General features: G+C 41.3%; 56 protein-coding genes. 28 read left to right on the forward strand and 28 right to left on the reverse strand.

The window, feature by feature from the left end; all coding sequences use genetic code 11:
- Window positions 1-384: 384 nt before the first annotated feature.
- The 3 genes from V7K27_RS05715 to V7K27_RS05725 form a co-directional block, all read right to left on the reverse strand.
- Complete coding sequence (locus V7K27_RS05715; protein ID WP_334945369.1) at window positions 385-1,056, reverse strand: rhomboid family intramembrane serine protease; 672 nt, start codon at window positions 1,054-1,056, stop codon at window positions 385-387.
- A 126-nt stretch (window positions 1,057-1,182) separates the two neighbouring features.
- Window positions 1,183-1,902 (reverse strand): rhomboid family intramembrane serine protease, encoded by a 720-nt coding sequence (locus V7K27_RS05720; RefSeq protein ID WP_334945160.1) that lies wholly within the window; start codon window positions 1,900-1,902, stop codon window positions 1,183-1,185.
- A gap of 315 nt (window positions 1,903-2,217) precedes the next feature.
- Window positions 2,218-3,537, reverse strand: a complete 1,320-nt coding sequence (locus V7K27_RS05725) for a WD40 repeat domain-containing protein (protein WP_334945162.1) — start codon at window positions 3,535-3,537, stop codon at window positions 2,218-2,220.
- Between the two features lie 206 nt (window positions 3,538-3,743).
- Here V7K27_RS05725 and V7K27_RS05730 point away from each other — a divergent pair, with 206 nt between their 5' ends.
- Window positions 3,744-4,361 carry a tetratricopeptide repeat protein gene (locus V7K27_RS05730; protein ID WP_334945164.1) on the forward strand — a complete coding sequence of 206 codons (618 nt, stop codon included), beginning with the start codon at window positions 3,744-3,746 and terminating at the stop codon, window positions 4,359-4,361.
- A gap of 418 nt (window positions 4,362-4,779) precedes the next feature.
- On the opposite strand, the gene V7K27_RS36410 is transcribed toward V7K27_RS05730, so the two are convergent.
- The gene (locus tag V7K27_RS36410) at window positions 4,780-4,932 is read right to left on the reverse strand and encodes a DUF6972 family protein (protein ID WP_442947593.1); all 153 of its coding nucleotides are present in this window, start codon (window positions 4,930-4,932) and stop codon (window positions 4,780-4,782) included.
- A 27-nt stretch (window positions 4,933-4,959) separates the two neighbouring features.
- Here V7K27_RS36410 and V7K27_RS05735 point away from each other — a divergent pair, with 27 nt between their 5' ends.
- The 5 genes from V7K27_RS05735 (at window position 4,960) to V7K27_RS05755 (ending at window position 7,814) form a co-directional block, all read left to right on the forward strand.
- Complete coding sequence (locus V7K27_RS05735; protein ID WP_334945166.1) at window positions 4,960-5,124, forward strand: hypothetical protein; 165 nt, start codon at window positions 4,960-4,962, stop codon at window positions 5,122-5,124.
- 617 nt (window positions 5,125-5,741) lie between these two features.
- Window positions 5,742-6,266, forward strand: coding sequence for a hypothetical protein (locus V7K27_RS05740; RefSeq protein ID WP_334945169.1), 525 nt, complete (start codon window positions 5,742-5,744; stop codon window positions 6,264-6,266).
- Between the two features lie 63 nt (window positions 6,267-6,329).
- Complete coding sequence (locus tag V7K27_RS05745; RefSeq protein WP_334945171.1) at window positions 6,330-6,761, forward strand: hypothetical protein; 432 nt, start codon at window positions 6,330-6,332, stop codon at window positions 6,759-6,761.
- Window positions 6,762-6,801: 40 nt separating this feature from the next.
- On the forward strand, window positions 6,802-7,419 hold the full coding sequence (locus tag V7K27_RS05750; protein WP_334945173.1) for an ABC transporter ATP-binding protein: 618 nt from the start codon (window positions 6,802-6,804) through the stop codon (window positions 7,417-7,419).
- A 35-nt stretch (window positions 7,420-7,454) separates the two neighbouring features.
- A complete protein-coding gene (locus V7K27_RS05755) occupies window positions 7,455-7,814 on the forward strand; it encodes a hypothetical protein (protein ID WP_334945175.1) in 360 nt (119 codons plus the stop codon).
- 81 nt (window positions 7,815-7,895) lie between these two features.
- Here V7K27_RS05755 and V7K27_RS05760 read toward each other — a convergent pair whose 3' ends face one another.
- From V7K27_RS05760 to V7K27_RS05780, 5 genes are all read right to left on the reverse strand, one after another.
- Window positions 7,896-8,492, reverse strand: a complete 597-nt coding sequence (locus V7K27_RS05760) for a hypothetical protein (RefSeq protein WP_334945177.1) — start codon at window positions 8,490-8,492, stop codon at window positions 7,896-7,898.
- A 131-nt stretch (window positions 8,493-8,623) separates the two neighbouring features.
- Window positions 8,624-9,205, reverse strand: a complete 582-nt coding sequence (locus V7K27_RS05765; RefSeq protein ID WP_334945179.1) for a retropepsin-like aspartic protease family protein — start codon at window positions 9,203-9,205, stop codon at window positions 8,624-8,626.
- A gap of 263 nt (window positions 9,206-9,468) precedes the next feature.
- A complete protein-coding gene (locus tag V7K27_RS05770) occupies window positions 9,469-9,648 on the reverse strand; it encodes a hypothetical protein (protein ID WP_334945181.1) in 180 nt (59 codons plus the stop codon).
- A gap of 370 nt (window positions 9,649-10,018) precedes the next feature.
- A complete protein-coding gene (locus tag V7K27_RS05775; protein ID WP_334945183.1) occupies window positions 10,019-10,243 on the reverse strand; it encodes a hypothetical protein in 225 nt (74 codons plus the stop codon).
- A gap of 85 nt (window positions 10,244-10,328) precedes the next feature.
- Window positions 10,329-11,549 (reverse strand): hypothetical protein, encoded by a 1,221-nt coding sequence (locus V7K27_RS05780; RefSeq protein ID WP_334945185.1) that lies wholly within the window; start codon window positions 11,547-11,549, stop codon window positions 10,329-10,331.
- A 684-nt stretch (window positions 11,550-12,233) separates the two neighbouring features.
- Between V7K27_RS05780 and V7K27_RS05785 the strand changes: the two genes are divergently transcribed.
- The 5 genes from V7K27_RS05785 to V7K27_RS05805 all read left to right on the forward strand — a co-directional run bounded on the left by V7K27_RS05785 (window position 12,234) and on the right by V7K27_RS05805 (window position 19,400).
- Complete coding sequence (locus V7K27_RS05785; protein ID WP_334945187.1) at window positions 12,234-12,956, forward strand: carbonic anhydrase; 723 nt, start codon at window positions 12,234-12,236, stop codon at window positions 12,954-12,956.
- Between the two features lie 1,201 nt (window positions 12,957-14,157).
- Window positions 14,158-15,666, forward strand: a complete 1,509-nt coding sequence (locus V7K27_RS05790; RefSeq protein WP_334945189.1) for a UbiD family decarboxylase — start codon at window positions 14,158-14,160, stop codon at window positions 15,664-15,666.
- 90 nt (window positions 15,667-15,756) lie between these two features.
- Window positions 15,757-16,296 carry an SH3 domain-containing protein gene (locus V7K27_RS05795; RefSeq protein ID WP_334945190.1) on the forward strand — a complete coding sequence of 180 codons (540 nt, stop codon included), beginning with the start codon at window positions 15,757-15,759 and terminating at the stop codon, window positions 16,294-16,296.
- A 106-nt stretch (window positions 16,297-16,402) separates the two neighbouring features.
- Complete coding sequence (locus V7K27_RS05800; protein ID WP_334945192.1) at window positions 16,403-17,188, forward strand: DUF4058 family protein; 786 nt, start codon at window positions 16,403-16,405, stop codon at window positions 17,186-17,188.
- Between the two features lie 91 nt (window positions 17,189-17,279).
- A complete protein-coding gene (locus V7K27_RS05805; protein ID WP_334945194.1) occupies window positions 17,280-19,400 on the forward strand; it encodes a tetratricopeptide repeat protein in 2,121 nt (706 codons plus the stop codon).
- A 133-nt stretch (window positions 19,401-19,533) separates the two neighbouring features.
- On the opposite strand, the gene V7K27_RS05810 is transcribed toward V7K27_RS05805, so the two are convergent.
- Window positions 19,534-19,992 (reverse strand): endonuclease domain-containing protein, encoded by a 459-nt coding sequence (locus V7K27_RS05810; protein ID WP_334945196.1) that lies wholly within the window; start codon window positions 19,990-19,992, stop codon window positions 19,534-19,536.
- 248 nt (window positions 19,993-20,240) lie between these two features.
- Here V7K27_RS05810 and V7K27_RS05815 point away from each other — a divergent pair, with 248 nt between their 5' ends.
- On the forward strand, window positions 20,241-21,860 hold the full coding sequence (locus V7K27_RS05815; RefSeq protein WP_334945198.1) for a tetratricopeptide repeat protein: 1,620 nt from the start codon (window positions 20,241-20,243) through the stop codon (window positions 21,858-21,860).
- A gap of 80 nt (window positions 21,861-21,940) precedes the next feature.
- Here the strand turns inward: V7K27_RS05815 and V7K27_RS05820 are convergent, their stop codons facing one another.
- Window positions 21,941-22,624 carry a CAP domain-containing protein gene (locus tag V7K27_RS05820; RefSeq protein ID WP_334945200.1) on the reverse strand — a complete coding sequence of 228 codons (684 nt, stop codon included), beginning with the start codon at window positions 22,622-22,624 and terminating at the stop codon, window positions 21,941-21,943.
- Window positions 22,625-23,201: 577 nt separating this feature from the next.
- The gene (locus V7K27_RS05825) at window positions 23,202-24,329 is read right to left on the reverse strand and encodes an acyltransferase family protein (protein ID WP_334945201.1); all 1,128 of its coding nucleotides are present in this window, start codon (window positions 24,327-24,329) and stop codon (window positions 23,202-23,204) included.
- 224 nt (window positions 24,330-24,553) lie between these two features.
- Between V7K27_RS05825 and V7K27_RS05830 the strand changes: the two genes are divergently transcribed.
- The 3 genes from V7K27_RS05830 to V7K27_RS05840 all read left to right on the forward strand — a co-directional run bounded on the left by V7K27_RS05830 (window position 24,554) and on the right by V7K27_RS05840 (window position 25,962).
- Window positions 24,554-24,886 (forward strand): hypothetical protein, encoded by a 333-nt coding sequence (locus V7K27_RS05830; RefSeq protein ID WP_334945203.1) that lies wholly within the window; start codon window positions 24,554-24,556, stop codon window positions 24,884-24,886.
- A gap of 49 nt (window positions 24,887-24,935) precedes the next feature.
- A complete protein-coding gene (locus V7K27_RS05835) occupies window positions 24,936-25,226 on the forward strand; it encodes a hypothetical protein (RefSeq protein ID WP_334945205.1) in 291 nt (96 codons plus the stop codon).
- Between the two features lie 277 nt (window positions 25,227-25,503).
- Window positions 25,504-25,962, forward strand: coding sequence for a peroxiredoxin (locus V7K27_RS05840; RefSeq protein WP_334945207.1), 459 nt, complete (start codon window positions 25,504-25,506; stop codon window positions 25,960-25,962).
- 160 nt (window positions 25,963-26,122) lie between these two features.
- Here the strand turns inward: V7K27_RS05840 and hpf are convergent, their stop codons facing one another.
- Complete coding sequence (gene hpf, locus V7K27_RS05845) at window positions 26,123-26,758, reverse strand: ribosome hibernation-promoting factor, HPF/YfiA family (protein ID WP_334945208.1); 636 nt, start codon at window positions 26,756-26,758, stop codon at window positions 26,123-26,125.
- A 618-nt stretch (window positions 26,759-27,376) separates the two neighbouring features.
- Here hpf and lipB point away from each other — a divergent pair.
- Both lipB and V7K27_RS05855 read left to right on the forward strand, forming a co-directional pair.
- Entirely contained in the window at window positions 27,377-28,069 is a 693-nt protein-coding gene (gene lipB / locus V7K27_RS05850) for a lipoyl(octanoyl) transferase LipB (protein WP_334945210.1), read from the forward strand.
- Between the two features lie 183 nt (window positions 28,070-28,252).
- Window positions 28,253-28,453 (forward strand): hypothetical protein, encoded by a 201-nt coding sequence (locus tag V7K27_RS05855; protein ID WP_334945212.1) that lies wholly within the window; start codon window positions 28,253-28,255, stop codon window positions 28,451-28,453.
- Window positions 28,454-28,805: 352 nt separating this feature from the next.
- Here the strand turns inward: V7K27_RS05855 and V7K27_RS05860 are convergent, their stop codons facing one another.
- A complete protein-coding gene (locus V7K27_RS05860; protein WP_334945214.1) occupies window positions 28,806-29,570 on the reverse strand; it encodes an amino acid ABC transporter ATP-binding protein in 765 nt (254 codons plus the stop codon).
- A gap of 88 nt (window positions 29,571-29,658) precedes the next feature.
- On the opposite strand from V7K27_RS05860, the gene V7K27_RS05865 reads away from it, so the two are divergent.
- The 5 genes from V7K27_RS05865 (at window position 29,659) to V7K27_RS05885 (ending at window position 35,693) form a co-directional block, all read left to right on the forward strand.
- The gene (locus tag V7K27_RS05865; protein ID WP_334945216.1) at window positions 29,659-31,176 is read left to right on the forward strand and encodes an ABC transporter permease subunit; all 1,518 of its coding nucleotides are present in this window, start codon (window positions 29,659-29,661) and stop codon (window positions 31,174-31,176) included.
- Window positions 31,177-31,861: 685 nt separating this feature from the next.
- Window positions 31,862-32,746, forward strand: a complete 885-nt coding sequence (locus tag V7K27_RS05870) for a lipid kinase (RefSeq protein ID WP_334945371.1) — start codon at window positions 31,862-31,864, stop codon at window positions 32,744-32,746.
- Window positions 32,747-32,865: 119 nt separating this feature from the next.
- Entirely contained in the window at window positions 32,866-33,471 is a 606-nt protein-coding gene (locus V7K27_RS05875) for an exopolysaccharide biosynthesis protein (RefSeq protein ID WP_334945373.1), read from the forward strand.
- A gap of 781 nt (window positions 33,472-34,252) precedes the next feature.
- Window positions 34,253-34,810, forward strand: a complete 558-nt coding sequence (locus V7K27_RS05880) for a hypothetical protein (RefSeq protein ID WP_334945218.1) — start codon at window positions 34,253-34,255, stop codon at window positions 34,808-34,810.
- Window positions 34,811-34,916: 106 nt separating this feature from the next.
- A complete protein-coding gene (locus V7K27_RS05885; RefSeq protein WP_334945220.1) occupies window positions 34,917-35,693 on the forward strand; it encodes an SDR family NAD(P)-dependent oxidoreductase in 777 nt (258 codons plus the stop codon).
- A 478-nt stretch (window positions 35,694-36,171) separates the two neighbouring features.
- On the opposite strand, the gene V7K27_RS05890 is transcribed toward V7K27_RS05885, so the two are convergent.
- The gene (locus V7K27_RS05890) at window positions 36,172-36,951 is read right to left on the reverse strand and encodes a photosystem II S4 domain protein (RefSeq protein WP_334945222.1); all 780 of its coding nucleotides are present in this window, start codon (window positions 36,949-36,951) and stop codon (window positions 36,172-36,174) included.
- A 144-nt stretch (window positions 36,952-37,095) separates the two neighbouring features.
- Here V7K27_RS05890 and V7K27_RS05895 point away from each other — a divergent pair, with 144 nt between their 5' ends.
- Window positions 37,096-37,353 (forward strand): hypothetical protein, encoded by a 258-nt coding sequence (locus V7K27_RS05895; RefSeq protein ID WP_334945224.1) that lies wholly within the window; start codon window positions 37,096-37,098, stop codon window positions 37,351-37,353.
- A 166-nt stretch (window positions 37,354-37,519) separates the two neighbouring features.
- Here the strand turns inward: V7K27_RS05895 and V7K27_RS05900 are convergent, their stop codons facing one another.
- The 5 genes from V7K27_RS05900 to V7K27_RS05920 all read right to left on the reverse strand — a co-directional run bounded on the left by V7K27_RS05900 (window position 37,520) and on the right by V7K27_RS05920 (window position 41,430).
- On the reverse strand, window positions 37,520-38,029 hold the full coding sequence (locus tag V7K27_RS05900; RefSeq protein WP_334945225.1) for a hypothetical protein: 510 nt from the start codon (window positions 38,027-38,029) through the stop codon (window positions 37,520-37,522).
- A 162-nt stretch (window positions 38,030-38,191) separates the two neighbouring features.
- Window positions 38,192-38,569 (reverse strand): hypothetical protein, encoded by a 378-nt coding sequence (locus V7K27_RS05905; RefSeq protein WP_334945227.1) that lies wholly within the window; start codon window positions 38,567-38,569, stop codon window positions 38,192-38,194.
- A 172-nt stretch (window positions 38,570-38,741) separates the two neighbouring features.
- Window positions 38,742-39,722 (reverse strand): C1 family peptidase, encoded by a 981-nt coding sequence (locus V7K27_RS05910; RefSeq protein ID WP_334945229.1) that lies wholly within the window; start codon window positions 39,720-39,722, stop codon window positions 38,742-38,744.
- 32 nt (window positions 39,723-39,754) lie between these two features.
- The gene (locus tag V7K27_RS05915; RefSeq protein ID WP_334945231.1) at window positions 39,755-40,945 is read right to left on the reverse strand and encodes an RNA-guided endonuclease InsQ/TnpB family protein; all 1,191 of its coding nucleotides are present in this window, start codon (window positions 40,943-40,945) and stop codon (window positions 39,755-39,757) included.
- Between the two features lie 164 nt (window positions 40,946-41,109).
- Window positions 41,110-41,430 (reverse strand): hypothetical protein, encoded by a 321-nt coding sequence (locus tag V7K27_RS05920; RefSeq protein ID WP_334945233.1) that lies wholly within the window; start codon window positions 41,428-41,430, stop codon window positions 41,110-41,112.
- A gap of 34 nt (window positions 41,431-41,464) precedes the next feature.
- On the opposite strand from V7K27_RS05920, the gene V7K27_RS05925 reads away from it, so the two are divergent.
- Window positions 41,465-41,656 carry a hypothetical protein gene (locus V7K27_RS05925; RefSeq protein ID WP_334945235.1) on the forward strand — a complete coding sequence of 64 codons (192 nt, stop codon included), beginning with the start codon at window positions 41,465-41,467 and terminating at the stop codon, window positions 41,654-41,656.
- 468 nt (window positions 41,657-42,124) lie between these two features.
- Here V7K27_RS05925 and V7K27_RS05930 read toward each other — a convergent pair whose 3' ends face one another.
- The 4 genes from V7K27_RS05930 to V7K27_RS05945 all read right to left on the reverse strand — a co-directional run bounded on the left by V7K27_RS05930 (window position 42,125) and on the right by V7K27_RS05945 (window position 47,170).
- The gene (locus V7K27_RS05930; RefSeq protein ID WP_334945236.1) at window positions 42,125-44,374 is read right to left on the reverse strand and encodes a TolC family protein; all 2,250 of its coding nucleotides are present in this window, start codon (window positions 44,372-44,374) and stop codon (window positions 42,125-42,127) included.
- Window positions 44,375-44,478: 104 nt separating this feature from the next.
- The gene (gene kaiC, locus V7K27_RS05935; protein ID WP_334945238.1) at window positions 44,479-46,041 is read right to left on the reverse strand and encodes a circadian clock protein KaiC; all 1,563 of its coding nucleotides are present in this window, start codon (window positions 46,039-46,041) and stop codon (window positions 44,479-44,481) included.
- 215 nt (window positions 46,042-46,256) lie between these two features.
- Window positions 46,257-46,571 (reverse strand): circadian clock protein KaiB, encoded by a 315-nt coding sequence (gene kaiB, locus V7K27_RS05940; RefSeq protein ID WP_334945240.1) that lies wholly within the window; start codon window positions 46,569-46,571, stop codon window positions 46,257-46,259.
- A 17-nt stretch (window positions 46,572-46,588) separates the two neighbouring features.
- Complete coding sequence (locus V7K27_RS05945) at window positions 46,589-47,170, reverse strand: KaiA family protein (protein ID WP_334945242.1); 582 nt, start codon at window positions 47,168-47,170, stop codon at window positions 46,589-46,591.
- Between the two features lie 792 nt (window positions 47,171-47,962).
- Between V7K27_RS05945 and V7K27_RS05950 the strand changes: the two genes are divergently transcribed.
- Entirely contained in the window at window positions 47,963-51,292 is a 3,330-nt protein-coding gene (locus V7K27_RS05950; protein WP_442947594.1) for an ATP-binding response regulator, read from the forward strand.
- On the opposite strand, the gene V7K27_RS05955 is transcribed toward V7K27_RS05950, so the two are convergent.
- The 3 genes from V7K27_RS05955 to V7K27_RS05965 form a co-directional block, all read right to left on the reverse strand.
- Complete coding sequence (locus V7K27_RS05955; RefSeq protein WP_334945243.1) at window positions 51,271-51,516, reverse strand: hypothetical protein; 246 nt, start codon at window positions 51,514-51,516, stop codon at window positions 51,271-51,273. The genes V7K27_RS05950 and V7K27_RS05955 overlap by 22 nt on opposite strands.
- Before the next feature lie 15 nt (window positions 51,517-51,531).
- On the reverse strand, window positions 51,532-53,460 hold the full coding sequence (locus V7K27_RS05960; RefSeq protein ID WP_334945245.1) for an ArnT family glycosyltransferase: 1,929 nt from the start codon (window positions 53,458-53,460) through the stop codon (window positions 51,532-51,534).
- Between the two features lie 219 nt (window positions 53,461-53,679).
- On the reverse strand, window positions 53,680-54,312 hold the full coding sequence (locus tag V7K27_RS05965) for a hypothetical protein (protein ID WP_334945247.1): 633 nt from the start codon (window positions 54,310-54,312) through the stop codon (window positions 53,680-53,682).
- 632 nt (window positions 54,313-54,944) lie between these two features.
- On the opposite strand from V7K27_RS05965, the gene V7K27_RS05970 reads away from it, so the two are divergent.
- A complete protein-coding gene (locus V7K27_RS05970) occupies window positions 54,945-55,277 on the forward strand; it encodes a DUF565 domain-containing protein (RefSeq protein WP_334945249.1) in 333 nt (110 codons plus the stop codon).
- Here V7K27_RS05970 and V7K27_RS05975 read toward each other — a convergent pair.
- Window positions 55,238-55,537, reverse strand: coding sequence for a hypothetical protein (locus V7K27_RS05975; RefSeq protein WP_334945385.1), 300 nt, complete (start codon window positions 55,535-55,537; stop codon window positions 55,238-55,240). The two genes, V7K27_RS05970 and V7K27_RS05975, sit on opposite strands and share 40 nt — an antisense overlap.
- Between V7K27_RS05975 and V7K27_RS05980 the strand changes: the two genes are divergently transcribed.
- Entirely contained in the window at window positions 55,452-56,426 is a 975-nt protein-coding gene (locus V7K27_RS05980) for a glycerate kinase (RefSeq protein WP_334945377.1), read from the forward strand. The two genes, V7K27_RS05975 and V7K27_RS05980, sit on opposite strands and share 86 nt — an antisense overlap.
- A 60-nt stretch (window positions 56,427-56,486) precedes the next feature.
- Window positions 56,487-57,479, forward strand: a complete 993-nt coding sequence (gene pheS, locus V7K27_RS05985) for a phenylalanine--tRNA ligase subunit alpha (RefSeq protein ID WP_334945251.1) — start codon at window positions 56,487-56,489, stop codon at window positions 57,477-57,479.
- Window positions 57,480-57,671 lie beyond the last annotated feature (192 nt).

The following is a 57,671-nucleotide window of genomic DNA, read 5'->3' on the forward strand; positions in this document are numbered from 1 at the left end:
TGGGGAGTGGGGAGTGGGGAGTGGGGAGTGGGGAGTGGGGAGTGGGGAGTGGGGAGTGGGGAGTGGGGAGTGGGGAGTGGGGAGTGGGGAGTAGGGAATAAGCCTTTTCGATTAGTACTTAATTTGTTCAAAAATCAAATAGGAGTCCTATAGTTTTAGTTTCCAAATATAAAAATTTTAACGCAGAGGAACGCAAAGGTTAGTGCAGAGGATACGCAGAGGTTTGATAGGCATTACGAGTTCTAGTAGTCCACCAAAGCAACTTTGCTAGGTATCCAAAAATTTCACAAAACGAAAAAACTTTCCCACTCCCTACTCCCCACTCCCTACTCCCCACTCTCACCCAGCAATTTTGGGTTGGTCGAGTTCTAGGAAATGCTGTATTTAGTCGCGCCTAAACAACCCAAATAGAGGAGCGAGAATCACCCCAAAAACAAAACCACCGATGTGTGCCCAATACGCAACTCCACCAGTTTCCACGCTCATCTTAGCGGCTGTTTGCAAGCTAGCAAGACCGGATATCACATTTTGCACAAAGAAAAGTCCAATTATCACTAGTGCTGGAATTCGGATTGTGGTGATGAAAATCCCCAAAAAAACTAAGGTCTTCACTCTAGCTTGCGGAAAGCGGATAATGTACGCACCTAAAACCCCAGAAATTGCACCACTGGCCCCCAAGGAAGGAATCTCAGAATTCATCCCAATAAACCATTGGCACAAGGCAGCTAAAGCACCACACGCCAAATAAAAAATCAGATATTTGAAATGACCCAATCGATCTTCAATATTGTTGCCAAAAACCCAGAGAAACAACATATTCGAGATTAAGTGCCACCAACCGCCGTGTAAGAATTGCGACGTAAATAACGTTATCCACTCTCCACGCCAATTGGTGGTTAACTCTTGAGGTATTACTGCATACTGACTTAAAAACTGATTCAATTGTGCATGTGACAGACTCACCTCGTGAAGAAAAACTAAAATATTCATGCCAATTAACCCGTAGGTGAAATACGGGGTGATTCGCGTTCGATTTTCGTCGTAGAGGGGAAACACAGGTGTTTTTCCTAAATTATTGACTAACTGCAATATACCCTGTGCGGCTGGCAGTTGCGAAGTGTAGGCTATTTTACCTATTAAATCAAGCAGTATAATTGCGCGAGACTATGATATGACGAAGAGTTATTTATACCAAGATTCTTCCTCTGATTTATCGCTAAATAAACCTAACAGTGGGCCGAGAATTGCCCCAAATATAAACCCGCCTGCATGGGCCCAGTAGGCAATACCGCCGCTTTCCATACCGATGTTAGTAGGTGTTTCGAGGCTGGCAAGTCCGTAGAAAGCTTGTTCGAGAAACCAGAATCCCAAAAAGAAATATGCGGGGACGCGAAAAGTTGGGAAGAAAAACCCTAAAGGTACAACGCCAAGAACTTCAGCGTTAGGAAAGCGGAGAATGTATGCACCCAGAATGCCTGCGATCGCACCACTCGCACCTAAAGAAGGAATGCTAGAATCTTGAGCGAAGAACCACTGGGTTAAAGATGCCAAAACACCGCAAGATAAATAAAACAGCAAATATTTGGCATGACCTAATTTATCTTCAACGTTGTTACCAAAAATCCAGAGAAATAACATATTACCGGCTAAATGCAAAAACCCCCCATGCAAAAATTGTGAAGTAATCAAAGTTGCCCACTCTGGCACTGGTTGATGTAGAGAGGTACCAGCAAAGCTTAAGGTGAGTTCTCGTGGAACTACAGCCGCAAGGTGTAAAAACCCATTTAATGATTGTGGGGGAAGACTTGCTTCATAAAGAAAAGCGAGGACGTTGACAGCAATCAGTCCATAAGTTACATAAGGCGTGATTTTTGTCGGATTATTATCTCTAATGGGAACCACGAGCGTTTTTTCCTGATTTTAAGACACAAATTTTACAATACTAAATTTTGCAAGTAGTTTCTTCTACCTCGTGGATGGATCTCGCTTGAACTAAGTAAATATATAGTAATTATGTAGCAATTTTTCTAAGATGATTTTTATACAGCGTCATCACACCTGATGCTTATTTAAAATAGATGTCTTTATGAATTTTGCTATCTTCAATCATCTGATAAATTTCCAGTTAGAGAAGAAAACAGCTTGACCACAGTGCTGATTTTGTTCTCGATAATGCTGGTCATAGGAAAGCGAATACATAGCATTATTTACAGATCGCTACAGGTATTTAAGGGATTCTGGCACTCCCCAAATTTTAATTGTTCTATCAATGCTATAACTAGCAATGAAGTTGCGATCGCTACTCATGGCAACATAAGCAATTGGCGCTGTATGCCCCTGCAATATGCATAATTGTCTGTTCATTGCTAAATCCCAAACAACTATTTCGTAGTTGTCTGTACAGTAGATTAAAACTCTACCATCTGAACTCATAAGGCAAGGAGCAACACCCGCAGATGTATAGAGAATGCGATCGCTGATCAATTCCCATACACACACTTTGTTTTCCCGGATTCCGCAAGCCAAAATTTGCCCATCAAAGCGGTTTGCAAGTCCATTCACTGTCATGGCAGGTAGATTATCCAATGTTTGAATAAGTTCTCCTGTTTCGGTATTCCAGAGTTGTAGCCTATTCTGCAATCTCTGCTTGAAACGTGCAACCAAGAACTTTCCATCAGGGGTGAAGAGAAGGGGTGTAGTCAACCAAAGGTTTAGCTTTGATTGATTCCATGAATTATCATAAGGAATTAAAGCCACATCTTGAAATTGATGATGGAGGCGACGAGTATATGTTTCATAATCCCAGATATCTAACTTTGCTGTACTGCCTTGAGTACTGCCTTGAGTATAGCCAGTAGCAACTAATGGCTGTTTAGTTGGGCAGACAGTTAAGCAATGGGGATGGGTTTGAACAGGACGCATAAGGTAATCGGGATAAGTGCCAATCGGCTCTTGTGTTTCTGTATCTAATGGCCAGAGAAAGTCCTGAAAGCTAATGATACACACCTTGCCGCTTTTGCCTAAACCAAATTCGTGAGCCATAGCCAGATCAAAATTTTTCTTGCTTTGACCTGTTTCCAAATGCCAAATGTTAACGAAAGATTGCTTATAATACAGATCCCAATAGCAAATAAGGGTGTTATTGTAGTCTGCGATCGCAAAATAATATGGATGATGTTGTTCAGGTTTGTAGCAATCGAGATTAAATTCCGTCAAAGTATGTAGGCATTGCATTTTTGCAAAGGGCAGATAATTCAATATGGCTTGTTCAGCAGTAGCTTCGCTGCTGTAGGACAATAACAGCAAAGCTGATTCCCGCACTTCTCTGACATCATCGCCCAATGCCTGGATTACTAGATCAATTCCTTTGTGCCCATATTGAAATGCTTCTAAAAGAGCATCCACTTTTTGTTTTGTAGAACCACCGCGCAAACGATATCTAATGCCCTCTAATCCCTCTAGTGCTGGACTAGAAGAAGAAACTAGGTCGTGTTCTCTGATAACGTCACTGTTATCTGTGGGCTTTTCAGAATTCATTTCCTTTTAGGCTGGGGCACTCTACAATCCAGTAGCCATCTTCATCTCGATACACGATTACCTGTCTCATATTCCACTTGATAACAAAAAATGTGTATAACTGCATTTTATCTTGTAGATGGTTTCTGGCGATCGCCTTTTATCGTAATGTAGATGATCGCAACCCCTAAACCATTCACCACATCTTATTCCAATTCAATAAACTCATGTTTTTTTCAAATTCCCTGGAAAATCAACTCCAGCGCTGGAACGAAACCATTCGCAATCAGCCGAAAAATCCTAATGCTTACATTCGCCGAGGCATGATTAACTTTCAACTGGCTAAGATTGATGCATCTATTCAAGATTTTGACATAGCAGAGCAATTGGATGTCCGTATTAAACCCTACCTTTGGCAACGTGGATTATCGTACTATTATGCAGAAAGATTTGCTGAGGGCGCTGAACAATTTGAAATAGATTTGACTGTGAATGCTCAAGATGTCGAAGAAACAGTATGGCGATATCTCTGCATAGCTCGTTCGTTAGGTGTTGAAGAGGCACAAAAATCTTTACTAACTGTGAGAAATGACCCTCGACGCATTATGCAGCGCGTATATGATTTGTATGCAGGAAATTGTACACCAGATGATGTTTTAACTGTTGGTCAATCAGAAGGGATAAAGGGAAATTTTTACAGTCATCTTTACTTGGGATTATATTATGAAGCCCAGAATAATCTTGATTTAGCTCAGGATTATATAGTTAAAGCTGCTGATAATTACAAAATTGATGATTATATGTGGTATTTGGCGCAGGTACATAAAACGCTGCGAGGATGGTGATGATTTGCTGAATATTAAGGTGAGCAAGTGTTTGGAATCAAAATGACGCAGCTTCTCAAGAAAATTACCCACTTATTGAAGTTATACAACAGGAAATCACAAGTTCTAATATAAAAGTAGGAAGCGGATGTAAGTGGACAGGGAAAGGAACAGAACCGCAATGGGATAATCCTAAATCAACCAAAGCCTATGATCATATTGAGCGCCATCATGGCCCAAGACTGATAGCAGAACAGTTAAGGGTAAGAATAGCCAGTACTAAAAATTATCAAGGACAGTGGCTAAATTCTGACGATTGGGTAAAAGCGGAAAAGGTAACACCTAAACATTCAGGTAAGTATGTCATGGGAGCATCCCAATTTTGCCAAAATAAAATTTGTAGTGGGAGCATCTTGCTCCCTAATGTCCAGGAAGCGGGCTAGAAGCCCGCACTACAAAAAAATAAATTTACACATTTGGGATGCTCCCCATCTATCCCGGTTCGTTCTCCACTTTTGATGATCGCCTGCGTAACTCGTTCTAGGGTTTCGCGATCGCTGAACACATGCGCTCTACCTTCTCTTTGCAGCAACCGTTCAACTTAAGGGGTGTTGGGCAAATGGCGATCAACAAGGCTTGGTCGGCGATCTGGAGTGATGTTTCGGTCAATTCCGCTCATGGATTCGGCGATGTCTACGATGGGCGTAACTGCGGCACACTGTATCAGAATCGCTATTTTAGGCGATTATGCTGGTTAGAAGTGGTATGTGCAATCAGATGTTAGCAAATTAGGCGATCGCCTCGAAAAGAAAACTTTGCGATCGCACCTCAACAGATAACCTCAGCCAGCTAACAGTTGCGTTCAGAGGCTGCCAGCATCTTTCATATCATGTCCGGCTGATGAGTTGTCATTGCGAACTTTGAAGTACCCAAATATCGTATTCAAGTACCCAAATATCGTATTCAAGTACCCAAATATCGTTTTGAAGTACTTAAACATCGTTTTGAAGTACTTAAACATCGTTTTGAAGTACTTAAACATCGTTTTGAAGTACTTAAACATCGTTTTGAAGTACTCAAACATCGTTTTGAAGTACTTAAACATCGTTTTGAAGTACTTAAACATCGTTTTGAAGTACCCAAATATCGTATTTAAGTACCCAAATATCGTTATTGATCCCCCCAACCCCCCTTTTTTAAGGGGGCTTTAATTCCGGTTCCCCCCTTTTTTAAGGGGGGCTAGGGGGGATCGATAAGTGCCTAAAATCACAGCCAACTACTTTTCAAACAAACTCTGAGATTTCTCAATCAAATGAGATAAAGGAGGTGAGAGAGATATGCGATCGCATATAGTAGAGCATGTCGATAACGCATTTTAACCAAAAGACTCTTAATTATATCATGCAAATTATCACAAACTTTCCCAGTTTAATCGAGCGATCGCTTCGCTATCGATTCCAAACAATCGTAGTTGTATGTTTTTTACTTTGGACACTGCTTCTAGTCATAGAAACTTTGCAGGTTCAACACTCTTGTCATCCCATGATTCACTGGTCTGGGACACTAAGGGCCGAGTGCCAACCTAAACTGCTGCAACCTAATTCTAGTTCATCTAAAAAACCTGGAACTGTAAGCGATCGCTCTCAAGCAAAAATAGCACAAAGGTACAACATTCCATCACCTAAACCCTCATCCATTCCTCAACGTCAAACACCTGGCATATCTCGACCACCTCAACAGCCAGAGAAACCCTATATAATAGAAGATTTTATCAAGACAGCAAAAGAGCATCGAGACATCGCAGGAGGGGTTATTGGAATTGGAGTTGGAATTACAGTTGGCTTAACTGCTCTTGCAAGTGCTCCTCTTGCTATCGCTGTAGTAGTTGGTGCAGCAGTCTGGTTTGCAATTAGGACAGCGCTTTAGCAACACTATCTTAATTTCTAACTTTGTCCAATATTTCACGAAATCAAGGAGTAATCAACCAAAATGCAACCTTCTTCTAACAACCCTCAACAATCTTCCAACGTTGTGCAATCATCCTCCAACAACCCGCAAGTCGTTCCCAGTTCAGATGGGCAAATACAATCTCATCCCAATCCTATAGAAACTCCAGCCGTTTCCTTAAAAATTCTCGGTTCAGGATTTTCATTACACCTGAATAAATGGGTTGTTTTAGGAGTTTTAGGAGTTGCAATGCTTGCCACATTCTTTCTGATAACGAAAGGAAGTGAATTTTGCTTATTCAGCACTTGTATACCACCAATTGATTCCACCAACTCACTTGCTATGAACTTTTGGGGATTTGCAGGAGGAACAGCAGCATTTATAATTTTAACCACTTTTTTCGGTGTCGCGTTAATGCCTGCTGTTGCCGCTTCCTTTGCGGTTTGGTTTCTCATGCAAATGACACTCCATTAGCTCTAAATCTTATCTATATTTTTTCTCACACAAGCAAGCCATGAACATTATCGAACTCAAGCAAGTTTCCAAGGTAGTTCCCAAAGGATTCCAGCAAAAACCTATCTTACAGGATATCAATCTGATTGTGCAGCGAGGCGAATTCATCTGGTTGCGCGGGGAAAATGGGGCTGGCAAGACTACTATACTGAATCTGATTTTAGGGTTCCTCAAACCCAGTAGTGGAGAAGTTGAGCTAATGGGGCTTTCACCACAGAATGCTAACTCAAAAATCCATGTTGGAGTAGCTTTCCAAGATGTACAGTTTCCAACAAATGTTAAGGTAAAGGAACTTATTGAATTGTTTAGAAGCTACTACCCTAATCCACTTTCAACTGAAGAAATATTGAACAAAGTTAATCTTAAAGATAAAGAAAACGATTGGGCAATTAAATTAAATGGTGGGCATCAACAGAGGCTTAATTTTGCCCTTGCTCTAGCAGGTAATCCCGAACTGCTCGTCCTTGATGAACCAACTATGGGTCTAGATGAACCGGGACGTGAAAAATTTTGGCAGGAAATCAAACTCTGCCGTCAACGAGGAGTCACTATTATAATGGTGACAAATGAGCAATCCGACTGGGACAAATTAAATACTTTAGCAACAGCCTTTTATTAATCTTCGGATTAGCAAGTTGGCAACTTGAGATGAGAATGGATTTGACTCAAGGGTTAGCTCTGATATCGAGCCTAATCTTAGGAATTATACCTTTTGCGATTCTCGGTCTTGCATTGGGGTACTTGCTAGACCCCAAAAGTGCTGATCCCATTCTTAGCTTATCGCTAATTCTTGTTCCCGTTGCTTGCGGTTCAATTCCACTTCCGAAACCGCAAATCGTACAAGATTTAATTGCATTCTCGCCGTTCTATCACTATCGGCAATTAGTTCTATCGGCGGCTAACTTGAATTACGATAACCAGCTATTTCTACATTTACTTTGGCTACTTTGGGCTTGTGCTGCTTTTGGTTTATTGGCGGCTTGGTCTTATCAGCGCGATCGCACCGTTCAGTAGATTCAACACGATTGACAGAAGAGATAGAATACTGTTGATTTACCTGAGTCCACCGATTCTAGTTGCAGATTGCTAAGATTTTTATAGTGACAGATATAGCACTCTTCGACGAATGTTTGCTATACCATGCACAATTCCTAACACTGCACCGATGTAAAGTCCAATATGGATTCCCCAAACTAACATAAATCTGGAAACTTCTGCTGGCTGAACGACTGGCGTAATCTGATCGGCAAAGAAGGGAAACTGAAAATAATAAAATATGAATCCTGTGATCTGAGCAAGCACAATTGCCCAAGTAATCGGATACCGTGCCATTTGAAGTAATTGACGATAAGACAAAGGTAACTTTCGTCTCTGATTAACCAATAAAAATATGCCGTAGCTTAAAAAACCAGCAAAAAAGCCTGCCTCAAATCCAACCTCACTAACTTGCCAGCGAAAACTAGAACCATAGGGAACATTTTTGAAGTAATAAAAGTAAGCAGGTGAGAGAGTACAGGTAATCTGATCGTTAACGATACCAAACCCAGCACCGATTAAACCGGACACCATCAAAAACGAGTATTCCTGAAGTTTTGTAGGTTTTGTTGGATTACGCCAGTAGTCTACCGCTACAACCAAACCCATCAGCAAAAATAAAATCAGCAATCGGTATCGATATGGAATACTTTGCATAAGACAACTGGTTTAATTCAAAATTAGCCTTTGAACAAGTGTAACTATTTACAACTTCTTCAGAATTTTAACCATTGTATGCGAATCATCTGGGGAGATAGTCTAAATTAATCTGTTTTTACCTGCGAGCATTAGCGGTGATGAAATTCGACCTCTTTCTCCAGAATCTTAATATCATAGCTGCCAAAGAAATCGTGGCCTAGTAAGCCGATGCTTGCTTTTGGTGCGATCGCTACCTGAAGATTATTGGCTGTAACTCCACCTACTGCAATAGATTTTACCTTACTAGTTGGGAATTCTACTTCGCTACCATCGGCAATTTGGGCTTGCATTTTACCTGTAGCCTCGAGTTCAAGTGTACTCGCCATATTTAGAGTAATAATGGTTTCACTAGCACCTGTATCTACAATCATTTCAAAGGTTTTTTTGTCGTTGAAAGTGACATCAATCACAGGAGTTCCTCCAAAGCGGCGTTTAATTGGGACTCGAAAAACTCTGTTGTCTGAAGGTGCGGCTATATTGCCACAAAGCCTTCCCAATCCAACGGTTTTACCAGAGGAGGTGATCATGTAACATGCTCCTGGATCGTCAGCTGTTGCCTGATGAGAGAATGCTAAAAATACTAGTGTCGGCATTAGTGCCGCAGTTACGCCCGTTGTAAACATCGCAACTAGATTAACGGTCGTAATCCAATGCTTCCAAGCATTCTTCATGTTATATTGCTCTCTAATTTTTCTGATATTTTTTAATAACTAAATTATTCAGAATAGCTGCAATAATTGGTGCGGAACGCTTACGGTTATTAAAATAAAAACGCAATATTTATCAACCTCAACTACAATAAAGTTTCAAACACCTTGCCTTCTTAGGGTTATAATTTTTGTCTATAGTCTATAGCAATCCGAATTGAAAGGTGAGAAAATACGTAGATATAAGCATTTCAGCGATTTTCTTTCTCACGAATGATTTAGGATTGCTATAGCAAAAAAATTGCTTTGTTGGGGAGCCACTGCGTTGCGCGGGTTTCCCGCGTTGTAGCAAGTGGCGTTGGAGGCTTTGCCAAAGCCAACATCCTGATAATCAGTTGGGTTGCGCTCCGCTCCACCCAACCTACGTCTAATCCACTATTAAAGCCATGAGGGTCAACTACGTGCATTTCAAAAATCAAATACTAGTCCTATATAAGCATTTCAGCGATTTTCTTTCTCACGAATGATTTAGGATTGCTATAGTACAGCGCGGCCTAAATAAGCATACCATTAAATAGCCAAAACGTTGCCCTTATATATCCACTTAAAACGTTTAGCTATTATTTGATTACAGTAGTCTATAAAATTGAGAGTTCGATTTTTGAAATCATCCTGACTGATAAAACTTGCTCTTCTTAGTAACTTGCGAACCAAAATACTGAACCAAATCTCAACTTGATTGAGCCAGCAAGAATGTTTAAGTGTGTATGCTAATAGTTCGATTACTTGCTCCATACTAAATCAGGACTTATGCAAAAAGCCAGTGAAAGCCTTGATTTACCGTAGGGGCAATTCAGGAATTGCCCCTACATTTCGTACTTGATGCGTAAGTCCTATAAATTTTACTGTTACGCCAATACGCTCAGAGTCTTGTAATCTTTGAAAAATAGACAACTCTTGATTATTAGTTTGCAACCATCGATTTCGTCCCTTCAAAGCTATCTGCCAATTGATCTTTAAATTTCGGGCAATTTGACGATGGTTTTGATCATCAGATACCATGAGAATTATTTTTGCTCATAGCGCTATCTGTTGCGGCGTATTGTGTCGGTTTATCAACTCTTGAAGTTGATGATGCCCTGCTGTACTAGACCTCGAATTTACTGGCGTTACCCCTATCTATGAAAGCTTGAGCCAGTTGATTCTGGCTATTTATTATAGCTTGATTCTCTAGATTCAGTAGATATGGATTCTGTAGAGATGTTATAGATGAATTTACTACCACGGGCGGGACGTAAGATTGTGCAGTAATGAAGAATTCGTAATCAGTATTCCCTGCTTGAGGTTGAATGTGTATATAGTAAGTTCCTGGATTTAATGAAATGCTTTGAGTTGCTTGATATGTACTACTATTTTGATCATAAGTAGTATTACTAGAAGCTAAAATTTGACCCCTCGTATTAAGCAGTTGTTCATTTATGCCCCTAGAAAAGCCAAAGTTATTTATCGTAACAGGACTAGCTTGATTTAAACTAAACTGATAGTAGTCATTAGGATCGGATGAGCCGACATGTTCCAACACCAAAGTAGAATTTGAACCTATCGTAAGTTGGCGAGCAGTGTTGAATGTGTTTCCAGCGTAATCACTCGCAGCCTGACGTCCTTCATCCAGACCATAGGAATTAAAGTGTTCAACTAAATTGATACCTTTCAAAGAAGCCAAGTCGGGATTATTTGCTTTATAGAAACCAGCATCAAATGAGGGTGAAGATTTACGCCCTTCATTTATCCCATAGATTTCAAAATGCTGCAACAACTGGCTGTTGTTAAAATTAACTAAGTCTTGGTAGTTAGTGCGATAGTAGTTGAAGTCAAAATAGGGTGAAAATTTACGGCCTTCGTTCATACCATAAATTTCAAGGTGGTTCAAAAGTTGAGAATTATTTAGGTTTGCCAGATCAGAGTTAAGCGACTTATATTGCCCTAAACCGAAAAGTGGATCAAAGCCACGTCCTTCGGTAATACCGTAGTTTTCCAGATGATTAAATAATTGCTCGTTGTTAAAGCTTGCAAGGTCACTGTTATTAGCACGATAGTAGTTAAGGTCAACCAATGGAGAGAAACTGCGTCCTTCAGCTACACCATAATTCTCCAGATGATTTAACAGTTGGCTGTTGTTAAAGTTTGCCAAGTCAGAACTGCTAGCCCGATAAAAATTTAAATTAATAAGTGGTGAGAAAGAACGGCCTTCGTTTAAACCATAAGCCTGGAAGTGTGATAGAGCTTGAGCATCATTTAAACCAGCTAAGTCGGAATTGGCAGCACGATAGAAATTGGCATCAAATACGCTTGAGATACCTAGGGACATATCACCAAATCTCCTAATATAAAGTATTTATACTCTGAATTTTATGTCAGCTTCTCGTCTATTTTTAAGTGTCTTCATAAGATGAAATTGCATCTTATGAAGATATCTTACAGAGAATTACTGATTTATAAATTAAAGATTAGGTAAAGACATGATAAAATTACTTAGAGCAGATTAAATCTGGCATACTAAGAAGTGAGATCAGAGAAATTTGTGAGGTTATTCAAGGGTTACATCTGCATGTACAGCAGTTGCGATCGCATTTTTAACAGCAATATTTATTTATTCAAATATGGCATTTTAACTAACAGTACGCAAAGCAAATACACCGCAAATAGCTGCTGCAAAATTATAGACTTCTGCCATTTTAAATATTGTGCCGCATTGAATCTCAGCGTTTACTTGTCATAAAGTTAAGATTAGCGATAGACCTAGCAGTATAATCTACATTGGGTAAGTAGTTAAAATGCTGTTGAAAGGCTACACACAACAAAGAGTCGGGAGCTACCAATATCAATTTCAAGCTTTTATTTCCTCCGCTTGAATACCTATTTTTATATAAGTTCTAAATTCCGATACAATGTGAAGATTAAATGACTCTTAAACCGTGTCAGAAGGTACTCTTGCATCTTCCTTAAGTCTGATATCTTCTTGGGAACAGCTTTGTTGTTATCAGGTAGATTGATGAGTCGAATTAATGGATTTATAGGGCGACGTGATTTCTTAAAATTCGCCAGTGTGGTAGGTATTGCGGCTACTGGTTTTGGCAATCGCTTTTGGAATCCAGAGCAAACTGCTCTTGCTGATATTCACACAGTTAACCCTAATCCAATCAGTCCGAATGAAGCCGTCAGACGCTTGCTGGATGGTAATCAAAGATTTATCCATCAAAAACGCAAATATCCCGATCAATCACTAGAACGTCTGCGATTAGTTGCTAAAGCTCAGTATCCCTTTGCCGCCATATTGGGCTGTGCAGATTCCAGAGTACCTGCGGAAATTGTGTTCGATCAAGGACTTGGGGATTTATTTGTCGTGCGAGTTGCTGGTAATGTCGTCAGTGACACGGTTATAGGTAGTTTGGAATATTCTACAACAGTATTAGGTTCGCAGTTGATTGTGGTTTTGGGTCATAGAAGATGCGGTGCAGTAGCAGAAGCAATCAAAAACGAACCACTTCCTGGCAGAATTGGTTTGATTATTGAGGGCATCAAACCATCTGTAGAAAGGGTAAAGTTAAGAACGGGTGATAATATGCAAGATGCGGTTATAGCCAATATTCAATATCAGACTGAAAAATTGCAGGAAAGCTCAACGATTTTAGCCAAATTGCTCGGTGAAGGTAAACTAAAAATTGTTGGCGCTTGTTACGATATTGACACTGGTAAAGTCAACATTATTACTTAAACATCTCACCCCTTTTAGACGTAGAATTATTTGTTTAATGATGTTGCAAAAATTTATTATTTATAAAATATTTTTTATTGATAATCTTCAAGATTAATCAAATTCATTGCTCAATTTAGAAAAATATTCCTGATAGCGGTTCTCGACCCTTGTGAGGTACAAGAACCCCACCCCCCCAACCCCCTCCCCGCTCTTCGAGAGGGGGCTATGATAGTAAACGCTATATACTAATTCTGTATGAAGATGCGCTAAACCATATTTAAGTACAAGAAAGAAAAATGAACCGCAAAGGAGAGGCAGCGCGTTGCGGGGGTTCCCCCCGTTGTAGCGACTGCCGTCGCAAAGGACACAAAGAAAGAAAGAAAGAAAGAAGTTAAAAGGGTTTGGCGCAGCCTCACAAATAAATGGTATTATACGATTTCACAAAATACCCGTTACATATACATTAGGCATCTTCAGAAATTAAATATGCGTTATGCAGAACCTTTGTAAAGACGTAGCAGTGCTACGTCTGTATATTCTTTTTCACTTCTATGTCTATACATTGGTAAGGGCGTACAACTGTACGCCCCTACAGCCGATGCATTTGTTACAAAAATTTTTTAAAATGGTATTGGCGATCGCCTGGGTTGGTCTACGCTAACGTCAACTCAGATAATTTTAGAAAAACTTGAAAGCAAGGCACACCCAAAGCTTGTAATAAATAAACCCAGCAGGGGCTATATAACAACGCCGCCTGCCAGGAAGGTATAGTATATTCTGGCCATGTTTGATTAGGTTAGCGCTTATTTGTAAAAAATAATTGCATATCCCTAGATACAATAACTAAATAGTTTGGAAAACACAATTAAGAAAAGTCACTAAATAGGTTAATTTACAATTAAAACTAACAATTTCCTGACCCGGATTTCTCACAAGCTTTGCGATCGCTATTACCAAACCTTTATCAGGCTTAGATTTTGAGCGTTTTAGACACTGCACGAATCACAGCAGTATGTGAACGGGGTATTTTATCTCAAGTCTAAGTGGCATAAGCGTTTTAGGCTAATCGTTTAAACCTTTGTGAGAAATCCGGGCTGAATGGGGAGACGAGAACACGGAAAAATATTTCCCAATGCCCAGTGCCCAATGCCCAATGCCCAATGCCCCATAATATAAGAAAGCGCTTCACACTTCTTAAATAATCAGCTTTATTAGAACAATGGCGAGAGACTTGCGGGGATTCATTAAAATTTTGGAAGAGAAGGGACAATTACGGCGAATTTCAGCTTTAGTTGACCCTGATTTAGAAATTGCTGAGATTTCCAACCGGATGCTGCAAAAAGGTGGGCCAGGGTTGTTGTTTGAAAACGTCAAAGGCGCTTCCTTCCCGGTGGCGGTGAATTTGATGGGAACTGTGGAAAGGATTTGCTGGGCGATGAATATGCAGCATCCAGAGGAGTTGGAAACTCTGGGGAAAAAATTGAGTATGCTGCAACAGCCAAAACCACCGAAGAAGATTTCCCAGGCGATAGATTTTGCAAAAGTACTGTTTGATGTGGTGAAGGCGAAACCAGGACGGGACTTTTTCCCTGCTTGTCAGCAAGTTGTGCTTCAAGGTAATGATTTAGATTTACATAAGTTGCCTTTGATACGTCCTTATATTGGTGACGCTGGCAAGATAATCACGTTGGGACTAGTAATTACCAAAGATTGTGAGACGGGCACTCCAAATGTAGGTGTGTATCGTTTACAACTACAATCTCAGAAGACGATGACGGTTCACTGGTTATCGGTGCGGGGTGGGGCGAGGCATTTGCGAAAAGCGGCGGAACGTGGGAAGAAATTAGAAGTTGCGATCGCACTTGGTGTAGATCCTCTAATTATCATGGCAGCAGCTACGCCCATCCCTGTAGATTTATCAGAATGGCTATTTGCTGGACTTTACGGCGGTTCTGGTGTGCAGTTGGCAAAATGTAAAACTGTAGATTTGGAAGTTCCCGCAGATTCAGAATTTGTTTTGGAAGGGACGATTACACCAGGAGAAGTTTTGCCAGATGGACCTTTTGGCGACCACATGGGTTATTACGGTGGCGTGGAAGATTCGCCATTGATCCGCTTTGAGTGTATGACGCACCGGAAAAATCCGATTTATTTAACAACATTTAGCGGTCGTCCACCTAAAGAAGAGGCGATGATGGCGATCGCGCTAAATCGCATTTATACGCCTATTCTGCGGCAACAAGTATCAGAAATTGTCGATTTCTTCCTGCCAATGGAAGCTTTGAGTTACAAAGCGGCGATTATTTCCATTGATAAAGCATATCCAGGACAAGCGCGACGGGCAGCTTTAGCGTTTTGGAGTGCTTTACCACAATTTACATACACAAAATTTGTCATTGTTGTGGATAAAGACATAAATATTCGCGATCCGCGTCAAGTTGTGTGGGCGATTAGTTCCAAAGTTGACCCAGTGCGGGATGTCTTTATTTTGCCAAATACACCTTTTGATACGTTGGATTTTGCCAGCGAGAAGATTGGCTTAGGTGGACGGATGGGAATTGATGCGACTACTAAAATTCCGCCGGAAACAGATCATGAATGGGGCGCACCTTTGGAATCTGACCCAGATGTGGCGGCGATGGTAGAGAGACGATGGGCGGAGTATGGTTTGGCAGAGTTGCAGTTAGGAGAAGTTGACCCGAATTTGTTTGGCTATGATATGAGGTAATACCATTTCACGAAATACCTGATAAAGATATATAGGTAGGGGTGTACAGATGTACCCCCCTATAGCTGATGCCATAAAATTAAAGAAATTATGGCAAAAAAAGTGAAGAATCCAGCATCAAAGTTAATGATAGGATTGGCATTCAGTTGTATTAGTGTGATACTCAATAGTGGTATAGCTAATCAAATAAGTTTAGCGAAATCAACTAATTCTCAAAAGTGTAATATTTTTGCCTACGTCACCGATATAGATTCGCAAGGTTTAAATGTGCGGAGTGGTGCAAGTACAAATAACACAATTCTAGGGCAAATACCAATCAACGAGACAGTTCAGGTTATTGGTGCTGTTGGAAATTGGGTGCAGATTACTAATGCTAGTGATGGTTTTCAAGGAACTGGATGGGTATTTGTGCCAAAGTTAGGCTTAACAACGCGGGGCTACGGTACTAATGGCGTGAATTTCTATGTTACTACCAGTCAACAAAGCCAAAAAGTGAGAAGGATTCCTGCTAATACGGCTGTCAAATTGTTAGGCTGTCAGGGAGATTGGGCGCAGGTGGAATATCAAGGTATTAAGGGTTGGTTGACAAAGGAAGATCAATGTGGTGCAGCCCTTACTAGTTGTTCTTAGAACCCCACCCCCAACCCCCTCCCCGCTCTTCGAGAGGGGGCTATGAGAATTGCGAGGAGGGGGCTATGAGAATTAGGTTTAAAATTTTGGTTTTGAGATATTTGTTATGGCTTATCCTTTTCCAGGAATGAACCCGTATTTAGAAGATCCTGAATTATGGCCAGGAGTACATCACTTGCTAATTAGTGAAATTGCCAGATTTTTATCTCCCCAACTGCGTCCTAAATATCGAGTTGCTGTAGAAGTGCGGATGTATGAAACGACTGATGAGAATTCACTACTTGTTGGCATTCCTGATGTGATTGTGAAAAATCGGCAGACTGTAACTGATTCTACAAATACAAATGTGGCAGTAGCCGCACCAACGCCTGAACCTATAAAAGTAAAGATTCCTATGCCTGTTTCCATCAGGGAAGGATATCTAGAAGTACGAGAAGTTGGTACAGAGGCATTAGTTACTACTATTGAAATTCTATCACCTACCAATAAACGTCCGGGTAAAGGACGGCAGACATATCAAGAGAAACGCGAACAAGTATTAGCCAGTCGCAGCAATTTAGTTGAGATTGATTTACTGCGTAAAGGTGAACCCATGCCGATGATGGGCAATGATATTCAGAGTCACTATCGAATTTTAGTTTGTCGTGGCGATCGCCGTCCTTATGCTGACTTATATGCTTTTAATTTACTAGATATAATTCCAAGATTTCCACTGCCTTTGCGTTCTGGAGATACGGAACCAGTTATAGATTTGCAGACATTGTTAAATGAGGTATATGATATCTACGGCTATGATTTGGTAGTAGATTACAGTCAACAACCAGTATCAGCGTTATTAGAAGCAGATACAGCTTGGGTGGATGCGCTGCTGCGGGAGAAGGGTTTACGGTAGAGCAACTTCATAGGGATTTGAGATTTCTGCCACTCAACTGGGAATACTAAACTGAGATTCCCTTGTAAGGTAAGACTGGATTCCTAAAAATATGAACTCGATTACACTACAAAAAGCAAAACAGGCTGTATTTATAAAATTTTCTCATGTATTGCAGTACCTATCTAAACTTGTACTTTGTATTTTACTCGCATCGATTCTGAGTATGACAGAGATTATTTTACCTAGTATACTTATAACAAGGTACGGAGTGGCTGAGGCAGTTACCATAAATAAATATCTATCGTCCTTGCAGGTAGAAAAGACATTCGCAGTTTTGAAAAAAGCTAGTAACTTTATTACCACAGAGAGTTCTTTTATTCCAGATATTTCTATTTTAAGGGCAACATTGGCACCGACTTTCGTGCCGACTATTGCTCCAACTTTCGCGCCAACTCTTGCCCCAACTTTTGCCCCAACTTTTGCTCCCTTCTCTTTAATTGGCAGAGTAGATTTCTTTTTTGAAGTTCAAGAGCTTAACTTAATTAAGATTAATATAAATGATAAAAAAGATTCCTTTGTGTCTGCTGCTCTAGAATCTTATAAATTAGGAGTCGAAAAGGCTCAACAAAAAGCAGATTATAAGGGTGCTGTTAAGTATTATAGCGATGCTTTAAGTAAAGATGGCAAATTTGCAGAAGCTCATGTAAGCCGAGGTCGTGCGTATTCAGAGTTAGGAGAGCAGGAAAGAGCTATTGCAGATTATACTATGGCAATGAATGTTAGTCCCAAATTTGCTGAAGACAAAGATAGATATGTTGAACCATTACTAGGACGAGGTACTGTTTACATCAAACTTGGTAATTATCAGGCAGCACTTGATGATTTTAATCTAGCAGTTAAACTAAATCCTGACTTTTATGATGCTTATTTAGGCAGAGCTATTATTTATATTGAACAAAAAGATTATCAACAAGCAATTAAGGATTTAACAGAAGCCTTAAAGTTAACTGCTGACGATTATCCTGCTGCTTTTCTGAAACGTGGTTCTGTTTTCGCTGAATTGGGCGAATATGACAAAGCCATTGAAGACTTTACTCAGGCTATTGATAATCAGGCAGACGATGCTAGAACATATTATCCAGATGCCTACTATAAACGCGGACTTGTTAATTTAAATTTAGGGGAACCAGAAAAAGCAATCAAGGATTTCAATAATGCTATTAATCTGGATTCTAAGTATTATGAAGCATATTATGAACGTGCGATCGCTCACGAAAAAATTGGAGAATATGAAGCAGCAAATCAAGATTACATCAATGCCAATTACAGTAAAGGATTATTAACATATAACCTCACAGGACATTCAGGAATGTTTGGTGCGGTTCGCTCAGTAGCTATCAGTCCTGATGGAATAACTTTAGCGAGTGGAAGTGAAGACTCAACTATTAAACTGTGGAACTTAAAGACAGGACAAGAAATTAATACACTTTTTGTAAATTCCGGCTCAGTTCTTGCTGTGAGTTTTAGCCCTGATGGTCAAACTATTGCTTGTTCCACTACTCAAAAAATTATTAAACTTTGGAGTGTTAGTACAGGAGAAGAAATTCTTACTATATTAGGGCATTCTGATTGGATTCATTCCCTTGCTTTTAGTCCAGACGGACAGACCATAGCTAGTGGAAGTGATGACAAAACCATTAAATTTTGGAATATAGAAACTGGAGAACAAATTCGTAGCTTCTCTGGTCACTCAGACTATATTAAGTCTTTGAGTTTTAGTCCAAATAATAACATTATCGCTAGTGGAAGCTGCGACACAACTATCAAACTATGGGATGTGCAAACTGGCAAAGAAATTAATACCCTAGAAGGACATAAACAGTGTGTTCGTGCTATTGCTTTTAGCCCAAATGGTCAGAGTTTGGCTAGTGGTAGTGAAGACAATAACATCATACTTTGGGATTGGCAAAATAATAGGCAGATACGAACTTTTGAAGGTCACTCTAATGCAGTAACATCCCTGGCTTTTAGCCCTGATGGTCTAACCCTTGTGAGTGGCAGTGATGACAAAACCATTAAACTATGGGATGTCCAAACTGGACTAACAATTATCACTCTTTTTGGGCATGAATCTTATGTAGAGTCAGTAGCTTTTAGTCCCGATGGTAAAAATGTTGTTAGTGGTGGTTATGACAAAACAGTTAAAGTGTGGCAGATGCCTTGGCAGTAAACTGAAGATACTATCAAAATCACTATGCTGTGAAATAATCGTCAAATTATGACGCAAAGCGATCGCACACACCACCAAAAACCCTATAATTAGCCCCCTCTCGAAGAGCGGGGAGGGGGTTGGGGGTGGGGTTCTATCTCTGCAACCAAGCAGCAATATCCTGCAACACCCCCTCTATCCTCTCCTGAACATCCTCATTTCTAAATCGCCCAACCTGCAACCCCAAACTCTCCAAAAATTCTTGACGTATCGCATCTTCCTGTTGGGTGTAGTCGTGAATTTCGCCATCCACTTCCACCACTAACCGCGCTTCATTACAGTAAAAATCGACGATAAAACGGTCAATTGTTTGCTGACGCCGGAACTTGAAACCCAAAATTTGCTTGTGTCTCAACTTCTCCCAAAGCAACTTTTCTGCTGGAGTTGGTTCACACCGCATTTGTCGCGCTAATGGTTTAAGTTTTTTCCAAAGTTCGTGTGGGGTTTGCCAAGGGTATCCCGGAACCCCACCCCCTAACCCCCTCCCCGCAAGCGAGGAGGGGGGACTGGAGTTGGTGAGAGGCTTTGGTTTGGGGTTGTGATTTTGGGTCATTTGCACTCTTGATGGTTAGTTAATTAATATTTCATAGACCTCTTGCAAAAGTCCCTAATACCCCACCCCCAACCCCTCCTCGCTTGCGGGGAGGGGAGACAAAGCGTAGCTTTGGCGGGGTGGGGTTCTTATTTTTGATTTATGCAAGAGGTCTTACGTATTATTCCCAGCGATCGCACTCTTCGCCCAACTCCTCAAAACTCTGGCATAATCAGACTAATCTCATCAAAAGATTCGCAGAAACATAAATGGACTGGATTACACTACTGCGATCGCTACAGTCTGATTTTATAAAAAGGTTAACATCTGGTTGTCTGCTTCATTGTGAAACAGAAGGTCAATATAGTGAATTAACTATAATTTCTGGAGAAAGGTTAAAGGCACTACGGGAATTTTGCTGGCTGATGGCTGAGAAATATAAGCGTGTTTCGCCAGTGCGGGACGTTTTTATTAGCTATCTCAAAGGGAAGTTGGGTGAGGAAGTTGTCAAAGAACGTTTAGCTGATTTTATTACCGAAGTCGATTATGAAAAGCGATTCGGCGGCGATGGCAATATAGATTTTACCTTGACTTCTGAGCCATCTATTGGTATTGAGGTTAAATCTCGTCACGGTAGTATTGATAGAGTTAGATGGTCAATTAGTTCTGAAGAGGTGGAAAAAAATGCAGTTGTAGTTTGCATTTTGATTCAAGAAGATGTGAGTGAAGCACAATCTGAGTATCACCTTTTTTTGGCTGGCTTTCTGCCAACCCGAATGATTAAGTTGAAAACTGGTAAAATTTCATTTGGCATAGAACAATTACTGTATGGTGGTGGTTTATGGTGCTATCTAGAACAGTTACAATCTTCTATTAATAATTCTTATAAGCAACAACCACCAATTTATAAATATCTCCCAAAACAGGAAATTCCATCTAAGCCAACTAAGAATCAGTTGGTCAAATCTTCCTTTAAACCTGAATATCGTGATGAAGATTTAAATATACTTTATGTAAGATTGGGTGATGAATGTTTTGAGAAAGGAGAATATCCGAATGCAATCACTAACTATAATCAAGCCTTACAAGTTAAATCTAGCGATGTTGATTTATATTATAAACGAGGTTTAGCTCACTATCAAATAGGAGATTATGAAGCGGCGATCGCAGATTATTCTCAAGCAATCCAGATTAATCTCCATGATGCTAAATCTTACAATAAACGAGGTTTGGCTCTGTCTCAACTGGGGCGATTAGAAGAAGCAATTAATGATTATTCCCAGGCGATCAGAATTAATCCTAATGTTGCCGTAGCTTATAAAAACCGGGCTGAAGCTCGTTCTCATGTGGGAGATAATCAGGGTGCAATTGAAGATTATACCCAGGCTATTAAAATTAACCCAAATTATGCTGATGCTTATAAAAACCGTGGGATTGCTCGTTATTTATTAGGCTCTCAACCGGGATTTCCCCAAGCAATCAAGATTAATCCTAAAGATGCCATAGCTTATAAAAAACGTGGTAATGCTCGTTCAGATTTAGGAGATTTTGAAGGAGGAATTGAAGATTATACTCAGGCAATACAGATTAATCCTAATTATGTCGATGCTTATTACAACCGTGGTAATGCTCGTTCTGACTTAGGAGATTTTCCGGGAGCAATTGAAGATTATACTCAAGCAATACAAATTAATTCAAATTATGCAGATGCTTATTACAATCGTGGCAATATCCGTTTAGAAATAGCAGATAAACAGGGAGCAATTGAAGATTTTCAAAAAGCGGCAGACATCTATCGTCAAGAAGGTAAGCTAGAAGCACTCAAAGATACACGAGAAAGAATATTAGATTTAGAAATAGAAGAATCATTAGATATTTTAAACTTCTAGAAAGTCGTTTATCCTTTATTAATTCGCCAACAGTATCTTAGAAATCGTCAGCTATATTCCTCGCTATTCTCTACCTCAACTTATTTTTCCCGATATCCGCCAGCGTAGTCAATTACACAAATTGTTCTATATGATTTGTGAGTTCCATAAGCAACACCAGACACTTTAAAAGCACCATTGAAAATGTTTTTTCTATGACCGCGATCGCGCACACCATCATCAATAATTAACTGCATGACGATATCTTGGGCATTGTTTACCCCATAACTGATATTTTCGCCTGCGGTTGTTAACCATGTACCATAGCGATTGATGCGAGTAAAGGGGCTGCTACCATCGCTACCATCATGACCTGTGGCACCTTTTGGGCCTTGGTCTTTAACATGGTCTTTTGCTCCTAAAGACATACCCTTAGATGTACTCAACGCTCCCACAGGACGTGCTGATCTCAGAAATGCGATCGCTTCATCGACTGCTTTGGCTCCTTCTTGAGTTCGCAAATACGTATTATTAGAAATTTTGACTTGGTTCCCCTCAAAGCGCTTTCTATAGTTTTCCAGAATCGGGAGGTATGCCTTGGGATTTGTTCGTACTTTATTTGTTTCAACAATTACCTGTTGTTCCAGCGATGAAAGGTAACTCGCCTTTGCTAATAAAGTCGGACTGGCTGGTTGAACTACTGCTGGGCTAGATTGAAAGAGTTGATTTGAGCAGCCGAATATCAAGGCAATTGGCAAAAATACCCAAAATTTCATCAGATGCATTCATTACCTCACAATTTTTTTATCGAACAGAATTCAGGAGTCAGGAGTCAGAATTCAGAATGAATTCTGTGCGAAAAAGCGGATGAATAATCGGAGTTTTTGCACCCCCACCAAATTGAAAATTTGGTGGTCAACAAGAAAGTCGCGGGTCTCTCTTACAAAGTTGCTCCTCTTGGGGAGACCCCAAGACCGCAATGCAGCCCTGAATCCCCGACTGAAAGATTGGTGAATTCTGGATTCTGGATTCTGAATTCTTCTTCAAGTGTATTTAGTGAATTACGCGATGTGCGACTTATTCTTAAAACCCCGCTTCCATTCCTCTGTTCCTTGAGTGTTAAAAATTATTACTTAATATCTGTTTTAACCTAGCGAACACCCAAACGTAAAGTGCAAAAAATATTACGCAAATAAAAACTTTGCATATTTGCATTTGACAGAAAAACCCAGAGTTTATATCATGTCCGTTGAAATAACTCTCATTGCGATCGCTCGTTCTCAGCGTTCGCGCAAGGTAGGGAAACAAGCCCAAAAAAATCTTGCGATCGCATCGTTTCACTCGCAATGACATATTCTCGTATTACACTTTGAGAAACCAACGTTGTCGATACATCAAAACACCAACAGCCCACCACAACAACACGGTGACTATGGCAAACAATAAGGAACCATTCAGCGCCCCCGCCCAAGATACGAAAAAATTCTGGTAAATCCAATTGTAAGTACTCTTAGCCTCTTTGCCTGTGCCGATAGTGGTTTTCACTAAGATTTTAATCAACAAAACCGATGGAACGAAAAGAGCGATCGCATTTAAGCCCATAATTTCAAAAGGTTTACTCCAGCGACGCATCAGCCGTACTTCGATCAGTTCATAACAAGCTGCTAGCAAAAGTAACGCCCAACCGCTAGTGAAGACTACATAGGAACTTGTCCACAGCTTTTTGTTGATGGGGAATGTCCACCCCCAAGCCCAACCGATAATTAAACAACCAACTCCAAATAATCCTAACCCGATACTTGTGCGTGAATGTACAGGTTGACTGCGTATCCATTGTCCAGTGAAGTAGCCAGCGAGAACACTTACGATCGCCGGAATAGTACTGAAGAGTCCCTCTGGATCTCCCATAAAGTTGAAACCATCACCTTTATATAAATGTGCTTTGGGAATAATCAGGCGGTCAATATAGGCGCCAAAGTTACCTTCCCGCGTCAGAACTCCTGCACCATAATCGGGTACTGGTAGATACATCATCGTTAGCCAGTAGCCAATAAGTAACACTCCTGCCAGTATCCATTGACCTTTACGCGGCAGGTTGAGAACAGCTAGGGAAGCCAGCAGATAGGTAATGCTGATGCGTTGCAACACCCCCATAATGCGGATACTACTGAAGTCAAAAGTCCAAACACCCTGATTCCAAAAGCCATTTAGTAGCAATCCCAAGGCAAAGAGAATGGCAGCGCGGCGTAAGATGCGCCAGTAAACAGCTGAGGTTGGTTTATTGCTTTCGGTGTACTTTGACAGCGAGAAAGTCATCGCTACACCGACAATGAAGAGAAAGAAGGGAAATACCAAGTCAGTTGGTGTGCAACCGTGCCAATCGGCGTGGGCTAAGGGAGGATATACATCATCTGCGACACCCGCCATATTGACGAGAATCATCGCAGCGATCGTGATGCCGCGAAAAACATCCAGTGAAGTCAGGCGCATAAACGGAATTTTATGTTAGATGAGTATCTAAGCTACTCCGATTGATGCAGGTAATCAAGCAAAATTTATAGACTTGGATACAAATTTCTTCAAACTTAGCTCATTTTAATACATCTGTATTATTGAATAGATAGAATATAATCTAAATTAAGGGTAAAGTTTTTTAGTATTATGGTTAAAATTTAACATATATTTAAAACGAGTTTTGATAATTTTGACAAAAGATGAATTTGGAAAGTTTTCCTGTGTTTTTAAAAGACAAAAAAATTCCGGTAATATCAAATTCAGCACCAAGCAAAGGTGTAGAATTGACTAATGTTGATTTTTCAGTCTCAAATATAGTAAGGCTTAAAAGCATATTATCTTTTTTTTCATATTTGAATATAAATGGAAAAATTAGTGATGAAGCATTTGAAGTTTTAGTTCGTTATGCTTGCTCTATTTTTATTGAAAATGAGATAGAAGCCAGAGTTAAAGATGTTTTTGAGCAGAAGATAAAAAATTTTTGGGAATCGAAACTTTCCTCTGCTTTAGAGAAATATATTACTACAAAGTGAAGTCTATCTTAAAAGCCAGCTAGCTCTCAATTTTTAAAGTTTAGATTATATGTATAATCAAGAAAATGAATCAAATAAAGAGTTTGATAAAGAAAAAAAGGAGCAAGATAGTGAAAGTGAATATATAGAAAAACTCCCTGAAGAATTAAAAAATTTAAATCTTCCGCCAGAAATCAACAAGGAAATAAGAACATTTCTTTCTATGGGTCGCTTCTCTGGCTCGTCTATTTCACCAATTCTAGATAAAATTAATCAACAACACATAACAAAAATACTTGAAAGCGTAGAAAAAGATAGTGAAAAGAGCATTTATAGACGCACAAGAAGCAAGAAAGTATAATTTAGCCGCTATTTGTATTTTTGTGGTTGTTTTCGTGTTTTTAACGGTTTTTCTGGTCAATAAAGACGTGGCTGTTTATCAGGATATTCTGAAAATACTTATCATATTTGGCGGCGGATTTGGCAGTGGATTGGGCTTCAAGATATACTTAGACCGTAAAAATAAATAAACTCTAAATATAGAATTAAGGGATCATAATTTGTTATTAAGTGATAAAAATTTGTTAATTATGATAATAGTTATTTAAAGCACATAAATTTTAGATTTTTGAATACCTATGCCAATCAAAGTTGGAGATACCGCTCCTAATTTCAGTCTACCCGCCCAAAACGGCTCAACAGTTAGCCTCCAAGATTTTCGCGGCAAAAAAGCTGTTGTCCTATATTTTTATCCCAAGGACGACACACCCGGATGTACGACCGAATCTTGCGCCTTTCGCGATCAGTACGAAGTTTTTAAAACTGCTGGTGCTGAAGTTGTTGGTGTGAGTGCTGACTCCAGTGAATCTCATCAACGATTTGCTGCAAAGTACAATCTACCTTTTACTCTGTTAACTGACAAAGGCGACCAAGTGCGGAAGCTATATGGCGCAACAGCAGCTTTTGGCTTATTCCCTGGTCGCGTCACTTACGTCATTGACCAACAGGGAGTTGTGCAATACGTGTTTGATTCAATGTTTAACTTTAAAGGTCATGTTGAGGAAGCGCTGAAAACTTTGCAACAACTTGCAAAATAGGGAATGGGGAGTGGGGAGTGGGGAATGGGCAGTTAGGAGTTAGGAGTTAGGAGTTAGGAGTTAGGAGTTATTTCTCCCTCATCTCCCTCATCTCCCTCATCTCCCTCATCTCCCTCATCTCCCTCATCTCCTCATCTCCCTATGCCCCATGCTCCATTCCCTATTTATTCGAGTGCGACTTTTCCGGCATGACAATATTAGCGTGGGTTGCCTTGCCATTATGGCCGTTACCATTCCGGGGATGGATCACACCATAACCGCCGTGGTTACGTTCGTAAATTACATTAATCTCTCCAGTTTCAGAATTGCGGAACATATAAAAATCGTGTCCCACGAGTTGCAGTTGTTCTAAGGCTTCTGCAAGGGTCATCGGTGGCATGGAAAAATATTTGGTGCGAACGACTTCGTTAGGCAATTCGGGAGTGCGATCGCCAATTAAATCTGTCACTACTGACTCTGCAACAACTACTTCTGTTGGCTGGGCATGAGTTTTCTGGTCTTGACGCCGTTCTTTGTATTTCCGCAGTTGACGGGCAATTTTATCTGCAACTAAGTCAATGCTGGCATAGAGGTTTTCACTGCTTTCCTCGGCACGGATAACGCTACCATTAGCATAAATAGTTACTTCAGCCGCTTGTCTAGTATTAATTCGGGGATTACGGGCTACGCTAAGATGCACATCCACTTCATTTGTAATGCTCTGAAAGTGACTAACTGATTTTTCAATCTTTTGATGTACATACTCACGAATTGCATCGGTGATTTCAATATTTTTGCTGTGGATGACAAGCTTCATGTAAACTCTCTCCCTGAATATTTGAATTTGTGAATTTGCTTTGTATGAAAAGAAGTTGCGGTAAGCTCTATTACTCCCGCCAAAACAAATTGTGAACTATTTGTATGTACTGCTGGTAAGCTGTCTCTAAGCTTGCTGCATCTAAGTTGTTATTAAGTACACCCTTGATTTCCCTCCTCATCTCTGCGCTGATATCCAATTGGATGTCCACATAAAACTCTTGGATGAGGAAATCTGAGTGGTAGCTCCCGTGACTACCAACTCCAATAAAGCAACGCTTACAGAACTGTTGATAGTTGCTCCTTCTGTGTTCGATTGAAGTTTCCTTGCTGTTGTTCAATAATACAAGTCTTTGTGCAAGTTTAGTTGTGTTTGAAATGCAAAGAATATAATTAGAGTCATCAGCCAGTACATACGTCTTTATTGTTTTGGCATGATGCTTATTGCAGAGAATTCCTCCTAAAACCTATTGAGGTTATCTTTTCAAGCTAGCACTTTGTGTTTTCTAATGCAGGTTCCCTTGACTTTCCTTTAAAATCCTTTACAAAACTTAACATTTGTTGACTCCAATTCTCTAACTTGAAATATATTTCGTTCCTAAGACAGTTGATTTTTGGCATGATCCATAGTATAAAACCACACAAAAACCGTTGTTTGCTGTATAATGAAGGGTTAATACCTTACTTAGAAGCTCATAGATGGCAGCGATCGCTCGTCACTGAGCGTATCCATGACCCCAGTCTAAATGACGTGTTAATTTTGCTAGAACATCCACCTGTCTACACTCTGGGGCAAGGAGCCAACTCAGATTTTCTCAAATTTGATATTGACAAAAGTGAATATGATGTGCATAGAGTAGAACGAGGCGGCGAGGTTACTTACCATTGTCCCGGTCAACTGGTGGGGTATCCAATTTTAAATCTGCAAAGTTATCGTAAAGACCTTCATTGGTACTTACGGCAACTCGAAGAAGTAATCATTCGCGTATTAGCAGTTTATGGGTTGCAGGGAGAAAGAATTCCGGCTTTTACTGGCGTTTGGTTAGAAGGGCGAAAAGTTGCGGCTATTGGGATTAAAGTCAGCCGTTGGATTACCATGCACGGCTTTGCATTAAATGTTTGTCCAGACATGACAGGCTTTGAGCGCATTATACCCTGCGGTATTTCTGATAAACCTGTAGGTAGTTTAGCCGAATGGATTCCAGGCATTACCTCTCAAGAAGTGGGTTTTTATGTAGCGCAGTCCTTTGCGGAAGTCTTTGACGTGGAATTAGTCGAGTCGCAGCCTCAAGGATTTTTCTGGTCTGAGTAAATTCAGCTTGGAATTATGTAATAAATACTATAGCAGTCCTATTTAAATTGTGAGACACTTATGAGAGTAGTCCATATTTAATAGTATCAAAATAACTATTTAACTTCCGTTGTCAAAGCTAGAATCTGATTATTTACAAATAAATATACTAACTTTTTACGGCTCTCAAGCACAACTTGGCGCGTGAATTACTCAAATAATCTCCAGATATATGCCCCATCATTAACGTTTCTGAGAGAACGTGATTGGACAGCTTTAATAGAACTATTTGACAGAGATGACGGTGATGAAATTGAAGCCGACATCAGCGGTAGTTTGTTTTGGCTGATACCTGAACCTTGTTGGGAAGATGATCCCTTTGATTTCTTGCGCGAGTACCTTTAAATAGTGAGGAGTGGGGCAGGGCTATTTCGTTCTAGACAGAAACCCGCCCAGAACTGAAGTTCAGAGGCTAATAGCTAAAGTCCGTTAAAACGGACTATAACCCAATACGCTTGGGTTAAGCATTTTTTTATTCTCTCTGTTTCCTCTGCGCCTCTGCGGTTCGTTAAAAAAATTGACTTTGATAAAGAGTTTTAGCCCTAACCCAAGCGTATTGGACTATAACCTTTTATTAGTCGTCTTTAGACGACTTTCGCTATTAGATTCAGAATTCATTCTGAGGCGGACTAGATGAGAATGAAATAGCCCTAGAGAGTCGGGAGTTTAAAGTAAGTCTTCAATTATGAATTACGAATTACGAATTACGAATTATTTGAAGGCGACTGAGGAAAATACGTAGGCGATCGCTTTGGGGATTGGTCAGAACTTCATAAGCTGAACCTTGTTCTGTGACAATACCTTGATCTAAAAATATCACCTGATGGGCTACTTCTTTTGCAAATTGCATTTCATGGGTGACAACCACCATTGTCATCCCTTCTGCTGCCAATTGCTGCATCACTTGCAGAACTTCGCCGACGAGTTCGGGATCTAGGGCGCTGGTGGGTTCGTCAAATAGCATGATTTGGGGATTCATACATAAGCTACGGGCGATCGCTACTCGTTGCTTTTGTCCGCCAGAAAGTTGTTCGGGATAAGCAGAGGCTTTGTCAAATAAGCCGACTTTTTCGAGATATAACCCCGCTAGTTGGGCGCTTTCCTTCGGTGTTTTACCCAATACTTTACGCGGCGCAAGTGTCATATTTTCTAGGACGCTGAGATGAGGAAACAGGTTGAACTGTTGGAAAACCATACCTACTTGTGTTCGTAGTTGCCGCAGTTGGCTATAGTTGACAGTAGACCGGGATAAGTTGATACCGTTGATTATTAAACGCCCGTTGTCAATGGTTTCTAAGCGGTTGAAGCAGCGTAGTAGTGTACTTTTTCCACAGCCGGAAGAACCGATAACTGCAACGACTTCTCCCCGGTTGATTTCGCCGGTGATTCCTTTGAGGACTTTCAGGGAACCAAACTTTTTTTCGATATTGTCAAAAATAATCGCGGGGGTGGTATTGTTCATTACTTGTGTCAAGCTGCTCTACAGTAGATTGTAAGGTTTTTGACGAACCGCAGAGGCGCAGAGGGCGCAGAGAGGGAGAGAAAATAATATGGCTAAATTTGATTTTGGGCGTTGGCTGCGCTGGTGCGTGGTTGTAGGTTTTAGCTGTTTGTTACTGGCTGGCTGTGGGGTGAATCCTAGTGCGGGGAAAACTCTGCGGATTGCTACGGAACCGGCGTTTCCACCTTTTGAGTTTCAAGGAAAAGGTGGTGAGTTACAGGGTTTTTCCATTGATTTGATGAATGCGATCGCAGTTGCAGCTAACTTTAAAGTCGATTTTCAAAGTCTGCCTTTTGATGGCATTATCCCAGCTTTGCAAGCCAAAACGGTTGATGCGGCCATTAGTTCGATCACGATTACACAGGAGAGGGCGAAGACGATTGCTTTTTCCCGTCCTTATTTTAAGGCTGGATTAGCGATCGCCATCCGTGCAGATAATCAAAATATTACTGGTTTTGGCAGTCTCAAAAATAAAAAAGTTGCGGTACAAATTGGTACAACTGGGGCTGCAAAGGCTAAGAGTATTCCCGGAGTACAAATTCGCAGTTTTGATTCAGCACCTCTAGCCCTGCAAGAATTGTCCAATGGTAATGTGGATGCGGTAATCAATGATGCACCAGTTACTTTATATGCTATTAATACGGGCAATCTTCAGGGAATTAAAATAGTAGAGCAATTGCTGACAGAGGAGTTTTACGGGATTGCTACAGCTAAAAACTCGCCGAATTTGGCATTAATAAATAACGGTTTAGATAGGGTACTGAAAAATGGTACTTATGCCCAAATTTACCAAAAATGGTTTAAAACCGAGCCGCCATCATTACCAGTTAAATCACCATTTGAGAATCAGACTAAGGCTGGCACACCTAAAATATTAAGTTCAATTGGTGTGATTTTGCAGGCTTTTCCAACTTTATTAAAGGGAGCTTTAGTAACGTTGGAATTGACGATAATTTCTGTAGTGTTTGGTTTAATTGGGGGTTCCCTGATTGGAATTATACGCCTTTCTCATATTGCACCTGTGCGTTGGGTGGCGAGGGCGTATGTGGATTTTTTCCGAGGAACGCCTTTGTTGTTGCAAATTTTTATGATTTACTTTGGATTACCTGCAATTTTGCAAGAACTTGGTTTGACATTTAGTTTTGATCGCCTAACTGCTGGGGTAATTGCTTTAAGTTTGAATAGTGCTGCATACATTGCCGAAATTGTCCGTGCTGGGATTCAATCGATTGAACCAGGACAAGCAGAAGCAGCACAATCATTAGGTTTGAGTTCTGTGCAAATAATGAGTTCTGTAATTTTTCCCCAAGCTTTCCGGCGGATGATTCCACCTTTAGGTAATGAGTTTATCAGTTTGTTGAAAGATACAAGCTTAGTTTCTGTGATTGGTTTTGAAGAATTGGTACGTAAAGGACAGTTAATTATCGCCGATAACTATCGCGCCTTTGAAATTTACGTGGGTGTAGCAGTAATTTATTTATGTTTTACGTTACTTTCTTCACAGGCGGTTAGTCTCTTAGAAGTGTGGATGAATCCGGTTAAACGGCAGAGGAAGTACGATAGCTAATAATTTTTCAGTGATTTTCCGACTTACTTTAAACTCTTAGCAGATCCTAATACCATCTTTCTTTCTTTCTTTCTTTCTTTCTTTCTTTTTTTCTTTCTTTGTGTCCTTTGCGGTTCGTTTTTCTTTCTTGTACTTAAATATGGGCTTTGCGTAACCCAACATCCTGATAATCAGTTGGGTTGCGCTCCGCTCCACCCAACCTACGTCTACGTCTAATCCACTATTTTAGCCTAGAGTGTCCATTACGTGCATTTCAAAAATCAAATCCTAGTCCTATATATAAATGTCTTCTCAGCCAAAAGTTCAATAATTATAACTATTAATAGTATTTATACAAGTTTAATCTCCAAATATGTATCTATCCCAATAAAAAATATTCCTTTGCTTGGCATGATTTTTTGGGTATTATAATATTGACATAAGTCTCTATCTTGTAAATAATAATACCTAAATCGAGTCATTTAGTGAGTAAAAATTATATTTACTGAGTATCAACACATCGAGGACTAATAGTGATAAATTAGATAAAATAGAAATTAAAAATTAGTAAGCACAACATAATAAGCATTGACAAAACGAATTTTTGATAACTGTCATCACAACTTAAACACTTTTTTATAGTCAACTTCAAGCAGAATACATGGATGCCGATAATTGGACATATCAACTACAAAAGGTACTACCCATGAGTTCCCGCGCACTGCTGTTAGTAAATCGTCATGCCCGCCAAGGGCAAAAGGGTCTGTCGGAAGCGATTCAATATCTGAAGACACTCGGCTTTGATTTAATTGAGGAGTCTACAGAAGACCCCAAACATCTTGCTGAAGCTATATTTCGCTATCAGCATCAAGTTGACTTAGTAATCATTGGTGGAGGAGATGGGACTCTCAATGCCGCAGTAGATGCTTTAGTTGATACTCAGTTGCCCTTGGGAATCTTGCCTCTGGGAACTGCCAACGACCTAGCGAGAACTTTGGAAATTCCGAATTCCCTCAGCGAAGCTTGCAAAATTATTGCCTATGGAAATTTACACCGCATCGATTTGGGTTGGGTGAACGGCAAGCACTTTTTTAACGTTGCCAGTTTGGGATTGAGTGTAAAAATTACCGAACGACTTACCAAAGAAGTCAAGCGCCGTTGGGGAATATTTGCTTATGCCACCACTGCATTGCAAGTGATTTGGGAAGCTAGACCTTTTACTGCGGAGATTGTGATTAATGGTGAATCAGTTCGCGTCAAAACAGTGCAAATTGCTGTGGGTAATGGCCGCTATTACGGCGGTGGTATGGCAGTAGCCAACGATGCGGCAATAGATGACCAAAGGCTAGACCTTTATAGCTTGGAGATTAAACATTGGTGGGAGATTATACTATTACTTCCGGCGATGCGACAAGGACAACATATACATTGGCAGAATGTACGTTCCCTTCAAGGTCAAAAAATAGAGGTGTTTACTCGCAAACCGCGCCCTATCAATACAGATGGTGAAATCACTACTTACACACCTGCTCATTTTCGGGTTATACCTAAAGCTATAGCTGTTTTAGTACCCCCAGAAATCAGGAGTTAAGAATTATTCAATTTTAGATTTTAGATTTTCCTTCAATCTAAAATCCAAAATTCAAAATCTAAAACTGATTGATTTCTCCCTCTGCTAAAAATGTGGGAACTCGCATCAATTCACGCCAAATGCATCTGAGATTTTCTCAAGATATAAAGTCCCTGTTGCAACGCCTAGCTGAACAACCACTAACTCTAGGTGATATTCTGGCAGAAACCTCAGAACGAGGGTTCTGTCTGGTAATTACATTATTAGTTTTGCCCTTTTTATTTCCGATGCCACCGGGATTAACTGGCCCTTTTGGTGGTGCTTGTTTACTGTTGTCAACGCAAATGGTTTTAGGGAGGCGATCGCCTTGGCTACCCAAAAGAATCGCTAACTACAAATTTCCTCGTCCCTTCGCCCAGTTACTTTTGCAAAATTTGGGACGTCTTACGAAAGTTTTACAGAAAATCGCCCGTCCACGATTGCCAAAAATAGCCCATAATCCTTTGATTTGGCGAATTAATGGGTTTTGTATCTCTTTATTAACAATATTACTAATATTACCAATTCCGTTTACAAATCCTATCCCCACTGTAGGTATTTTACTTTTGACTGTTGCCACCATCGAATCTGACGGTTTATTAATTTGCATCAGCTACGGCATTACTGTCCTGATTACCTTGTTGTTTGGATTTTTTGGTTATGCAGTATGGTTAGCTCCCAGTTTGCTGCCATCTATATTTAAATAATAAAAGCCCCCAGCTTTCGGCTGAGGGCTGTAATTTATTAAGGTGCATCTACCATTTATTAATCCGCTTTATTAATTGCCATATCCGGGAATATTTAATTGGTGTACAAAGTTATTTTCTTCAGGCATTCAAAAATATCAGCAATAAAAAAGCCTTCAACTAAAAGCTGAGGGCTATGATTTAATTAAGGTGCATCTACCATTTATTAATCCGCTTTATTAATTACCATATCCGGGAATATTTAATTTCTGTACAAAGTTATTTTCTTCGCACATGAAAAAATATCAGCAATAAAAAAGCCTTCAACTAAAAGCTGAGGGCTATGATTTAATTAAGGTGCATCTACCATTTATTAATCCGCTTTATTAATTGCCATATCCGGGAGAATTAAACTTATGAGCAAATTTATTATTCCCCAAACTAAAAAATACCAGTAATAAAAAAAGCCCCCAACTAAAAGCTGAGGGCTGTGATTTAATTAAGGTGCATCTACTATTTATATATCCGCCTTAGTTCTTGCTGCATCAGGAAGAATTTAAAAAAATGGATGGCTGTGGAATTGATTTCGTTAGCTACAACAGTAGTACTAGTCTCAATGAGGATAACCTGCGGTATTTGACTAGGTAATCATTGACCAAATTCATAATAATTTTACAATTACCCCAAATTTCCCCTAGATAGACAAAGTTTCTGTTAATATCTCTGATCCTATATCCGCAATAGTACCAATTTAGTTTATTAGTTGGGTATATGACTATGAAAGTTAGATACACCCAACTTGATGAAGCGATCGCAATTTCTATTAGCCCTTGCTAGCCTTAGTATTGTCGGGGGAAGCTTTTTTCTGAGAAAAACTTTTAGCAATACTAGCGAACCTAAAATAATAACTGATACATCACGCTACAAAGAAATTCGTAATCAACTCTGGTCTGATAATGACCAAGTAAAGCATTTTCCTAATGAGATTCCTACTGATGCCAAAGACGTTCACATTGCTTACTCTCCCGAATTTTTGCCAGGAGGTACTTTTTTTCAAATTAGGTTGAAACAGCCACCAAAAAAAATAGAACAATTACTGTCACAATACAGAAATAGTGCAAAGTACAAATATAAGGGTGGTAACACAAACGACCACATAAACCAGCCTAATGGTGTGCCGACAACTTTTTTCTATACCAGTGACTCTCATACAGAATCTTTTCCAGCTACTTATGAAATATTGGTATTAAATGCAGAGGACAAAGGTAGACCTGGCTTCAAGTGGAATCATGGAGATAGCTACGGTGTCGCAATTAATAGTTCAGCCTCAGAAATTATTTATTGGTCTGAAAAATGGTAATTAGGAATTCAATTACCCTTTTGGGTATATCACTTTGGGTAGTTAAAACTTCTAGCCACCATAGCTAATATTTTAATGGTGCTTAAAAACTATCTTAATATGTAGAATGCCAACTGCTTTAATTACTGGTGCATCTAGTGGTATTGGGAAAGCTTTTGCCCAGGAACTAGCTGCACGCAAGACAAATCTTGTACTCGTTGCTCGTTCTGAAGAGAAACTAAGCCAATTAGCTAAACAACTACAAGAACAACACAAAATTCAAGTAGACGTTATAGTGAAAGACCTCACAGAACCTAATGCAGCATCTGCTGTATTTGATGCCACTAAAGAAAAGGGATTAACCATTGACTTATTAATTAACAATGCTGGTTTTGGTTACTATGGCGACTTTGCTGAAGGGGATGGAGAAAGACAACTTAAAATCGTACAATTAAATATTTTAACATTGGTAGATTTAAGCCATAAATTTCTACCCTTGATGCGGCAACGTCGTTCTGGAAGTATTATTAACGTATCTTCTATTACCGCATTTCAACCGATACCATATCTTTCTGTTTATGCTGCCAGTAAAGCTTTTATTCTCAGCTTTAGTGAAGCGCTATGGGCAGAAAATCGCCAATATGGTGTCCGTATTTTAGTCACTTGTCCAGGGCCAATAGAAACAAACTTTTTTGCAGAAGCTAATTTTCCTCCAGCCCTGGCAAGCAGTACAGATAAAGTGTATTCTTGCGAAAAAGTGGTTTGGGAATCTTTAGAGGCTTTGGAAAAAGGGTATCCAACTGTTATTAGTTCTGATACTAACACTCAAATTAGAAGCAGATTATCTCGGCTCGTACCGCGCAAACTTCTGCTGAATATATTAGCAAAACACTTTAAAGCCTAAGTATATATATTTAGGAGTTAGGAGAGACGCGATTAATCGCGTCTGTACAGGAGTTTGGAGTAACGCACCAAAACCTTTGGGCTTTGCTTATATCTTGCACCAGGCGACTGGAAGTCGCGGCTACACAGGCGAAACCCACCTGCGTGGGTTAAACCAATTCGCAATTCGCAATTCGCAATTCGCAATTACGTTTTGTGACGGGGATTTAGCTTAGGCTTCAATTCGCGCTGCCCTTCAAAGGCTAGGACTTAAACCCCCAAAGTTCGTTAAAAACCTTTGATTTCCTCTTAGTCCACGGAGGTGGACTTCGTTTGTATAGCCAAGCCAGTGCGCTCTTGGGGGTTTCCACGCCACTTCCTTCAAACTCCTCCACCCCCGCAACGGAGTGGCTCCCCATGAGCAACTGGCGTGCAATTTCTAATCGCCAGGGCTAGGTGCAAGATGTGAGTTTGCTAACGCACCCTACGTCTATTTCAAATTAAATATATCTTGTTAATTGAACTCGGTAACGGTCTTTTTTAGTAACGGCGATTTCCCCAACTTCTAAACGTCCTTTAGAGCGAATGGCGATTAAGTCGCCTGATTTCAGTTGAGAACTAGCTTGGGTAACTTCCTTCCAATTGACGCGGACATCACCAGCATCAATGAAATCAACCATTTTGCTGCGGGACATCCCAAAACCAGCAGATGCGATCGCATCTAATCGCAAAGAAGCCTCCACAGTAGTTAATTCTTTTTTCTTGGGTTCCCGAACCTTTAACTCTGTTATCTCAATCTGCTGAGTTTTCACCGGAACCGATCGCACTTGGTTAAGACTGATTGACAAAAATTCTACTAACTCTGGTGCGACAATCGCCTGCGCCCCCCGTTCTCCCAAAACTATAATGTCTCCCGTCTTTTCACGAACAATTCCCGTTCCCAACATTGCGCCTAAAAAGTCGCGGTGAGAGGCGGTATCAAACAAGAAATTACCAGCAATTTCCACGGCGACAAGGCTGACTTGAGATTGATCTAAGGGAAGTTCCGAACGAGCGATCGCTATTCTTTGGCGTTCAGCTTGCGGATATCCACCCCACGCCACTAATTGCACTTCTGTTAATCGGTTAAACACCCGTTGAATTTCTGCCAATTCTGGGGGAGACAGAAAATCAGTCAAAACCACTTCCCAAATTTTGATGGCTTGTTCGGCTTGGTCAATTACACGAGCTACACTATCTCGATTTTCAACACCTTTTAAAAGTTCTTCTCGTGGCAACATTCTTAAAATTTATGAGTTATGAATTGAAAATTAAGCTGCTATAACTGTCTTGATTCTAGCTTTCTAAAGCGATTATTCACGGAGGGATTACAAGGTGAGCAGCACTGCCTGTCTAAAACCTTTATAAATAAGGCACTTTCAGAAATGAGAACAACTTCCCGCTTTCCTTATGGATGGCTGAGTGTGTTTGAAGAAGATGATCTGCAAGACTTTATCAAGGAGTTGAGTGAAGCTTTTCGGTTGATAGATTCCTCAACTACAGCATGGGAGATAATTGACGCAATCATCCATGAATGGCATGAAAGCGCCGTAGCGATCGCTAGTCCTGAACTGGCAGCTGCTTTTAGTGCCAAGACTGATGAAGTACCATTAAAGTCGCCATCGACTCAGAGTACTGTTTGAATGAGAGTATGTCAGTCACCTCAGATGTATACCAATCATCGGGAACCCTTACCCCCAAAAGCCTCTCTACTTGTGATTTATTTCTTGTAATCACCGCTTGCGCCACTTCCAAAGAACAGCGAAGCAACTCAAGTCGCTGTGTCCTGAGGTGTAAACTATGATTCATTCAATACACAGTATTTGTATCAGCATAACCTTGGATATTTTCTGGATCAAACTGACGTAAGATTCGCGTTGCTTGGCGAGTGAGAGTTTCAGAACCTTGAACTGCAACTAAGTATTTACCCGCATCTAAGCGGTTACGATAAGGTAAAGCATCACCACCACCTACGAGTAGACCGACTCCACCACCGACAACTACACCACCCATAGCACCACTAGCAGCACCCAGCAGTCCGCCAACGATGTGATTGCCAACTTCACCCGCCCAGGCAAAAGTATCTAAACCAGTGATCAGGCTGAAGGTAAAACCTGCAAAAAAGCCAAATGGTATCAGCCACGTTGCCATCAGTTGTGCTTGGTTTTTAGCTTGGTCTTTGGGGTCAATTAAGCCAAACTCGTCAGCCGTTTTATACCCCCTCCCCAGGATAGTACTGTTTATGCCTTCTCTTTCTAAAGCTAAGTAAGCAGCTTCGGCTTGAATGCGGTCTGGTAATACGGCAACAAGGTAATTCATTGATTTTACAATTTGTCTAATAAAAGTTTTCCCTTAACTAACAGCGTATCAGTCCTGGTCCAATCAATTGCAAACCGCGATAGCGAAACGCTGCGGCGTTCGCCCTTGGCGTCTCCCCTTGGGAGAAGCGCCGATCGCACAACTTAAATCTACATGGGCTGATCACTTTAGCGAATCTAGTGGCTCACAAAAATTGTTCACGCCTTGTTTGAGGACATATATCAAAACTGGCGTTGCCAAAATCTTCGGAAACGTCGGCGTTGCTTTGAGATGTTCCATCATCTTTTGAAGTGAAGTATTAAGCAAATCTTCCCGATATTCTTGTTCGCAAATCACCACACGCCATTTTCTCGCCAAGGCATCTAACCACTCGGAATTTGCTCTTTCTGGTTGTTGTCCGGCTCGGATAGCTAGCGTCATCGCCGCATCTTCTAAATCTCCATCACAGTCTTCAATTAAATCCAGCGCTTCCATATCGCTGGGATCATCTACCAATTGAGAGCGAAACTGTGCAATCTCTTGAGATGTTACTTTAGTCATGAATATTTGACAAGGCGAGCGAACACTCAGTTATGTTAGTCCAATTTTGACCCAAAAACTAGACGCACAGCCAATGGATTTAGACGAATGGATAAAGTCGGTAGTGGCTTTAGCCGCCTTCAGTATTCTTCCTTAGACATAGGAGTGGAAATTAACCCAAGCATATTGCCTCCTATTCATCTTCATCCCCGTCCTCGGATTCATCTTCATCCCCGTCCTCAGATTCATCTTCATACTCGGATTCATCTTCATACTCGGATTCATCTTCATCCTCGTCCTCAGATTCATCTTCATCCCCGTCCTCGGATTCATCTTCATCCTCGGATTCATCTTCATCCCCGTCCTCAGATTCATCTTCATACTCGGATTCATCTTCATCTTCATACTCGGATTCATCTTCATCCTCGTCCTCAGATTCATCTTCATCCCCGTCCTCGGATTCATCTTCATCCCCGTCCTCAGATTCATCTTCATCCCCGTCCTCAGATTCATCTTCATCCTCGTCCTCAGATTCATCTTCATCCTCGTCCTCAGATTCATCTTCATACTCGGATTCATCTTCATCTTTATCTCCGTCCTCGGATTCATCTTCATCCTCGTCCTGTGCAAACCCTAGTTGACTAACAGCCCGAGAGAGAACCATATCAAAGAAGGAGCCTTCATCGCACCAGACATCCTGACTTAAGTCGAGGTCGGTTACACTTTTAATAGTCCAGCAATCACCGTTGAACTCAGAATTGGTAATGTAATCGTAGGGAATATAACAGTAGCCTTTGTCTCCCCAGTTTGGCCCCCAAGAGTTACGAACCAAAAACATCCGGTCTTGATCAGAATATCCTACGCACAGCATTGCGTGTCCGCCACAAAGTTTCTCGTTGCTTGAATTTGGTATTGGTACTCGTCCAGTATCTTTAGCTTCCTCAAAGGAACTGAACAGCTGCAAACCAAAAGCAAAGGGATAACCTTCCGCTAAACAGTGGCGCATTGCGTACAAATCTAAGTTAATTCGTTCAGCCTCATCGATTAAGAAGCTTTCTGCTTCCTCATAAGCTTGTTCGTGGGGTTTTTCAAACACCCTATTTTGACTATAAGGCCAAGTTTTCTCTATACAAGCACCGTATTTTCGCAGTACCTTAATACAGGTGCTTGACACTCCCCGGCGTGAACGCACGGGGATTCTTGAATCTAAGACATAACTTGCTCATGCAGGTTTTCACCAACAAGAGTAGAGGTTTCATCTCCCCAAGCGTTGCTTGCGTCTAGCGCAAAGGTTCCGGTATGCCCTACCGTACCCAATCCCCGACTAAGGATTATTCTCGCTGCGTTTTCATCCCTATCCATTAGACATCCACATTTACAAACATGGGTTCGAGTGGATAGTGTTTTCTTCACAATTTCACCACAGCCAGAGCATTCTTGACTCGTGTATTGCGCGTTAACCGCAACCGTGACACGCTTAAATACTTTTGCAAAGTACTCAAGCCATACACGGAACTGATACCAAGATGCGTCGTTTATTGACTTAGCTAAACAATGATTTTTCACCATATTTTTAATCCTCAAATCTTCATAAGCTACCAAGTCGTTAGACTGGACTACGCACCGCGCTAATTTCACAGCATGGTCTTTACGTTGCCTACTTATTTTGAGGTGGCGCTTACCTAAAATCACCCTAGCCTTACCCCGATTTTTTGAACCTTTTACCTTTCTGGAAACACGACGTTGATTAGCTTTGAGAACCTTCTCCCCAATACGAAGAAACTTAGGATTCTCAATCATTATCCCGTCAGAGTCGGTATAGTATTCTTTCAATCCCACATCTAACCCAACGGTATTACCAGTAGGTTCTATGTTCTCAGAACGGTCTATGTCAATACAAAATTGCACATACACACCATCCGCACGTTTTACCAATCTCACCCGTTTAATCTGGTTAATTTGGTAGAAGTGCAAATCACGAGTACCTTTGAGCTTTAATCGACCAATACCTTTTTTATCACTGAAATTTATTGATTTACGATCCTCAGCAAGTTTCCACCCAGTCGATTTGTACTCAACAGAGCGACAGTCTTTCTGGAATTGAGGATATCCTTTCTTAAGAGAAGTACTCTTCTTGCAGTTGTCATAAAACCGAGAGATAGAAGACCATGCTCTTTCAGCAGAAGCTTGTCTAGCCATTGAATTAAGTTCGTTAGCAAAGGGAAAGTTAGCCGCAAGTACAGCACAATATTTCTGCAAGTCGTTTTTACCTATGTCTTTAACATCCATCCATAGCCGAATACAGCTATTACGAACAAACTTTGCAGTCCGAATTGCATCATCTATTGCCGCTATCTGCGCTGACTTTCCATAAGCTTTGAACTCAAGAACAAGCATTACTTTTACCTCCTATCTTATACTACCATAGTTGGTATAATAGTTTGGATTAGGATCAAAAAGGTTACACAATATTCACGGTGGCTTAAAAACCACGCCCGTCGTTTTTCATCCCTGGTCTAAAGCACAGAATGCGGTACTACGTACCTATTCTTCCGGGGCTTTCAAACTCCCGTCCATTTTTTGTAATAAATAAACAAGCGACTCACATCCTTTGCCGAGCCAAATTGACGCATCGCCAGATACTCGTAAGCTCCCGCGATCGCGTTCGCTGTACAACTATTCAATTCTCCCTGCTGTTCCACTTTTGTCATGTGGGGACGTAAATCGACCCTTGGCGGTAACTGTTCTGGTTGATAACGTCCAGCACTATATTTTTTATCTCTTGGATCAATAGGATCTGGTCGATAACCGCCGACTTTTAACTGTTTGCCTCTGGAATCGCGGAAGAACGAGGCTGTACGAAGCACATCGGAAATTGACATATAATACCTTAGAACCACACACGGTAGAAGCGCTGTGTTAACTCAGACAGTTTCCGGGGGCGAGACTTTACCTGAAGATAAGCTGCTTTTATCCCAATACGGTTTAGATACAGCAGAATTCAGAATTCAGAATTCAGAATTCAGAATCCAGAATCCAGAATCCAGAATCCAGAATTCAGAAGTAAAACAGGGTTTATACCTGACTTTGGGACGAATCGTTGTCTGACTTTTCACGTTATGTGGAAAAGCTAACGATTGACCTAATCCCCTAGCCCCCTTCCCTACAAGGGAATGGGGAAAATTCAAAGTCTCTCTCCTTTTAGGAGAGAGAAATAGAAGTGAGGTTTTCCAGATACCGTGAAAAGTCAGATCGTTGTGTACTTCACCAACTTGAAATCTGCTGTAAGATCATTTGCACCACCAATGACCTAATAAGAGACGTTGCAATGCAACGTCTCTACTTGTTAGCCCACGGAACTGCCTTCAATTTATACAATTAGCGCTAAGACTTATTTCAATATAGCTTTTATTACCAACAAAGCCTCATTATTCAGTGTAATTACTGATAAATGAGGCTTCTTGGAGCTTTTCATAAAAAATACTAGTGGACTGTGTGATGCCCTGAAGGGAGGTGCAAAGTGTATTACAAAACACAACAGCAGTCAAAAGTTATTGACGGTTGAGTTTCGGCTAACTAGCGTAGCGCTCTGAGAGTAACAGACCGTTGTAACTGAGCTAAAGCACGGTTGTAATTCAAAATAGCTGTTACCCGATTACCTTCAGCTATTGTCAGGTCGTTTTCAGAGTTAATCACATCAGTTTGAGTGCCTACACCAGCTTGGAATCGCAAACGTGCTAAACGTAGAGCTTCCCTAGCCTGTTCTAAAGCAGTATTAGCGGTTTGAACATTGGTCAAATTAGATTGCTGGGTAGAATAAGCTTGTTCTACCTGAAAGCGAATTTGGTTGCGTTGTTCAGCAAATTGAGTTTCTGCGATCGCAATATTAGCTACTGCCTGAGCTGCCTGTGCTCTTGCAGATCCCCCATCATACAAATTTAGCTTTGCGTTAACTCCGACTGAATAACCATCAGTCACGCTGACACTATCATTGAACTGATCTAGTAGGCTGTAGCTGGCTACCAAACTAACTTGAGGGCCTAAAGCTGAAAGTGCTTGCCGTCGCTGCTGTTCGCTAATGTTACGTTGCGCCAATAGCTGTTGCAATTCCGAACGGTTTTGAAAAGCCAGCAAAATAGTTTGTTCTAATGTTGGGTTCCAAAGACCAGCTAATTGTACAGGATCGGCTGCACTGATATTTATCGTCTGCGACAAACTGATCCGAGTTGCTAGTTGACGACGGGCAATTGCCTGCTGGGATCTAGCATTAGTCAAATCTTGTTGGGCATTTGCTAAATTCACCTGCGATCGCAACACATCAAACCGCGTACCAACCCCAGCTCGCTCTAAAGCTTCTGCATCACGCAAACTAGCTTCGGAGTTCTGCACAGCCGACTGAGCAATACGTACTTGTTCATCCGCTTGTTGCAGATTGTAGTAGTCAGTGGCAACATTCAGACGGATTGTTTCAAACTGAGTTTCTACAGCCAGTTCATCGGAGCGCTCCTGTTCCTCAGCCTGTCTGATCGTAGCTTGCCGATTCCCAGAACTATAAAGGTTATATGACAGTTGTGCTTGACCGTTGAAACCTGTGCTAGGTACGCCTGTGTTAGAGGCTAAACCTTGCCGTCTGTATAATTCGTCCTGAAGCTGACTGCCAGCATCCTGACTGCGAGTAATACCAGTACTAATATCAAGACTGGGAAGCAAAGCAGCTTGTGCCTGGCGTACAGCAGCGCGACTGCGTTCTAGCTGCAATATCGACACCTGTAGATCGTGATTGTTACGCCGTGCTAGCTCCAGAGCCTGTGCTAAAGTAATCGGCTGATTTCCCTGAAGTCTCACTTCCTCCGGTTTGGTGGGAAATAGCAGCGGATTTGAGTTAGGAATCAGGTTATTGGGAATTTGTAGCGAATCTGACGGTGCAGGAATTCCGTTTCCTGGCACAGTTTGAGGTTGCACCGAACCTGCTGGCGCAGGAGTTACGGTTCCCGGCGGCAGAATCTGAGGTTGCACCGAACCTGCTGGCGCAGGAGTTACGGTTCCCGGCGGCAGAATCTGAGGTTGCACCGAACCTGCCGGAGTCTGAGTATTACTCTGAGCCACGCGTTGCCCAGCCGCATTTTGTCCTAAGCAGGTGCTTGAGGCCAGTAGCAAAGAAGCCGAGGAATCAGTTTTGCTTTTCCCCAACTCCTGTGGACACCTCTGCGCTGACAATAGTTTTGCGGCTCCTGCCCCTGTGCCTGAAGCTTGTAAAAATGTCTGCAACTGATTAACAGTATTTATCTGTTGAACCACTGGCTGCTGTGAAGAAGACAGGGACAAAATTTCTTTTTGGACAGAAGCAGGTTTTGAAGTGTAGTTAGGAACTACTACGCTCTTTAATTTCTGACCATTTGGGTCGGAATTACTGTTTTTTTGGTTATTTTGAGCAAAAAGGCTGATATCTGGCTGTTGCGAAGGATTAGAGGTAGATGTCAAACTGAAAAATCTACCTTCATCTTTCTTAAGAATTTGTTCTATGGGTACATCAGTACTGCCAGTCATTAACACTGGGATACTGTTATTCCTTAAAGGCTTCACACTAAGTTTAGTAAAACCAAAAGTAGGTACTAGGCTTGGAACACTAACATCTGCACCGTTAGGCAGTTGCCTATTCGTGGTGTCTACAATCAAGTCTTGACCAGAAGTAGAAGTCAAAACACTAGGAGAAGACGCCAGTTGTACCCCAGTTAGTTTCGTAGTACCAGCCCAAGCAGGCCCAGTTGTTAAGACCGCTGCTGTCAAACCAGGTAAGAAGCTATAAAATAATTGCTGTCCTTTCACCGCATCCCCTCACACGAAAATCACTCTAGCGGCAGAAAACCTTTCTTCACCACAGAATATAGCACGATACTAAACTTAGGAAAGAATATACTACGATACTAAATTTAGGGTTCGGAACTCTGTTTGTCTTCAAAACGTCTAACAATGCGAGAAAGTTCCGCCTTTTCATCGATACTAACGCGAGTAGGAGCACCGCTGATAATCCGTTCGTAGTTTCGGAAAGAATCTTTAATATCGGGACCATCAGCAGTAATATTATACTCACGAATGCCCTTGTCATGCCAAGAGCCTCTCATTTTGAAGACGTTAATTGCCCGCGACATTTCTCCACGAATTTCTACGTATTGTAACATTATAATTGTATCGGTAATCGTGGAAATATGGGAGTCAGTAATCGAATGCGCTCCCAGAAATTGGTCAGTTGTGTTGGTAAAGAAACCAGTAATTTCTTCTTGTTTAGCATAACCCGTCACACCAATTACAAACTGCCGAAATGCATTATTGCTGACTCCTCTAGCTAGTGCTGATAAGGAATCAATGGCGATGCGAGCTGGTTTGAAGACAGCAATTTGTGATTTAATAATTTGTAAGTGGTCTTCTAATCCTGTTGATTCAGGATAGGTACAGATTATTTTCAGTAAACCTTGATGTTCTAATTCTTCAAAATCAATTCCCCAAGAGGAAGCATTACGAGATAGTTGAGCCCGCGATTCTTCATAAGCAAATAATATTGCCTGTTCTCCATTCAGGCAGCCATCTTGAATAAATTTACTGACTAACAAGGTTTTGCCGGTACCTGTGGCTCCTGTTGCCAATATAATTGAATCTTTAAAGAAACCACCTCCGCACATTTCATCTAAGGTTTTGACACCAGAAGATACTCTGACATTAGAAGATCGTTGAGTCAAGCGCATTGCTCCCAGTGGGAAGATGTTAACTCCTTCATTAGTAATCGTGAAGGGATACTCGCCTTTCATATGAGTTGTGCCGCGCAACTTGAGGATTTCAGTTGTGCGACGGCGGCGTTCTCCTTCTAAAACGTTGCGAACAATTACGACATTATCGGAAACAAATTCTTCTACTCCGAAAGAGGCAACTGGTCCATATTCTTCACCACGTTCAGTGGTAATTACAGTGGTGACATTCAGTAGTTTGAGACGTGCTACCAGGCGGAAAATCTCGCGTCGCACTACTCCCATCGCTTCATACTGCTGAAATACTGCTGTTATTGAGTCGATTGAAACTCGTTTAGCTTTGTATTTGCGGATGGCATATTGCAGGCGCTCAATGAGTGCAGAAAGGTCAAAATTCCCAATGATGTCTTGACCTTCTGGATCGGGAGATGCATCAAGAATAAACAACTTGCCTTCTTCGATTAGGCGTGGCAAGTTCCAACCAAAGATATGGGCATTTTTAATAATATCACTGGGGGATTCTTCAAAGGTAACAAATACTCCTGGTTCGTCAAAGTAAGTGATACCGTTATAGAGAAACTGAAGAGAGAATAAAGTTTTGCCTGTGCCGGATGTGCCACTAATCAAGGTAGTTCTACCAATGGGTAAACCACCATGACTAATATCGTCAAATCCTTCGATCATCGTCCGAATTTTTTCTACACCCCTAATTATCGGTGGTTGCTTTGGTTCTACTTGCTCATTTTCACTCATTGCTTGATCACAAAAGGGTATTAAACCCGGTTTTTTTATTACTAAAGTTTGGACTGAATTTTTTTATTGAAACAGAATTCAGGAGTCAGGAGTCAGGAGTCAGAATGAATTCTGTACGATGGTTACTGAGCTTGTCGAAGTATTAGCGGATAGCGCAGCGTGTCGCAGAGAGCGTCTTGATTCTGAATTCTGCATTCTTCTTCAAGATTAAAATTTTACTCTTCAAAATCTTCTTCACTCAGTTCTTCATAGAGCAAATCTAATCCAATCAATACTCTTTCTCTATCTGAAAGATCCCCGATAATTTTGCGAACGGGTGGAGGCAAAATTTTAGATAATGTTGGCGTTGCTAATATTTTATCTTCTTCCGCCAGTTGTGGGCTTTTGAGGACATCGATCACTTTTAAAGCATAAACACCTTCAAACTCCTGTTCTAAAATATCTTTAAGTGTTTTTAATGCCCGAGCTGAATTCGGGGTATTCCCTGCTACGTAAAGCTTGAGAACGTAGGTCTTTCTGACTTTATTCATATATCGATAAATTTAATTTATTTAGAAATCGAACTCCTATAGACTTCGCACAAGTGAGCTAGGACATCTATCAACGTTAGGCGGTAATCAAGTAACGTTTCATTGCTCCTTCCTTCTAATTTAAGCTGGTGAGAAAATTCTTCAATTATCTCCATGTGAATTTCGATGATTTGGGGCACAGGAATATTAGCATAAAATATAGTATTGATAAATTTATCAATTTTTTCTTTGAGTGTTTTGTCTGTGGTAAAATAATTTATAAGAATCAGGCTGTAATCTGATTTAAGCCGTCTTAATAATCCTTGCCTTTCTGCTGGAGTCATCTCCTGGAAATGCTGTTGGCTTTTTTGCGTCTGACTGGCAAATACATAGACGCGTTTGCCAGTATATGCCTGACTTGGATTTTGTTGCGGCCAATTTGGGAAATAGTTGATTTTTCCACAGGTAGTTGCAGCAACTCTTAGGTAGCAAAATTGGGCAATAATTGCGTCAATAAATTCCCACAGCCACGCGCTCAAACCTTTTTGCTTGGCTAAGTCAACTAGATTATCTAAACATTTGTTAATATCAGGTTGCAGAATCAATATTGGTAATAACATTTACTTTTTAATATATCTCCTCGATCGCCCTGACCAAGAAACCTGGGTTGATAAGTTTGGCAAACGCTTCTAGGGGAATACTCGATGTGGAGTAAACGAATGATTCCACCCCCAAATAACGCTCTGTGTTCGCAGACAATGCTAGCAACTCACTCAAGAACTTAGTGCAGCAACTGAGTGATAAAACTTAGTAGGTCTTTGATGATGAGGTATCTGTCGGCATAGCAAGACACATTAGCTACTTTATCGAACAGAATTCAGGAGTCAGAATTCAGAATTCAGAATGAATTTTGACCGAAAAAGCAGATGAATAACCTCTTTTTTGACCCCCACCAAATCGTAGATTTGGTGGTGAACAAGAGAGTGGTGGTAACAGACTTGTGCCGAGCGCAGTCGAGGTAGCGCGGCCGTTGTGCGGGTCCCAATCCCCGACTGAAAGATTGGTGAATTCTGAATTCTGAATTCTGCATTCTTCTTCAATATTTGCATATCTTATATAAATAGATAGATTTTTTGATTTTGCTCCTTGATAAGATACTTAAACGAACTTAAAGGTTTGTCGCATTGTAAATCATTATAATTCCTCAAGGTTCTAAAGCGATTCTTTGGGGTCATAATTGTTTTAGCCGTCGCTATCGATGAGGAGTTTAAATACCAGTAAGAGACTGGGGAGGCTAAGTTGCTAGAAATGAGAAACGTCGCGTCTTGGAAAAATGCACTCGGACGCAAGCAAGTGTCCGTGAGGGAAAATCCCGTTGTTTTAATGGCGTTGAAATAACCAGAGTTGCTTATATGAGTCTTCTTAGAGGATATGGCTTCAGGCGAAAAAACCATCAACTGGCAGATGGAAATGCCGGAGGTTTCCAGAGGAAGAATGACCCCCAAAGCCCTATGTTAATGCTAGATTACCCGCTTTATGACTTTCAGGCAACCGTACCTAGCTGCCTGCAAACAAGTTCTCTGGCAGTGGTGTTGGAGATTTTTGAGCAAGAGCAGTGCGATCGCTTGGTAGTAGTGAATCAACAGCAATGCCCGATCGGATTGCTGTATTCTACCCGTTTAATCCCAAAATTATTAGCATGTAGTGACAATAAAAATCTAAATTTACACGAATCACTCTCTACCTGGGGTCAAGGTCTAATTGAGCCAATACAGACAATATTAGCTTCTGAGCCTGTAGAGCAATTAAGCCTGCGCTGGGGTTATCCCCAAGCCGAAAAACATCAGAACTTAGATTGGGCGCTGATTGACTCTGATGGTCGATATTTGGGGCTGCTGGATAGTTCACGTCTGTTGCGATCGCTAGCTAAGGAACGCATGGCTGGGTTAGAAAGCTCAGGTGAGCATCGCCATGAATATGATCCTGGTGTGCAGACACCAAATGAACCCAAATCATTGGGACACCAGCCACTTGTACACTTGCTGGAAAGACTGCCTTGGCCTTTGATGTTGCAAACGGGTACTGGCAAGGTGATAGCACGAAATCCCGCCTGGTGGCAGCAATTAGGAGCCTTGAAAGATCCCGAAGGAGTTAGGCAACAGGTGGAGGCAATACTTATCCCTAAACCCTCCGAAAAACCAGAATATGTCACTCAACGAGCAATCAAGGTTCATCCTAATGGTCGGGAGGATGAGGATGGTGGTGAAGAGGAACCAACTCAGCAAGAAGCATCACCAGAAGCTGTATACAGTCGGTGCTATTTGGATAGTCAGGTGGGTACTTGTACCTGCGTTGTCCAAGTGCAAAATGGTCAGGAGCAAATTTGGCAGTTTGCCAAAATTCCCTTAGATAGTCCTGAGTTTAAAGTCATGAGTGCTGAAGAAGAGGTTGCACTCAGCAATGATTTGTGGTTAGTTTTAGCTACTGATGTGACTGAGCAACAACAGCTTTGCAAAGAATTGGCAGCAAAAAATGCCGATTTAATTCAACTAAATCGGTTGAAAGATGAATTTTTAGCTTGTATTAGTCATGAACTCAAAACTCCCCTAACTGCCGTTTTAGGATTATCGCGCTTGCTCGTGGATCAGCAATTGGGAGAACTCAACGAGCGTCAAGCCCGTTATGCGGGACTGATTCATCAAAGTGGACGCCACCTGATGAGTGTGGTTAATGACATTTTGGATTTGACCCGCATGGAAACGGGACAAATGGATTTGACCCTGACTCCGGTGAAAATTCGGACTGTGTGCGATCGCGCCCTATCGGAGGCCAAAGCCATCCACACTCAAACTACCAAAACTACACCAGCTTCCCCAACTCAAAATGCCCGTTTATCTGCTCCCCAATTCTGCCTCTCCATTGAACTAGGCTTAGATCAGATGGTGGCAGATGAATTGCGCTTACGCCAGATGCTAGTACACCTACTTTCCAACGCCTTTAAATTCACCGAAATATCTGGCGAAATTGGGCTGCGGGTAAATCGTTGGGAAGGATGGATTGCCTTTACGGTTTGGGATACAGGCATTGGCATTCCTGAACACCAGCAACACTTAATCTTTCAAAAATTTCAACAACTGGAAAATCCCCTCACCCGCCAATTTGAAGGCACTGGTTTGGGGCTAGTATTAACTCGCGCCTTGGCTCGTCTCCACGGAGGAGATGTCAGTTTCTTATCTCGTGAAGGAAAAGGTAGCCAGTTTACACTACTTCTGCCGCCCAGTCCCCCGAAAGCAGGCTTTTCTGAACCAGATATGGGAATCAGAGAAGAGGAAGAAACACGGCAAAAGCCCACAGTCGCTCGTCAGCATCTTATTAACCCCACACAGCATTATCCCACTAGTTCGCAACGGTTAGTCTTGGTAGTCGAGGCAGTCGCCCGATATATTGAAGACTTGACCGAACAACTCAAAGGTTTAGGATATCGGGTAGTGATTGCGCGATCGGGGACAGAAGCAGTCGAAAAAGCTCGGCGCTTGCAACCAATAGCGATATTTTTGAATCCGTTGCTACCCCTGCTATCAGGCTGGGATGTACTGACTTTATTGAAATCTGACACCGCAACCCGTCATATATCTGTAATTGTGACAGCGACGGGAGCCGAAAAGGAGCAAGCATTTGCTAACCGAGCCGATGGTTTCTTAAGTTTGCCAGTAGAGCATCAGGTCTTAGCACCTGTTCTAGAAAAATTATGTGCCCAAGCAGTTCCGCAGCTAGGGTTAGACAAGAGCGCAATTATCCCAACTAAGACTCCACTGCGAATTCTCAGGTTGGTGAATCCCCAGTTGGAATCGGTCAATCCCCACCTCTCACTTCGAGAACACCGAGTGATTGAAGTAGATGACCTAGATCAAGCAGAACTTTTGGCGCGGGTATGGCAGTTTGATGTAATTTTGCTAGATGTCGAAAGTACCACCGCCCAAATTTATCTGCAACAACTAATTGGACATCCACGTTTGGCGGCTATACCACTGGTTACTTGCGATGTTGCAACCACCCTAATAGCTTCTAAAATACCAGGGCTATCTGTATTTCCTTATTTAACACCATTTGCTAAAGACAACAGTAGCCGCACCGAGAAAACAGATGCCTTACTATCAGTACTGCAAATTGCTTCTGGTATTTGCTGCCCTGCCAACATCTTGGTAGTGGATTTAACAAAGCTGCGTGATTTTCCACAGGTAAGACGCAAGCAAGTTAAAGATTATCAGACTGAAAAAAATTGCTCAATTAGTAGTGAAACTCCTCAACGGGGGTCTGAGTGGTTTCAAGCTTTAATTCAGTACCTACAAACAGCAGGCTTTAAAGCGGCGATGAGTCCCTGTTGGGCAGAAGTGTTACAACAAATTCGCCACCAAAGCGTTGACTTACTGTTAATTTGTTTAGGAGAATCAGCGATCCCCAAAGACCTACTAAAAGCGCTGAAAAACTTGGGAGATTCGCCTTTAAATTTACCACCAATTTTGGTACTGAATCAGCGATTAAATCGTCCACAAACCAGTTTCCAGCCTGGGGTAGCTTATAAGGAAATTGACAAGCAGAAGAAGAATGGTTTGGAATCTATAGAAACTGTTGTTGGTGCGATCGCTACTCAAATATTACCGCGATCGATATCAATGGAAGACCTGTTAAATCAGATCAATCAAGCCTTAGCTGTCAATGGTTACAATGACAAATGTTCATAGTAATGGGGAGTGGGGAGTGGGGAGTGGGGAGTGGGGAGTGGGGATGAGGGGGATGAGGGGGATGAGGGGGATGAGGGGGATGAGGGGGATGAGGGGGATGAGGGGGATGAGGGGGATGAGGGGGATGAGGAGAATAACCAATGACAAATGACAAATGACAAATGACAAATGACAAATGACAAATGACAAATGACAAATGACAAATGACAAATGACAAATGACAAATGACAAATGACAAATTACGATATGTCTATTTTTTGATTTTTCTTTTTCTTAAAATGAACTCGAACCAAGTTATAAGCACTCTTGGTCGATAAACTCTTGTAATCATCTGGCTGTAAGTCCATTTGTAAAAACTTTTTCTGTTCAGCCAACAGCAGCAGCGAGGGAGGTTGTAGTCCCTTGGCAGCCTGGTTTTTAATATGATCTACAGCTTCTTGGGGAAATCCTAAATAATTTACGTGGATGTGGCTATAAAAGACTACACTAGGCTTTTTGAAGCCAAGCATGATTAATTCTTCACCTGGTTGTTTTGCTTCTAGGATGACGGCAGACAACTCCCTTAAGGGTAATTGACGTTCTCGATCAATAAAAAACGAAGCAGGCGTTAAAACAAAAATTAAAAACGCCACAAACCCGACTAAATTAATACTGATGATGTAGTTCCATCGACGACTCAGTAATAAAGCCCCAACCAAAACAGCAGAAACCAGCCAAATTACTCCTGCTATTACTGGTATACCAGATTTTTGAATTAGTTCGTGGAAGTTACTTATAGCTGGATCAGTACCTAATATGTGGCTTATGTTAAACAGTGCTGTTGCCAAAAATGATAAAAACACTACATTTAACCAACCACTCCATAAGAGTAAGGCAGGGATGGAAGAAGACGCAGGGAGTTGATCAAATACTCTCTCCGTGTGATTTTGATTCTCCGTGTTTGGTAACAGGTCGCTCCACAACAGCGCTACCAGGATTGCTGCTGCTGGCATTAAAGGTAAGACGTAACTAGGAAGTTTGGTGACAGCAATGGTGAAAAAGCCAAAGATGCTAGCAAACCAGAACCAGGCGAATAAACCAAACTGCTGAAAACGTTCTTGAGATCGCCAGTGCGATCGCTGCCAAAACTTTAGTCTTACTATAGAGGCTGGTAAATACACTGAATATGGCGCAAAACCCAGCAACACCACTAAAAAGTAAAAATACCAAGGTGCTGAGTGACCATTAACTACTTCTGTAAAGCGTTCTAGGTTGTGATAACCAAAAAAGGAGTTAATGTAATTCCAGCCATTCCGCCAAATTACTAAAGCATACCAAGGCACTGATAAAACTATAATTATCAGTATACCTACGAGGAGGCGCATTTCTCGCAACACCTCTCGAAACTTTCCCACATAAAGCAAAAAGGCGGCAACAATTAGCCCTGGCAAGACAATTCCCACTGGGCCTTTAGTCAAAATTGCGCCAGCAATCAGCACATAAAAAGCTAAATACCACTTACTAGGGAATAGGGTATGGGGCATTGAGAATGGGGCACTTGTACTGAGCGTTGCCGAAGTATTGGTTATTAATTCTGCTCCCCTGCTCCCTTCCTTCCCTGCGTAGCCTAGAAAGAAACATAATAAAGCTGATGCCATACATCCGGTGAGCAGCATATCAGAGACACCGGTTCTCGCCCAAATAATCGTTTCGGCATTGAGTGCCATGAGCGCTACTGCGATAAAAGATATTAAGTAGCGGCGAGTCGGACGGGAAACTTGCTCTAATTCGTCTTGTTTAGTCAAATACCAGTGTACGGTGTAAAAAGCTAAACAAATTAACCCTAATGCTGCGATCGCGGAAGGAAGGCGTACTGCCCACTCATTCACCCCAATAATTTTATAGGCGATCGCCTGACACCAGTAAATTAAAGCAGGTTTATCGAAACGAGTCTCACCATCGAAAAATGGGGTTATCCAATCACCTGTGACTAACATCTGGCGGGAAGCTTCGGCAAATAGTGGCTCTGTCTCATCAACCAAGCCAGTGTTGCCCAAATTCCACCCAAAAGCTACCCAGCCAATCACCATTAACCACAAAATCGACAGAGTTACACTAAGGGCTGGATTCTTTTCTATTTTGTTGAACCACTGATCAACAGTGCGCTTAACACTCAATTTCATTATCATTTAGTCAATAGTCAACAATCACTAATCAATAGTCGTTGGTTATCTATCTTTTGTTCTTCAGAGTTTGAAATTCAACAATTTTCCTCTACTCAGTACTCTACACCTTACCAACTATAGGGTAGGGATATAAAAATAAAAATTTGAGCGAACAGTAAACAATGCCCACCCTACAAAAATTGCTTCCCCACTCCCCACTCCCCACTCCCCACTCCCCACTATTTATTGAGTCAGCACTAGTTGCCATTCTCTGTTTTGGGAATTCCACTTAGGTAATTGAGTTTCGCCGACAACATAGGGTCCCCAGTAACGACGGGAACCATCTTCTGCAAAAGCAACTAAAATATCTCCCTTCTCCAGCTTTAAATTATTCTGAGGTAGGGATAGAATCAGTCCCTTATCACTACCCTCTTGAGGAGCAAAATCCCAATGTGCTGGTACATCATAGTTAATTTGTTTAGTACCAGAGCCTTTTGCTACCGACTGTCGCGCCAGTAGAGCCAGGCGCACAGGCTGATTTGTTTGATTGCTCATCCGCAAAGTCCCTTGATCGTTGACTTTCCTAGCTGATTTATCACGATCTGCCAAGACAGGATGAGTATTCTGTTTACTGCTTTCTACTTGATTGGTTGGGGTAGTTGCGGGAGTAGATAGGCTAGCGGAAATACCTTTTCCAGGTGAAACAGTTGTAGATGAAGTTGTGTCCCATGCTTGAGCTTCAGTTGGCTGTTGTGAAGATGTATCTGGGTTTGTGGAATCAAAGGATACGCTCACTCCAAAACATCCCAGCATAGCAACAAGCAGTCCCAAGCAACAAGCTGTAATACCGACGTTACGATATACTGAAGATTTCATATTGATAGTTATTAGAAATAAATATTTTGTCTAGGCTTGACCAAATAGTAGCCTATTATCCCAAAAGGCAATCATCGAAAGTCGTCTAATATAGACTTTCCCAAAATTAGGGACGCAAATGTATTATAAGTATCATTTGAAAAAGAAAATATATGGAGGAAATTATTTCCTTGATGTTTGACTAACAAGGGGTATAGACACCAATTGCTTCGGAGCTTGACCCTAGGCTTGGATAAAATCAAGAAAATTAGATACCTAGCCAGCCAATTCATTTGGATAAAAAAATATTTGATTTTTGAGATACACCTAGGGCACGTTAGCAAAGTGTAACGCACTTGCCGAATATTTTGGTGGGTTACGCTACGCGATAACACAACACCAGTTGCTACAACAGGTAGCGAGTCATCGAGCGTCGGGAACCTCCCTCCGGGTTCGGCAGTTCCTCATGGGGGAAACCCCCTCTGAGCGACTGCCTCACCGCAACGCACTGGCTCCCCTACACATACTTAAATTTTTTCCTAAGTCAAATCAGATTGCTATATCTATAATATTAACAAACAAGCTTAGGCTAAAACCAATATCCTCTTGAATATATTTTAAGATATCTTGACTTTTCCCCAGAAGTCTATCTGATGCAAAATACTCGTCTGAATAACTTGTTGGATGCCATTGCTACACGCTTGGGGCAATGGTTTTTAAATCCTTGGCGGCGACTATCGTTGCTGATAATTAGTTTTTTATTCGGTTTTTTTCTGGGAAACGCAGTTTCCACTACAGCTGGTCAACGGGCAGAATTAGATATTGTGGTAGCTGGTTTTTTAGTCCTGTTGACGGAAATTACCAGCAGAATATTTTACAGTCAGAGCTTTTTCGCCAAGCGATCGCTCTTGGTAGAATCACTAAATCTCCTCAAGGTTGGTTTCATCTATAGCCTGTTTCTCGAAGCCTTTAAGCTGGGATCGTAGAGGGATGAGGGAGATGAGGGAGATGAGGGAGATGAGGGAGATGAGGGAGATGAGGGAGATGAGGGAGATGAGGGAGATGAGGGAGATGGGGAGATGGGGAATTTGTGGCTGGGTGAAATTTTGGCAACGGATGCGGTGGGGGAAACTTGGCAGCACCAAGCAAGAGAAGCAGCGCTGGCAGATCGGTTAAGGGCTAAAGCTTTTGGGATTACGCCGGAAAATGTCGATGATGTGATAGAAAGGCGATCGCATTTACTCAAATCTGTTCTCCCAGCTTTTAGCCAATTCTGCCAAACTACTCTCCAGCTACAACCCCAGGAAATGTTACAGGTATTGTGGGACTTGTGGCTTCCTTTGGCGATTAAACTAGCATCAGGGCGTGAACAGTTGGGACGCCCACTAATTCAGGGAATATTGGGAGGACAAGGGACTGGTAAAACCACAATGTCCAACGTTCTCAGCTTGATTCTCGATCAGTTGGGATACCGGACTCTGAGTTTATCTTTGGATGACTTATATAAAACTTATAGCGATCGCTTGATTTTAACACAGCAAGATCCCCGCTTGATTTGGCGCGGCCCACCAGGAACCCACGATGTATATTTAGGCTTAAATGTACTAGATCAAATCCGCCAGTTGCAAAGTCCTGTTATGGTTCCCCGCTTTGATAAATCTGCATACAGAGGCGCTGGCGATCGCACTACTCCAGAAATAATCACAGGTGTAGATATTGTACTATTTGAAGGTTGGTTTGTGGGTGTGCGGCCAATCAATCCAGATGTATTTGATACTGCACCGCCGCCAATTTTCACAGATGAGGATCGAGCATTTGCTCGTGATATTAATCTTCGCCTCCACGATTATTTACCACTGTGGGAGCGATTAGACAGCTTAATTTTGCTCTATCCAACCGATTACCGTTGTTCTTTGGAGTGGCGCAAACAGGCGGAACAGCAGATGATTGCTGCGGGGAAGTTGGGGATGAACAATGCAGAGATAGAGCAATTTGTCAATTATTTTTGGCGATCGCTTCACCCAGAATTATTCATCAAGCCGTTGGTAAAAGATGCGACAGTGGTTGATATGGTGATTGAGATTCATGCTGATCATAGCTTTGGTGCAGTGTATTGCGATCGGACTAATTCGTAATCGAGCAGTTCACAGCTTTTGACTATAAACTAATGACTAATGACCAATGACTAATAACTAATGACTAGCAATTTAGAAGCTCAACTTTTAGCACTGCGGCAGTCAGGAGAGAAAGCGATCGCAGCCGCCGACACCCTAGAACGTCTGGAGGAACTCAGAGTTAACTATCTGGGTAAGAAAGGGGAACTGGGGGCACTGTTGCGAAGTATGGGGCAAATGAGCGCAGAGGAACGACCGAAAATTGGTGCGATCGCCAATACAGTCAAAGAATCCCTGCAAACTAGTCTAGACCAGCAACGCGCTGCCCTGGAATCTGCACAAATTCAAGCTTTGCTAGAGGCGGAAACTCTGGATGTAACTATGCCGGGAATTTACAGCCCCCAAGGTCGCATTCATCCCCTCAATGGTATTATCGACCGGGCGCTGGATATCTTTGTTGGTATGGGCTATACCGTGGCTCAAGGACCAGAGATGGAAACAGATTACTATAATTTCGAGGCTCTCAATACTCCGCCTGACCACCCCGCCCGTGATATGCAGGATACGTTCTACCTACCAGACGGTAATCTTCTCCGCACTCATACTTCATCAGTGCAAATTCGTTACATGGAAAGAGAAGAACCACCGATTCGGGTTGTGGCTCCAGGGCGAGTTTATCGGCGAGATAATGTAGACGCGACTCACTCAGCTGTTTTCCATCAAATAGAACTTTTAGCCATTGATGAGGGACTAACTTTTACAGACCTCAAAGGCACAATTAAAGTATTTTTACAAGCAATATTTGGCGATTTACCAATTCGCTTCCGCGCCAGCTATTTCCCGTTTACCGAACCCTCGGCTGAAGTGGATTTGCAGTGGAATGGGCGCTGGCTGGAGGTGATGGGCTGCGGTATGGTCGATCCAAATGTACTTAAGTCTGTGGGTTATGACCCAGAAGTTTATACAGGGTTTGCTGCCGGTTTTGGTGTAGAACGCTTTGCAATGGTGTTACATCAAATCGATGATATTCGTCGGTTGTATACTAGTGATTTGCGGTTTTTGCAACAATTTTAGGGAAGCGAACAGGCATTTACTAAATCTCTTGCAAAAGTTAATTTTATGAAAATAGAACTACAGATAAATACCTATTAATTATATCAATTCTCCAAAATAAGCCTACAGATACAAGTCTGGAAAGTCAGGTTTAATCTAGGTTTATTAATTACGAATTAGTATTATCTGTGGTTCTAAATAATAAACTAGAAT

It is taken from the genome of Nostoc sp. (assembly GCF_036919575.1).
Classification (GTDB): domain Bacteria; phylum Cyanobacteriota; class Cyanobacteriia; order Cyanobacteriales; family Nostocaceae; genus Nostoc.

Coding starts and splice junctions, on each gene's coding strand:
- V7K27_RS05745 (WP_334945171.1), top strand. CDS start 6,330: ATGCAACCTTCTTCTAACAACCCTCAACAATCTTCCAACGTTGTGCAA.
- V7K27_RS05895 (WP_334945224.1), top strand. CDS start 37,096: ATGAGAACAACTTCCCGCTTTCCTTATGGATGGCTGAGTGTGTTTGAA.
- V7K27_RS05770 (WP_334945181.1), bottom strand. CDS start 9,648: ATGCACGTAGTTGACCCTCATGGCTTTAATAGTGGATTAGACGTAGGT.
- V7K27_RS05950 (WP_442947594.1), top strand. CDS start 47,963: ATGAGTCTTCTTAGAGGATATGGCTTCAGGCGAAAAAACCATCAACTG.
- pheS (WP_334945251.1), top strand. CDS start 56,487: ATGACTAGCAATTTAGAAGCTCAACTTTTAGCACTGCGGCAGTCAGGA.
- V7K27_RS05815 (WP_334945198.1), top strand. CDS start 20,241: ATGGACTGGATTACACTACTGCGATCGCTACAGTCTGATTTTATAAAA.
- V7K27_RS05915 (WP_334945231.1), bottom strand. CDS start 40,945: ATGCTTGTTCTTGAGTTCAAAGCTTATGGAAAGTCAGCGCAGATAGCG.
- V7K27_RS05725 (WP_334945162.1), bottom strand. CDS start 3,537: ATGAATTCTGAAAAGCCCACAGATAACAGTGACGTTATCAGAGAACAC.
- V7K27_RS05765 (WP_334945179.1), bottom strand. CDS start 9,205: ATGAAGAATGCTTGGAAGCATTGGATTACGACCGTTAATCTAGTTGCG.
- V7K27_RS05740 (WP_334945169.1), top strand. CDS start 5,742: ATGCAAATTATCACAAACTTTCCCAGTTTAATCGAGCGATCGCTTCGC.
- V7K27_RS05805 (WP_334945194.1), top strand. CDS start 17,280: ATGAACTCGATTACACTACAAAAAGCAAAACAGGCTGTATTTATAAAA.
- V7K27_RS05755 (WP_334945175.1), top strand. CDS start 7,455: ATGGATTTGACTCAAGGGTTAGCTCTGATATCGAGCCTAATCTTAGGA.
- kaiB (WP_334945240.1), bottom strand. CDS start 46,571: ATGAATAAAGTCAGAAAGACCTACGTTCTCAAGCTTTACGTAGCAGGG.
- V7K27_RS05885 (WP_334945220.1), top strand. CDS start 34,917: ATGCCAACTGCTTTAATTACTGGTGCATCTAGTGGTATTGGGAAAGCT.
- V7K27_RS05775 (WP_334945183.1), bottom strand. CDS start 10,243: ATGGTATCTGATGATCAAAACCATCGTCAAATTGCCCGAAATTTAAAG.
- V7K27_RS05965 (WP_334945247.1), bottom strand. CDS start 54,312: ATGAAATCTTCAGTATATCGTAACGTCGGTATTACAGCTTGTTGCTTG.
- V7K27_RS05825 (WP_334945201.1), bottom strand. CDS start 24,329: ATGCGCCTGACTTCACTGGATGTTTTTCGCGGCATCACGATCGCTGCG.
- V7K27_RS05800 (WP_334945192.1), top strand. CDS start 16,403: ATGGCTTATCCTTTTCCAGGAATGAACCCGTATTTAGAAGATCCTGAA.
- V7K27_RS05780 (WP_334945185.1), bottom strand. CDS start 11,549: ATGTCCCTAGGTATCTCAAGCGTATTTGATGCCAATTTCTATCGTGCT.
- V7K27_RS05970 (WP_334945249.1), top strand. CDS start 54,945: ATGCAAAATACTCGTCTGAATAACTTGTTGGATGCCATTGCTACACGC.
- V7K27_RS05840 (WP_334945207.1), top strand. CDS start 25,504: ATGCCAATCAAAGTTGGAGATACCGCTCCTAATTTCAGTCTACCCGCC.
- V7K27_RS05810 (WP_334945196.1), bottom strand. CDS start 19,992: ATGACCCAAAATCACAACCCCAAACCAAAGCCTCTCACCAACTCCAGT.
- V7K27_RS05865 (WP_334945216.1), top strand. CDS start 29,659: ATGGCTAAATTTGATTTTGGGCGTTGGCTGCGCTGGTGCGTGGTTGTA.
- V7K27_RS05795 (WP_334945190.1), top strand. CDS start 15,757: ATGGCAAAAAAAGTGAAGAATCCAGCATCAAAGTTAATGATAGGATTG.
- V7K27_RS05730 (WP_334945164.1), top strand. CDS start 3,744: ATGTTTTTTTCAAATTCCCTGGAAAATCAACTCCAGCGCTGGAACGAA.
- V7K27_RS05870 (WP_334945371.1), top strand. CDS start 31,862: ATGAGTTCCCGCGCACTGCTGTTAGTAAATCGTCATGCCCGCCAAGGG.
- V7K27_RS05860 (WP_334945214.1), bottom strand. CDS start 29,570: ATGAACAATACCACCCCCGCGATTATTTTTGACAATATCGAAAAAAAG.
- V7K27_RS05905 (WP_334945227.1), bottom strand. CDS start 38,569: ATGACTAAAGTAACATCTCAAGAGATTGCACAGTTTCGCTCTCAATTG.
- V7K27_RS05900 (WP_334945225.1), bottom strand. CDS start 38,029: ATGAATTACCTTGTTGCCGTATTACCAGACCGCATTCAAGCCGAAGCT.
- V7K27_RS05945 (WP_334945242.1), bottom strand. CDS start 47,170: ATGTTATTACCAATATTGATTCTGCAACCTGATATTAACAAATGTTTA.
- V7K27_RS05890 (WP_334945222.1), bottom strand. CDS start 36,951: ATGTTGCCACGAGAAGAACTTTTAAAAGGTGTTGAAAATCGAGATAGT.
- lipB (WP_334945210.1), top strand. CDS start 27,377: ATGATCCATAGTATAAAACCACACAAAAACCGTTGTTTGCTGTATAAT.
- V7K27_RS05835 (WP_334945205.1), top strand. CDS start 24,936: ATGTATAATCAAGAAAATGAATCAAATAAAGAGTTTGATAAAGAAAAA.
- V7K27_RS05960 (WP_334945245.1), bottom strand. CDS start 53,460: ATGATAATGAAATTGAGTGTTAAGCGCACTGTTGATCAGTGGTTCAAC.
- hpf (WP_334945208.1), bottom strand. CDS start 26,758: ATGAAGCTTGTCATCCACAGCAAAAATATTGAAATCACCGATGCAATT.
- V7K27_RS05830 (WP_334945203.1), top strand. CDS start 24,554: ATGAATTTGGAAAGTTTTCCTGTGTTTTTAAAAGACAAAAAAATTCCG.
- V7K27_RS05735 (WP_334945166.1), top strand. CDS start 4,960: ATGGCGATCAACAAGGCTTGGTCGGCGATCTGGAGTGATGTTTCGGTC.
- V7K27_RS05920 (WP_334945233.1), bottom strand. CDS start 41,430: ATGTCAATTTCCGATGTGCTTCGTACAGCCTCGTTCTTCCGCGATTCC.
- V7K27_RS05820 (WP_334945200.1), bottom strand. CDS start 22,624: ATGCATCTGATGAAATTTTGGGTATTTTTGCCAATTGCCTTGATATTC.
- V7K27_RS05790 (WP_334945189.1), top strand. CDS start 14,158: ATGGCGAGAGACTTGCGGGGATTCATTAAAATTTTGGAAGAGAAGGGA.
- V7K27_RS05875 (WP_334945373.1), top strand. CDS start 32,866: ATGCATCTGAGATTTTCTCAAGATATAAAGTCCCTGTTGCAACGCCTA.
- V7K27_RS05880 (WP_334945218.1), top strand. CDS start 34,253: ATGAAGCGATCGCAATTTCTATTAGCCCTTGCTAGCCTTAGTATTGTC.
- V7K27_RS05750 (WP_334945173.1), top strand. CDS start 6,802: ATGAACATTATCGAACTCAAGCAAGTTTCCAAGGTAGTTCCCAAAGGA.
- kaiC (WP_334945238.1), bottom strand. CDS start 46,041: ATGAGTGAAAATGAGCAAGTAGAACCAAAGCAACCACCGATAATTAGG.
- V7K27_RS05760 (WP_334945177.1), bottom strand. CDS start 8,492: ATGCAAAGTATTCCATATCGATACCGATTGCTGATTTTATTTTTGCTG.
- V7K27_RS05785 (WP_334945187.1), top strand. CDS start 12,234: ATGAGTCGAATTAATGGATTTATAGGGCGACGTGATTTCTTAAAATTC.